Genomic DNA, 57,671 nt, shown 5'->3' on the forward strand with positions numbered 1-57,671 from the left:
ATGGTCCGTTGGTCAAGGGGTTAAGACACCGCCTTTTCACGGCGGTAACACGGGTTCGAATCCCGTACGGACTATATATTTGGAGGATTACCCAAGTCCGGCTGAAGGGAACGGTCTTGAAAACCGTCAGGCGTGTAAAAGCGTGCGTGGGTTCGAATCCCACATCCTCCTTAATATTAACGCGGGATGGAGCAGCTCGGTAGCTCGTCGGGCTCATAACCCGAAGGTCGTAGGTTCAAATCCTGCTCCCGCAATTTGGCTCGGTAGCTCAGTTGGTAGAGCAATGGATTGAAGCTCCATGTGTCGGCGGTTCGATTCCGTCTCGCGCCATCAATTCAATAATCAGGAAGGGTAGCGAAGAGGCTAAACGCGGCGGACTGTAAATCCGCTCCTTCGGGTTCGGGGGTTCGAATCCCTCCCCTTCCATCCTTTACGGGCATAGTTTAAAGGTAGAACTAAGGTCTCCAAAACCTTCAGTGTGGGTTCAATTCCTACTGCCCGTGTTAATAATTATGGCGGGTGTGGTGAAGTGGTTAACACACCAGATTGTGGCTCTGGCATGCGTGGGTTCGATCCCCATCACTCGCCTATTTATTAATATTATTATTGGGGTATAGCCAAGCGGTAAGGCAAGGGACTTTGACTCCCTCATGCGTTGGTTCGAATCCAGCTACCCCAGTTAAATTTATGCCGGCGTGGCGGAATTGGCAGACGCGCTGGACTCAAAATCCAGTGTCCGCAAGGACGTGCCGGTTCGACCCCGGCCGCCGGTATAGTATTAAAGACAAGGTTTTCGGACCTTGTCTTTTTTTCTTTGTTGTAAGTCGAGTTACCAATTTTTTCCATTTTAAAATAAATCATCAAGTTTATTAGCTAATGTTTTCTGTTTGCTAGGGTACAAATGGGAATAAGTATCAATTGTTGTCGTAATAGATGCGTGTCCTAATCTTTCTTTAACAACAAGATAATCTTCCCCTTGATTTATAAGTAATGATGCATGAGAGTGTCTTAAATCATGAATTCTTATTCTCTTTAAATCTTTATCCCTTTCTAGTATTTGCTTAAACTTCTTATCAATCATATTTTTTGTAATAGTTATTGGTGTACTCTGTATTATTTGTAGTTCGTCAGTATTTTTGGTAAATTCCTTAAGTTTTTCTTTTTGTTTTTCTTTCCAATCTTTTAACATTTCTGCTAATTTCTGATTGATTGTAATATTTCTAGTTCCTGAACGTGTTTTTGTTGTATTAATGTAGCTTGTATTATTTACAAAGTATACCGTTTTGGTAACGAAAATTGTATTTGTTAAAAGATTTATATCATTCCAGTTCAATGCGAGTATTTCTCCCATTCTCATCCCAGTAAAGAAAGCAATTACGAAAAACAGGTCATAGCTTATTTCATCATCTTGAATAAGTTCTCTAAATCTCGTGAATTCTTCTATACTCCAAAATTTGATATTAGGCTTCCTAATTGGTAATTTTCTCAGATTCTCAACAGGATTTTTATCAATAAGGGATTTTCTTATACCAGTGTCAAAAATTTTTTTAAGTAGAATTAGAACTTTATTAATTGTATTAAAACTTAAAGTTTCATTTTCATTTTGTTTTTTAGGTTTTGTTTTTAGGTATTCACGAAATTCGAATATATGGTCATACGTTAATTTATTTAAATTTGTATTTTTAAAATATGGTTTAATATGACGCTCATAATTGTTTCTTTGTGTACTTGTATAGCTTATTTTTCTGCCATTTTTCAAATCGTCTTCTTCAAGCAACTGGAATAACATATCTGTTGTTACTACAAAGTCAAATTGTTTTTCCTTTAATTCTACAACTCGAATATGTTGTTCTAGTTCTAGTGCTTCCTTTTTAGATTTTAATCCTTTTCGAATGATACGTATTCTTTTTTGTGTGACTGGGTGGAAACCATTAGAAACATCAACGGTCCATTTACCACTTTTAGTTTTACGAATAGTCATTCATTATGCTTCTTTCTGGAGTTCAATTCCTAGTAGTTCTTCAGCGACACTGGCTGGAATTGTACCAATCCGTTTGTTATCGTAGATGTTAAAACCACGATTTACTAATAGTAATTTGCCAGTATGGATAATCTTTCTTGCAGTTCCTGGAGCAAATCCAAGTTCGATAAGGTCATCTTTTGTTACAGTTTTAATCATGTGATCTCCTTTTCTAATTAGATTAAGTAAGGGGAGGATTAACTCCCCTTGTCTGATACTTATTTTTGTTTTACATCTACTAAATGGATAGCATCCGCCTTGTAATACATTGTCGAACTAATCATAGTAGCTTGTAAATTGTCAAATGTAACTGGTACTTCATCCATTGCTTGGATATAGTCATTATCAACTAAAGCTTCTGGATTGTCTACAGAGACTTGGGTTGATTTCTTTTTGAATTGTCCATCCTTGATTGTTACATTGTATTTCCAACCAATGATTTTATCGGTATTAAAACGTCTTTCGCTACCATCTCGGTTTTTGATAATTTCTCCGTTTGCATCTGCACGGACTTCCGTTTCAAATTTTGGAATGACTTCATCCAATTCAAATTTTGTTCCAATGTTATTAAAATTCCAGTCATTTTGTGAGAGCATTTTTGCCATAGTTAATTTCTCCTTTTGATATTTTCTTTGATTGTAGGGATCAAATCCTCTCTTTTAAAGAGTATTGCCCTTTCTATTAATCCACTTGCTAAATCTGGTGGATATTCCATATTGTTGAGTGCGAGATAGTTAGATTTCTCATACTCATGCAGTAAATTATTGTCGTATAGAAATTTATACGCTTTCAGAATAGCTCCTGAACCTTTATAGGTAAACCATTCTAATTTTTGTTCCAGTTCTGTTTTTGGTTTTGAAATAATGATAGAGACAGGTTTTGAGTGACCTAAAAACTTTTCCCAAGATCTCAAAGGTTTTGAGAAATGACTATCACTATAGAATCTCACTTTTTCTTTGAGATATCCCTTGGTAAAGTTGAGAAGATCTATTTCTGAATGCAACCATTCTTGAATGAAGTAGTGAGCTTTTTCTTTCCTAAGTTCTAACTCAGTTCTTATCCAATTTTCTATATACCGCTTGCTGATACCGAGCTTCTCAGCTCGTTCTAAGCGTTTATCGTAAATTCTAAGTCTTTCATCATCATTGGGTTTTCTCAAATATAAGGTCTGACCGATTGTTTCATCTCCGTAGGTATTGTAGTAGGTGCTTTTTCCATATATAAAGCGTTTCTTCTGACAAATCTTTAGAAGCTGATTAGGAGTGAAATAGGGTGTTTCATTAAAATCATCTATTGCAATATCAATTCGTCTTACTGAAAATTGATTGTAATTGTAGTAGAGGTTGTCCAGAAACTGTCTTTCGGACAGACTATTTGGATCTAATACCTTATCTCTATAGAACTCTAGTGCCTGTCCTGACATGACAAGCATGTAGGACGACTCTTTCGATCCATAGTAGATACGGATATTCCCATAATGAAGCTGGCTATCATAGTTATAGTATTTAAGGCTCCCCTTATTCTCAATAAATAGGTCAAAGTCAAGAAATAGGATATCTTCGATTATTTCTTTTGGCGAAAATTCAGTCTTATCAAACTGAATTTGAATCCAGTCAAATACAGAACGTAAATGCTCCTTTTTTGCCATAGATTTTGATTCAACTTTTTGCCTAATTTTGCCACCCTTGAAATCTCCAAAACCCTTGGTAATACTGAATTCTTTCGATGGTACACCTAACTTGCAGAGGGTGGTGTTACTACACACCCTATCGGTCAAAAATGGTCCGTCCGCATCTACGCTCATTTTCGGCTTTCTGCCTCATGGCTCAGCCGAAAACTCGCTATTAGCCGAACCTATTTTTTGACCTCTTGTTAACAAACCCTAGTAAGCCGGTTTGCATCGACTCTTCAATATCTTGGATTTTCTTTTTTAGGTTGGAATTCTCAATTTTTATCAGTCGCATTTCTCGCTTAAATTCCTGTTTTAAGGCGCTCAGTTCATCGTAGAGCTCATCTATTACTTTGTTTAGGGATGATTCTTGCTCATTGTCTGCTAGACTCCCAAATACGGCATGTATAGCCTCTTTGAGACCTATTTCAAGTTTTAGGTTAGCTAACTTTTGAAATTGTCTAAGGTCTTCGTCTGTAAAGTCATAGGAAACTGTATAACTTAATTGATGAGTTCTTGGATTTCTACTGATAGGAATTTTAATTTTCTTAAATTCCTTGCCACTTATCTCTTTAATCAGTTGAATCCAATTTTTAAGAGTAGAGGTAGAGTTTAGGCCAGAAATTTGATTGACTAACTCTTTATTGGTCATCTTTTTGTGAAACCTCCGAAATTTTCTTGTGCAACTGAAGAGTTTTCTGTGGTATAATTGTTACATAATATGTTTTGATCTTGGAACGAACGGCACATTTGTTTCAAGATTTTTTTTGTCGAATCCTACCTCCTTTATTAAAATTTTTTAAATCGACTACTTGTTACATACGCTTTTACCTCCTTTTATGCTATAATATTCTCAATGGAATATTTAATCTTAAAATAAATATTCCTTATGGAATAATTCTATTTTATACCGTTTAGAATATTTTGTCAAGCTAAAATATACAGAATCGAATATTAAAGAGGATACAATGTTTAATAATAATTCTTTTGGAGATCGTCTTAAAGAACTGAGAAAGAGTAAGAAGTTAACACAGGTACAAGTTTCTGAGATGATTGATGTACAACAAGGTACTTATTCTCGTTGGGAAAACGGAACTTTAGAGCCTAATTTAGAAGCGGTTGTCAAATTAGCAAAATTATTTGATACCACGACAGATTATTTATTAGGAAAAACGATTTATAGTACTCTAGATGTTGTCCCACATCCAATCACTAGAATTGATTTGAAGAAGTTAAAAGAGTTTAATAAAACTGAACTAGATGATCTAAAATTTGCAATTGTCATGAATGGAATTAAAAACTATTCTACTTTACCTAAGTATTTGGATGATCTAGTATCTGAAAATAATTTAGATGAAGAGGAGCAAGAAATATTACAAACTCTCTTTAAAGAGGTTTATGATTATATTAATGCAGATTGATGGTTTATAAGATTAAGTCTCAATAAGTAGAGATTAGTATATTCTTGTTGAATAATTTTGTTTAATGAAGCACTTACATTCATGAATCTGTCATTGGAACAATCTTTAGAGACTGATGATGTGATTTCTCAAGCTTGTAGCTATAGAGGGTTAGGTGAAATCTATTTAGCCTTGGAAGATACGGAATTATCCAATAGACATTTCAAACGAGCTATAGAACTTTTCGAAAGTGTTGAAGAGTTTGAAGGGATAAAGGAAATTGAAAAATTAATGACTTGAAAGTAAAAACTAAGTTCTATACTGTCCAAAAACGTTATAATTTGTCAAAAGGACTTAGCTCTGTATTGTGCAGGGCTAAGTCCTTATTTTTTGTATCTATTAGTTAAAAAAATTAGTAAAAATTTTTTTGTACCAGTACTATCTTTTAGAAAAGAAATTTAATACTTTAAAGCAGAAGATTAGATTTAACATGATAATGATTAATGTTAGAATGGAAGATATGTAGAGTTGTAAATTAATTTGTAAAAGTTGATGAATCAATAATGAACAGTATACTCCTGTTACAATTCCACTTAAAAGACCAGGCACATACTTTTTTAGATAAAGAGTCTGGATAATATGGATTATAATGTGATAGTTATATGCGATGATGATAGTTTGATAAATTGTAAAATTACCCAAATAGAAACTATAGGCAAGCAAACATAGAAGGATTAAAAATTCCTCGAACACAATTAAGTTAAACCTATAAGGAGTATAGAGTTCTTTTAAATTTTTAAATTTCGTATTATCAATCATAGAGGACATAAATTTGGGCATAAGAAGAATCTCTTCCATTTCGTGAATCATAAATAAGCTAGGAAAAAGTAAGTAGAATGCCATTTGATCCATATAATAACCTTCTTTATTAAAAATATCTTTATGTTTAATATTATATCACGAAATGAAAGTTGCTATGTAATATTGACACTAAAGATTACAAAAGCAGTTAATTTATCAGCTATTAGTAACACTACAGCGTGTATCGTTTATAATGGCGAGGATAATAGAAATAATTTTGTTTATTTCAAATTTAAGGAGGTAAGTATGCGAATCGGTATATTTACAGATACGTACTTTCCACAAGTGAGTGGAGTTGCGACTTCAATACGTGTATTAAAAGAGGATTTAGAAAGATAAGGTTCCTCATTTTACTACATACGGAAAGAATTACAGCCGTCGTTTTCAAGATAAAGAGCTCATTTCTGAGATTATTTCACAGGTTCTCAATCAAGTTTTATGTGATGGTTTAATTGATCGTTATCTTTTGTTTTGAATACCTTTGTATGAATATGACCGGTTGGGACATATCCTCTATTCTCTGATGATGCTCTTAGGACGATAAGGTATGAAGTGTTACCAAAAAGTTACTAAAATTTGAAAAATCAGTCCATTTTGCAAGATTCAAAATTCTTAAAACCCTATTAAATCAAGGTTATAAGATTTAAAAAATGTAGTTATGGAACTCAAAATCCAGTGTCCGCAAGGACGTGCCGGTTCGACCCCGGCCGCCGGTATAGATTATAAAGGAGTTTTACTCCTTTTTTTGTTTTATTTTTTTCTTTTTTATGATATAATTAACCGGTAAAGTTTCTTTTAGTGAATTAGAAGGAGTTTATTTTGTCTGAAGTTGCAAACAAAATCGATCGATTTTTAAATTCTATTTTATTGTTATCAGAAAATCAGCATGAGATTTTAGTCGGTTCTTGTACAAGTGGTGTTTCATTAACCAACACTCAGGAACATATTTTGATGCTGGTTGCTGATGAATCTCTAACCAATTCTGTCCTAGCAAAGAAATTGAATGTTAGTCAGGCGGCTATCACGAAAGCTGTGAAACCTTTATTAAGTCAGGGGATGTTAGAGACTTATCGCGATGAGAATGATGCTCGGGTTCTCTATTATCGCTTAACTGAGATTGGTAAGCCGATTGCATTAGAGCATCAGCACCACCATCAGCATACCCTTCACACTTATGAGGATGTTTTGTCGAAGTTTACTAAGAATGAGCAAGGGGTTATTTCGAGGTTTTTAGATTTATTGGAAGAGGAGTTATAGTTTGAGGTATATTACGGTTTCAAATTTATCGTTTTATTATGATCGGGAACCGGTTCTGGAAGGAATCAATTACTACTTAGATAGTGGAGAGTTTGTGACCTTGACCGGGGAAAATGGGGCTGCTAAGTCAACCTTGATTAAGGCTAGTCTTGGGATTTTACAGCCCAAGGTTGGGACAGTTGAGATTTCAAAGACGAATGTTAAGGGAAATAAGTTAAGGATTGCTTATTTGCCACAACAGATTGCTAGTTTTAATGCTGGATTTCCCAGCACGGTCTATGAATTTGTGAAGTCAGGTCGATATCCTCGTAAAGGCTGGTTTCGAAAGTTGAATGAGCACGATGAAAAGCATATTCTAAAGAGTTTAGAATCTGTTGGGATGCTGGAGTTCAAGGATAGGGCGATTGGTTCTTTGTCTGGTGGTCAGAAACAACGGGCTGTCATTGCTCGGATGTTTGCTTCAGATCCGGATATCTTTGTTTTAGATGAACCGACAACAGGGATGGATGCGACGACAAAGAGTGATTTTTATGAGTTGATGCATCACAGTGCGCATCACCATCAAAAATCTGTTTTGATGATTACGCATGATCCTGAAGAGGTTAACCAGTTTGCGGATCGGAATATTCATTTGGTTCGCGACCAGAGCTCTCCTTGGAGATGTTTTAACGTCCATGATATAGAAGGGGAGGGTGACCATGCTTGATTTATTCCAGTATGATTTTATGCAGCGAGCCTTGTTGGCTATGGTTGCCATGAGTCTTTTTTCTCCTGTATTAGGGATTTTCTTGATTTTGAGACGGCAGAGTCTGATGAGTGATACGCTGAGTCACGTCTCTCTTGCGGGTGTCGCTTTTGGGCTTTTCCTTGGGATCTCTCCGACGCTTTCGACTATGATCATTGTCATTATAGCTGCGGTTTTTCTTGAGTATTTGCGGACCTTATTTAAGGACTTTATGGAGATCGGGACGGCAATTCTAATGTCCACTGGTCTTGCCCTAGCTTTGGTACTGATGCGTGGTGGTGGGAAAAGCTCGATGAGCTTGGATCAATATTTGTTTGGTTCTACCTTAACCATTACAGATGAACAGGTGATCGCCTTGTTTGTGATTGCTTTCGTTATATTAGTGCTGACGGCCTTATTCTTGCGGCCTATGTATATTTTGACCTTTGATGAAGATACGGCCTTCGTAGATGGCCTTCCTGTCCGGACTATGTCCATTTTATTTAATGTGGTAACGGGGGTTGCTATCGCCTTAATGATTCCTGCAGCAGGATCGTTATTGGTTTCAACCATCATGGTCTTACCGGCTAGTATTGCCCTGAAATTAGGGAAGAACTTCCGTGGGGTCATGCTGATTGCGGTCATCATTGGTTTTATCGGGATGTTTAGTGGGTTGATTTTGTCTTATATTGCAGATACACCAGCGAGTGCCAGTATTACGCTTTTATTTGTGGCACTGTTCTTGCTTGTGAATCTTGGATCACGTTTGAGGAAGTAGATATGAACTTTAAAAAATTTGGTTGGTTATTGTTAGTGGCTTTAACACTTGTTTTGACAGCTTGTGGCAAAAGTCAGAGTCAAAATGGGAAATTAAAAGTGATGACCACTTTCTATCCTGTTTATGATTTTACAAAAAATATTGTTGGAGATGAAGGAACGGTAGACCTGCTCATTGGAGCGGGATCAGAGCCTCATGAATATGAATTGTCTGCTAAGGGGCGGGCTATGATTCAAGATTCGGATGTTTTCGTTTATGAGAATGAAAACATGGAAACGTGGGTTCCAAATCTTTTGAAATCCATGAAGGATAAGAAAACCAAAGTGATCGATGCTACCAAGGGTATGGTCTTGCTTCCTGGATTGGAAGAGGAACATGAACACGAAGGGGGCGAAGAACACCATCATGAATATGATCCTCACCTTTGGCTCTCTCCACATCGTGCCATGAAGATGGTAGAGTCGATTCGTGATCAGTTGGTCGCAGCTTATCCAGATAAGAAAAAGACGTTTGAGAAAAATGCCCAAGCCTATCTGAAGAAATTACAGGCTTTGGATCAAGCTTATCAGGATGGGTTGAAAGATGCGAAACAAAAGAATTTCGTGACCCAACACGCGGCTTTCCGTTACTTGGCCTTGGATTATGGATTAAACCAGGTGGCCATTTCAGGGATTTCACCTGATAGCGAGCCTTCTGCTGCACGATTGCGTGAATTGACAGAGTATATCAAGAAAAATGAGATCAAGGTCATTTACTTTGAGGAAAATGCTTCTAAGTCCTTGGCGAAAACCTTGTCTTCTGAAGCTGGTGTTGAGTTAGCTGTCTTAAATCCTTTGGAAAGCTTGACGGATCAAGAAATGAAAGATGGCGAAGACTACGTGTCTGTTATGAAGGAAAATCTGAAGGCGCTAGAGAAAACAACGTCACAAGCTGGTAAGGATATTCAACCGGAACATGAGGAAGATGCTAAGACAGTTCAAAAGGGCTATTTCGAGGATAGTCAAGTGAAGGATCGTAGCTTGGCAAATTATGCGGGTGATTGGAAATCAGTTTATCCATACTTGCAAGATGGAACGTTGGATCAGGTCTTTGATTATAAGGCAAAATTAAATCCAACTATGACGGCTGCTGAGTATAAGGAATATTATACCAAGGGTTACCAAACAGATATTGATCGGATTAAGATTGATAAGGATTCAATGGAGTTTTATCAAAAAGGATCTTCTAAGAAATACACCTATAAATACGTAGGTAAGCACATTTTGACTTATAAGAAGGGGAATCGTGGTGTTCGTTATCTTTTTGAAGCGAAAGAGAGCGATGCGGGAGACTTCAAATATGTTCAATTTAGTGACCATGAAATTACTCCGGTAAAGGCAGCTCACTTCCACATTTTCCATGGAGGAAAGAGTCAAGAAGCGCTTTATGATGAGTTAGAAAATTGGCCAACTTATTATCCTTCGAACTTATCTGGTTTAGAAGTGGCACAGGAAATGCTGGCTCATTAAAAGTTGTATCAAAAGAGAGACTAGGACTGATTATCCCGGTCTCTTTTTGATTAAAAATGGGGAGTGAAGCTTGTCAAATGCATGAAAATACGTTACAATGAAAGGGCTTTAAACTAAAAAAATGTATGGGGAATTTTAAATGAAAAAAGTTGGTGCAATTCTTGTGAGTCTTCTCAGTGTGGTCCTGTTGGTAGCTTGTTCGCAACAGGGAACGAGCAAAAAATCAACCACTTCTTCTAGTCAAACGACGACCTCTTCTGAAGTCAAAAAGACGGATGCTTCTAGTTCGGAAGTGAAGGAGAAAGAAAAAAAAGAAGAGAAAAAAGAAGTGAAGAAAATGGATCTTGAAGCGATTGCCAATGGAGATTACAGCAGTATTGCTGGGGTCTGGCAAGATGATAAGGGAAACAAGTTGGTCTTTAATGACAAAGGGTTGGTCTCACAAGAGTTAGAGGGCTACGGAGCTTCTTTGACGGATTATGGGACCGCCTCAGAAGGCATTTATGGTGGTCGTGATGGGGGCTTCTTGTTGGAGTATATTCCTGCGGGAGTAACCATTGGTGATCAGGTCGATGATCAAGGACAAGTCGTCTTTAAGGATACATCAGATGCCTCTAAAAATCGCTTGTGGTCTGGTGTTGGTATCGCTAGTTTTGGGGAACAAGGCTCGATCTACTATCATGTAGGAGATGAATAACAGAAAAAAGAGGCTGGGACAAAAGTCCTAGCCTCTCAATTATTTTTGGATTGTCGAGCAAGACGCAGTGGTTGAGTGGGCTCTACTACGCTGATTTCATCAGCTTTTACAGCCCTACTCAACTGTGCGGGGGTGGGACGACGAAATCGAATTCTAACGAATGACCGATTTCTGTCCCACTTTCTTTTTCTTATGCATGTGGGGGGAGCCATGAAAGGTCAAACTGGAGCAATTGGGCTTCAAGGAGATCTTGATGGGAAACCTCTTGTTTCTCTTTGCCATCTAATAGGGCTCTTTGGATGAAATAGGCGCCTGCAGTGTGTGAGTTGGCGCAAATTTTGAGCTCTTGCTTGGGAAGATGGAGAAGGACTTCTTTAAAGAGAGGGAGGCCCAGATCATAGATTGGTTTTCCTGGACAGGTTGGATAGAGTCCAAGGGCTGACCAGATGTACCAAGCAGATAGGCTACCATTGTCCTCATCACCTGGATAGGCTTGGAAATCTTGATGGAAAGCTTGGGAACGGATCTGGTGGATCAGGAGATTGGTGTATTCGGGATGAAGACTGTAACGGAAGAGGTAGGGAATGTGAAAGCTGGGTTGATTGGAGATGGCGATCTGCCCAAATGGAGCTTGGGCCATTTCACTCATTTCGTGGATTTCATAGCCATATCCTCTTACATCAAATTGAGGTTTTTGATTGGCCAGATCCAGCAGTCGTTGGGTGAAGGCTTTTTCACCGCCCATTAGCTCTATCAGACCGGAGAGGTCGTGTAAGGCTCCAAAAGTAGCTTGGGTGGCAGAGCATTCTGCATAATCTCCTCCCCAGCTGGTAGGAGAGAAGGGTTCTTTAAAGGTTCCATTGGTGGATCGTGCTCTCATAAAGCCTGTTTGGGCATCGTACAATGTTCGGTAGGAGAGGCTGGAAGCAGTATACCGAGTGGCTGTTTCTGTCTGACCCAATTGCTTGGCAACGGTAGCAATGCAAAAATCACTATAGGCATAATCTAGGCTATGGCTCACACTTTCGTGAAAATCATCGGGTAGGTAGCCAAGGGCCTTGTAGCTTTCATTGCCATGGCGACCAAAATGTTGAGTGGGATCTGTTTTTTGAGCTGTCTGGAGCATAGCTGTCAGCATGTTTTCATGTAGGTCTGGTGCGATCCCTTTTGTGACAGCATCCGCAAAGACCCCATCAATGAGGGTACCTGGCATCATCCCTCGTTCATCTGGGGCCAACCATTTTGGTAGAAAACCAGTATCCTTGTAAGTGTTTAAAAATCCTTCGAGAAAGTGACGGTAGTAATCGGGGTAGACAAGGCTAAAGAGCGGAAAAGAGGTCCGAAAGAGGTCCCAAAATCCGATATTGGTATAAGCTTTTCCTGGTTTGATTTCATTATGGGTGACATCCAGGTGCCAGTCATTTCCCTCGGTATCTGTTTCATAAAAGGTTTGAGGGAAAAGGAGGAGTCGGTAAAGGCAATGATCGAAAAAGGCTTGGTCACGCCCTCCGGTATCTTTTACTTCAATTCGTTTTAGCAGCTGATTCCATTGATCGGCTGCTTCTTTTTTAGCTTCTTCTAAGGGAAGGTGGGGAAGATGGCTGTGAGCCATGTCTTGGGACAGATAAGAAGTTCCTAATTGGACGGTCACTTCATTGCTCGCAAAGGTCAGAAAAAGATCTTGATCGATGTGAGTGACGCTCTCAATCGGCTGGCTAAATTGCCACTGGAGATAGAAAGAGTAGGAAGTATCTGCGGTATGGGCCTGATCCAGAATGTGGAAGTGGCAGGTTTGGCCTGTCAGAGTCAAGTCCTCTAGTTCCTTTGCTGCATGAAAGCAGAGTGTCAGCTTTTCTGGTGCTCGAAAGTGCATGATAGCCCCGTAGCGGCTTGGAACTAGCTCGCTTTGAATCTGATAACGTTCCGAAAAAATACGGAGGTAGTGGGGTTGGAAAACGGCTTCTTTCATCGAATAACTGCTTTGACGACGGAAGAGGTCGGAACTTGCAACTTCCCCTGTGATGGGCGTGATGAGGCACCAAGCGTAGTCTCCTATCCAAGGACTAGGCTGGTGGGTGAGGCGAAATCCCTGAAAAATAGGGAGATTGGGGTTGAAAAACCAAGCCCCCTGTTCGTGTGTCGTCTGGGGAAGGAAGTAGTTCATCCCAAAAGGGACTCCGGTATAAGGGAGGATGTTCCCGTGCGAATAGTGGGGATGATTATCGCTTCCCCAGCGGGTATCGATGGTTTGGCAATGTGTGCGCATCTTGTCTCCTTTTTCTTCATCAACCTTAAATGATCTGTGTTTTTCTTGGAACACGCGGTGGTATTTTCTTCATTGTATCAAAGTGTTGTCAAATATGATAGCGTTTTTATCAAATGGAAAATTTTGTAGAAAAAGGGCTATAGTTTGCGTATGTATTTCCCATTTGAAATCTTTTATACTGAATAGGAAAGAATCGATACGTGTGAGGAAAATAAATGACCTATTCAAAAGAAATTGTGCGAGAATGGTTGGATCAAGTGGCTGAGCGTGCTAAGGAATACCCTGATTGGGTGGATGTCTTTGAACGTTGTTATACAGATACTTTGGATAATACAGTTGAAATTTTAGAAGATGGGTCAACCTTTGTGTTAACAGGGGACATCCCAGCTATGTGGTTGCGTGACTCAACGGCTCAATTGAGGCCCTATCTTCATGTGGCTAAACGAGATCCCCAATTGCGCCAGACCATTGCTGGTTTGGTCAAACGTCAGATGACCTTGATTCTCAAGGATCCTTATGCCAACTCTTTTAATATTGAGGAGAACTGGAAAGGCCATCACGAGACCGACCACACCGATTTGAATGGCTGGATTTGGGAGCGCAAGTATGAAGTGGATTCGCTGTGCTATCCCTTGCAGCTGGCTTATCTTCTGTGGAAAGAAACTGGTGAGACTAGCCAATTTGATGAAACCTTTGTCACAGCGACTAAGGAGATTCTTCATCTCTGGACGGTGGAACAAGACCATAACAACTCCCCTTATCGCTTCGTTCGAGATACTGATCGTAAGGAAGACACGCTGGTGAATGACGGCTTTGGGCCAGATTTTGCCGTGACAGGGATGACCTGGTCAGCCTTTCGTCCAAGTGATGACTGCTGTCAGTATAGCTATTTGATTCCATCCAATATGTTTGCAGTGGTTGTTTTGGGTTATGTCCAAGAAATCTTTGCAACATTGAATCTAGCTGATAGTGAAAGCATCATTGCAGATGCCAAACGCCTCCAAGCGGAGATTCAAGAAGGGATCGAAAACTACGCCTACACGACTAACAGCAAGGGCGAGAAAATCTATGCCTTTGAGGTAGATGGTTTAGGAAATGCTAGCATCATGGATGATCCGAACGTGCCAAGTTTGTTAGCTGCTCCCTATCTGGGCTACTGCGCCATCGACGACGAAGTCTACCAAGCCACTCGTCGGACTATTTTGAGCCCTGAAAATCCTTACTTCTATGAAGGGAAGTACGCAAGTGGACTCGGAAGTTCTCATACCTTTTATCGCTATATCTGGCCGATTGCCCTTTCTATTCAAGGATTGACAACGACAGATAAAGCTGAGAAAAAATTCTTGCTCGATCAGCTGGTTGCCTGCGATGGAGGCACGGGTGTCATGCACGAAAGTTTCCATGTAGATGATCCAACCAAATACTCGCGTGAATGGTTCTCGTGGGCCAACATGATGTTCTGCGAATTAGTCTTGGATTACTTGGATATTCGCTAATGAGCTCTTGCTCGACAGATTCTTGTCAAGAATCACAAATATATCTTTAAATTTAAGTTAGAATGAGGTTTTACTCATGGAAAATGTTGTTGTACATATTATTTCTCACAGCCACTGGGATCGTGAGTGGTATCTACCTTTTGAAAGTCACCGCATGCAATTGGTGGAACTGTTTGACAATCTCTTTGATCTTTTTGAAAATGATCCTGAGTTCAAAAGTTTCCACTTAGATGGACAAACCATTGTCCTTGACGACTATTTAGAAATTCGCCCTGAAAACCGCGACAAGGTGCAACGTTATATCGACGAGGGCAAGCTCAAGATTGGTCCCTTCTACATTTTGCAGGATGATTACTTGATCTCCAGTGAAGCCAACGTCCGCAATACCTTGATTGGACAAGCTGAATGCGCCAAATGGGGCAAATCTACTCAGATTGGTTACTTCCCTGATACCTTTGGAAATATGGGGCAAGCTCCTCAAATCCTTCAAAAATCAGGCATTCACGTAGCAGCTTTTGGGCGTGGTGTCAAACCAATCGGATTTGACAACCAGGTCCTCGAAGATGAGCAGTTTACCTCTCAATTTTCTGAAATGTACTGGCAAGGGGCGGATGGTAGCCGTGTGCTGGGTATTCTTTTTGCTAACTGGTACAGTAACGGGAACGAAATTCCAGTGGATAAAGATGAAGCTTTGGCTTTCTGGAAACAAAAATTGTCAGATGTTCGTGACTATGCATCGACTAATCAATGGTTGATGATGAACGGATGTGATCACCAACCAGTTCAACGAAATTTGAGTGAAGCCATTCGTGTGGCAAACGAACTTTTCCCTGACGTGACCTTTGTTCACAGCTCCTTTGATGAATACGTTCAAGCAGTGGAAAGTGCACTTCCTGAACACCTATCAACTGTTACAGGTGAGTTGACTAGCCAGGAAACGGATGGTTGGTACACCCTTGCCAATACCTCATCTTCACGTGTTTATCTCAAACAAGCCTTCCAGGAAAACAGCAACTTGCTCGAACAAGTGGTGGAACCTTTGACCATCATCACTGGTGGACATCACCACAAGGATCAGTTGATCTATGCCTGGAAGACGCTCTTGCAAAATGCGCCACACGATAGTATTTGTGGATGTAGCGTAGATGATGTTCACCGTGAAATGGAAGTCCGTTTTGCCAAGGTCAACCAAGTTGGAAACTTTGTCAAGACCAACCTTCTGAACGAATGGAAGGGTAAACTAGCAACTCAAAAAGCCCAGAGTGAGCACCTCTTTACGGTCATCAATACTGGCTTGCATAGTAAGGTAGATACCGTCAGCACGATTGTCGATGTAGCGGTTTGTCCATTTAAGGAATTGCACCCGACAGAGGGCTTCAAGAAAATGGCCGCTTTGAGCTTGCCAGACTACCACGTAGAAGATTTAGATGGGCATCTTGTAGAAGCAGAGATTGAAGACTTGGGAGCAAGCTTTGGCTATACCCTGCCTAAGGATAAATTCCGCCAACCCTATATTGCACGTCAAGTGCGCGTGACGGTTCCTGTTCATTTGGCAGCCTTGTCTTGGACGACCTTCCAGCTCTTGGAAGGCAAAGCACCTCATCATGAGGGTCTGTTCCAAAATGGGGTGATCGATACGCCATTTGTAACCCTTAGTATCGATGATGGCTTGACCCTCTATGATAAAACGACCAATGAGGCTTATGAGGATTTCCTTCGCTTTGAAGATCGTGGGGATATCGGTAATGAATATATCTACTTCCAACCAAAAGGAACCGAGCCGATCTATGCGGAGTTAACAGCTTATGAGGTCTTGGAAAACAATGCTCGCTATGCCAAAATCTTGCTCAAGCATGACTTGACGATCCCGGTTAGCGCGGATGAACAATTGGATGCGGAACAAAGAGGCATTATCGAGTTTATGAACCGCAAGGCAAGTCGCTCAGAAGAGCTGACAACCATCCCTCTTGAAACGGAGATGACCATCTTTGTAGATGATCCGCAAATTCGCTTCAAGACGCGCTTTACCAATACTGCCAAGGATCACCGTATCCGTCTCCTGGTCAAGACTCACAATACACGTCCAAGCAACGATTCTGAAAGTATCTATGAGGTTGTGACACGGCCAAATAAACCGGCTGCTTCTTGGGAAAATCCTGAAAATCCCCAACACCAGCAAGCTTTCGTCAGCTTGTATGATGACGTCAAAGGGGTAACAGTGGCCAATAAAGGATTGCATGAATACGAAATTCTTGGAGACGATACGATAGCTGTAACCCTTCTCCGTGCTTCCGGTGAACTTGGTGACTGGGGCTATTTCCCAACACCAGAAGCACAATGTTTGCGGGACTTTGAGGTGGAGTATGCAGTAGAATGCCATCAAGCTCAGGGGCGCTTCTCTGCTTATCGCCGAGCGAAAGCTTTGCAGACACCAATGACCAGCCTTCAAGTTGAAAAACAAGAAGGAAGTGTAGCAGCGTCTGGTAGCTTACTCAAGCATACAGCCTTGACACATCCTCAGGTTTGTCCAACAGCCTTTAAGGTAGCGGAAAATGAAGAAGGTTACATCCTTCGCTATTACAACATGAGCCAAGAAAATGTGCGCGTGTCAGAAGGACAACAAACGGTTGTCGATCTTCTGGAACAACCGTATCCGGTTCATACAGGTTTATTGGCACCGCAAGAAATCCGGACAGAATGGATTAAAAAAGAAGAAGTATAGCTGTTTGCAGCTGAAGAAACAATAAAAGGAAAGGAGGAGCGAAAAAAGTAAGGACCGACTGCTGACTCGCTCCTTTTTACAGGTAAAAGCAATGACCATTGCAACGATTGATATCGGAGGGACTGGGATTAAGTTTGCTAGTCTCACTCCGGATGGAAAGATTTTAGATAAGGCCAGCACCCCAACGCCAGAGACTCTGGAAGAGTTGCTAGCTTGGTTGGATCAACGGTTATCAGAACAGGACTACCGTGGAATTGCTATGAGCGTGCCAGGGGCTGTTAACCAAGAAACAGGGGTGATTGAGGGGATCAGTGCCATTCCTTATATCCATGGTTTTTCATGGTATGAGGCACTTTCTCATCATAAGCTACCTGTCCATCTAGAAAATGATGCCAACTGTGTTGGACTGAGTGAACTCCTAGCTCATCCTGAGATTGAAAATGCAGCCTGTGTCGTGATTGGTACAGGAATCGGTGGAGCCATGATTATCAATGGTAAGCTTCACCGTGGACGTCATGGTTTGGGCGGTGAGTTTGGCTATATGACAACCATCGAGCCTGCAGAAAAACTCAACAACTGGTCGCAACTCGCTTCTACAGGAAACATGGTTCGCTATGTGATTGAAAAATCTGGTCAGTCTGACTGGAATGGCCGCAAGGTGTACCAAGAGGCGGCAGCAGGCAATGCCCTTTGCCAAGAAGCTATTGAGCGCATGAATCGTAATCTTGCTCAAGGATTGCTCAATATCCAGTACTTGATTGATCCAGATGTGATTAGTCTGGGTGGCTCTATCAGTCAGAACCCTGATTTTATCAAAGGGGTGCAAAAAGCAGTAGATGCTTTTGTCGAAACTTATGAAGAATATACAATTGCTCCAGTGATTCAAGCTTGCACCTATCAGGCAGATGCCAATCTCTACGGTGCCCTTGTGAACTGGTTACAGGAGGAAAACCAATGGTAACTTTTACAGGACTTAGTCCCAAACAAGCCCAATCTATCGAAGTATTAAAAAATCACATTTCTCTACCAGATGTAGAAGTGGCAGTCGCTCAGTCTGACCAAGCTTCTATCTCTATCAAAGGTGAGGGTGGAGAATATCAATTGACTTATCGCAAACCTCACCAACTCTATCGCGCCTTATCTGTTCTCGCAACAGCTTTAGAAGAAGGGACTAAGGTAGAGATTGAAGAACAAGCGGCTTATGAAGATTTAGCCTACATGGCTGACTGTTCGCGAAATGCAGTTCTAAATGTTGCATCTGCCAAGCAGATGATTGAAGTCTTAGCTCTCATGGGTTATTCAACCTTTGAGCTTTATATGGAAGATACCTATCAGATTGAAGGGCAACCTTACTTTGGCTATTTCCGTGGCGCTTATGCTGCTGAAGAATTACAGGAAATCGAAGCTTACGCCCAGCAGTTTGATATGACCTTTGTACCATGTATCCAGACCTTGGCTCACTTATCAGCCTTTGTCAAATGGGGTGTCAAAGAAGTCCAGCAACTTCGTGATGTAGAGGACATTCTCCTCATCGGTGAAGAAAAAGTTTACGACCTAATCGACGGCATGTTTGCCACTCTGTCTAAACTGCAGACACGCAAGGTCAATATTGGCATGGATGAAGCCCACTTGGTTGGTTTGGGACGCTACCTCATCTTAAACGGTGTTGTGGACCGTAGCCTCCTCATGTGTCAACATTTGGAGCGCGTGCTGGATATTGCAGACAAGTATGGTTTCCACTGCCAGATGTGGAGCGATATGTTCTTCAAGCTCATGTCAGCAGATGGCCAGTACGACCGTGATGTCGAAATTCCAGAAGAAACTCGTGTTTATCTTGACCGTCTCAAAGACCGTGTGACCTTGGTTTACTGGGATTATTATCAGGATAGCGAAGAAAAATACAACCGTAACTTCGGTAATCACCACAAGATTAGCCAGGATATTGCCTTTGCAGGTGGTGCTTGGAAGTGGATTGGTTTCACACCACACAACCATTTCAGTCGTCTCATCGCTGTCGAAGCTAACAAAGCCTGCCGTGCTAATCAGATCAAGGAAGTCATTGTGACCGGTTGGGGAGATAATGGTGGTGAAACAGCTCAGTTCTCTATTCTGCCAAGTCTACAAATCTGGGCAGAACTCAGCTACCGCAATGATTTAGAGCGTCTGTCAGCTCACTTCAAGACCAATACAGGTCTATCCGTTGAGGACTTTATGCAGCTGGATCTGGCCAATCTCTTGCCAGACCTACCAGCTAATCTCAGTGGGATTAACCCCAACCGCTATGTTTTTTATCAGGATGTTCTCTGCCCAATTCTTGACAAGCACATGACACCTGGACAGGATAAGCCTCACTTTGCCCAGGCAGCTGAGACACTTTCTGACATTAAAGAAAAAGCGGGTGTCTATGCCTATCTTTTCGAAACTCAGGCTCAGTTGAATGCTATTTTAAGTAGTAAGGTCGATGTAGGACGACGCATCCGTGAGGCCTATCAAGCAGGTGATAAAGAGAGCTTGCAACAAATTGCTAGAGAAGAATTGCCAAAACTTAGAAGCCAGATTGAAACCTTCCATGCTCTCTTTAGCCACCAATGGTTGAAAGAAAACAAGGTCTTTGGTTTGGATACCGTAGATATTCGTATGGGTGGACTCTTGCAGCGGATCAAGCGAGCTGAAAGCCGTATTGAAAACTACCTAGCAGGTGAAATCTCTCGTATCGATGAACTAGAAGTAGAGATCTTGCCATTCAACGATTTCTACAGGGATCAGGACTTCGCAGCCACAACGGCTAACCAGTGGCATACTATTGCGACTGCCTCAACCATTTATACAACGTAAAAAAAGCCAAGTTGGATGACAGGTATCTCATCCGCGGTCGATAGGAGTAGAAGAGGAGCTGTCTTTACGATCACCCTTTTCTACTCTTTTTTAAAGCTATGTCATAAATTTGTAGAATTTTTTCTATAATTTGGAGTTTGAAAATGTAAATGGGCTATCTTATAATAGGTAATGTAAACGCTACCAAAGCAAATAAACACGCTCAAGGCTCAAAGGGGGGAGTTAAATGAAAAAGTTTGTAAGGACTCTGAGAGAAAATTTTATTTTTCTTTTAATGGTCTTACCTGGTGCAGCGTGGTTAATCTTATTCTTCTATATTCCGGTTTTTGGGAATATCGTAGCATTTAAGGACTATCATATCACAGGAGAGGGCTTCATTGACAGTGTCATGAAGAGTAAGTGGGTTGGCTTTGACAACTTCAAGTTCCTCTTTAGTTCCAAAGATGCCTACATTATTACAAGAAACACGGTATTGTACAACTTAGGATTCATCTTCTTAGGATTGATTGTTTCCGTTGGGATCGCCATCATCTTTAGTGAGTTGAGATCAAAAAGAGTGGTCAAGGTGCTTCAAACCTCCATGCTCTTTCCATACTTCCTATCATGGGTTATCATCAGCTTCTTCACCGATGCCTTCCTTAACGTGGACAAAGGATTGGTCAACCACATCTTAACTTCATTTGGTATGAAAGCCATCAATTTCTATTCAGAATTGTGGATCTGGCCAGCGCTTCTCCTCTTCTTAGGAATTTGGAAAGGCTTTGGTTATAGCAGTGTCATGTACTATGCAACCATCATGGGAATTGACCCAACTTACTATGAAGCAGCGACCGTGGATGGTGCGTCTAAGTGGCAACGCATTCGCAACATCACCATTCCTCAGTTGTCTTCCTTGATTACGGTCTTGACCATTCTTGCAGTCGGAAATATCTTCCGCGCAGACTTCGGTCTCTTCTACCAAATCCCGCATAATGCTGGAGCGCTCTATAGTGTGACCAACGTTATTGATGTTTATGTCTACAACGGTTTGACCAAGTCAGGGGATATCGGGATGACAGCAGCAGCCGGTCTTTACCAATCGGTAGTCGGTTTGGTTCTTGTTTTAATCTCAAATATCATTGCCCGTCGCATTGATAAGAATGCCGCTCTCTTCTAGAAAGGAGGATCGTATGAAAAAATCAACCATTCAAAAAGAAAAAATTGATAATGTCGGGATCCATTCTTTCAGTAAGAAGAGCAACTTCTTCTTTACCTTGTTGTTGACCTTAGTCGGATTGACCTGTGTACTTCCCTTCATCTTCGTTGTCATGATCTCTTTGACAGACGAACAAAGTTTGGCAGTCCATGGATTCCAATTCTGGCCGGCAAAATTTGGATTTGATGGTTACCTTTTCTTGGTACAGTTCAAAGACAAAATCTTGCAAGCCCTCTTCATTACCTTGTTTGTGACCATTGTGGGGACAGCATGTAATGTCTTTATCACCACAACCTATGCTTATGCGATCTCACGGAGTACCTTTAAATACCGCAAGTTCTTTACCGTATTTTCACTCCTTAGTATGCTCTTTAGTGCAGGGTTGGTTCCAAGCTACATTGTCACCACTCAACTCTTGCAGTTAGGTGATACCATCGGGGCTTTGATTATCCCAATGTTGCTCAGTCCATTTAACATCATCTTGATGCGGACCTTCTTTAAACGGACCATTCCAGAAGCCATCCTTGAATCCGCTCGGATCGATGGGGCAAGTGAAACACGGATCTTCTTCCAAATCTGCTTGCCATTGTCTCTACCAGGGATTGCGACCATCAGTTTGTTCACTGCTTTAGGATTCTGGAACGACTGGTTCAACGCCCTCCTCTATATTAAGAGTGACAACCTTTACCCATTGCAATACCTCTTGATGCAAATCCAAAACAATATGGATTACATCGCTAAAAACGTCGGGGTATCCGGCCAATTGGCAGGAGCTGTACAATCCATCCCACGGGAAACAGGACGTATGGCCATGGTGGTTGTGGCAACAGTGCCAATCGCCATTCTCTATCCATTCTTCCAACGCTACTTTGTAAAAGGCTTGACCATCGGTGGTGTGAAAGAATAACATCGTTCATTGAAAATCAGCAGGATTTTCAACTCATAACTTAGTCTAAAAAGAAAATAACATAAAGGAGATTTTTCTTATGAAAAATTGGAAAAAATACGCGTTAGCATCTGCTAGTGTCATCGCTCTTGGAGCTACTCTTGCTGCTTGTGGAAGCCTTACAGGTAACAACAAGAAATCAGCAACAACTGAAGACGGTAAACCAATCATCAAGATGTACCAAATCGGTGACAAACCAGATAACTTGGATGTTCTTCTTAAAAATGCCAACAAGATCATTGAAAAGAAAGTTGGCGCAAAATTGGATATCCAATATCTTGGTTGGGGTGACTACGCACAAAAAATGAACGTCATCATCTCATCTGGTGAAAACTATGATATTGCCTTTGCCAACAACTACGTTATCAATGCTCAAAAAGGTGCCTATGCTGACTTGACAGAATTGTACAAGAAAGAAGGGAAAGAACTTTACAAAGCACTTGACCCAGCATACATCAAAGGGAACACTGTAAATGGCAAGATCTATGCTGTTCCAGTAGCAGCCAACGTTGCATCTTCTCAAAACTTTGCCTTCAACGGACCACTTGTTGAAAAATATGGTATCGACATCTCAAACGTCAAAGACTATGCTTCTCTTGAACCAGTCTTGAAAGCCATTAAAGAAAAAGATCCAAACGTTGTTCCATTTGCCATGAACAAGAGCTACGGTGGACCTTCAGATGACTTCGACTATGTAGCTGTTGATGGACTTCCATTCGTGGTTGACTTGAAAGGTGACACTACGAAGATCGTGGACCGTTACACAATCCCTCGTTATGTAGAAAACTTGAAGACTCTTCACAAATACTACGAAGCAGGATACATTCCAAAAGACGTAGCAACAAGCGATACTGGTTATGACCTTTCTCAAGATACTTGGTTGGTTCGTGAAGAAACAGTAGGACCAGCTGACTACGGCAATAGCTTGCTTTCTCGTGTAGCAAACCGTAAGATCGACATCAAACCATTTACTGAACTTTACAAGAAGAACAACACTACTCAAGTAGCTAACTTTGTTATCTCAAACAACTCTAAGAACAAAGAAAAAGCAATGGAAGTATTGAACCTCTTGAATACAAACCCAGAACTCTTGAACGGTCTTGTTTACGGACCAGAAGGCAAGAACTGGGAAAAAGTTGAAGGTAAAGAAAACCGTGTCAAAGTCTTGGATGGCTACAACGGAAACACTCACATGTCTGGATGGAACACTGGTAACAACTGGATCCTTTACATCAACGAAAACGTAACAGATGAACAAATTGCACAATCTAAGAAAGACTTGGAAACTGCAAAAGAATCTCCAGCACTTGGTTTCATCTTTAACACAGATAAAGTGAAATCAGAAATCACTGCTCTTACAAATACTTTGAACCAATTCGCAGGTGCGATCAATACTGGTACTGTGGATCCTGAAGTAGAAGTTCCTAAGATGCTTGAAAAATTGAAATCAGAAGGTGCTTACCAAAAAGTGCTTGACGAAATGCAAAAACAATACGACGAATTCCTTGCTTCTAAAAAATAAGAAACAGGTCGTGTGAAAAGGCTTTGGGGCTGTCTCCAAGGCCTTTTTAAGTTTTTATGAAAATGAATCCTGGAAATGAAAATCAATATTTCAATTCACTAATGCAAATATGAGGAAAGCGTTTTATTTTTATGATATAATAGAATAACTAATTGGGAAAGAGGCTGAATGATGGGAAAAATCATCGAGTTCATTTTTACGAGAGTCTATGTTGCCATGCTGGTAACAGGGATTTTTTGGGTCTTGACGATCTGTGGGGGCATTCTTCTAGGAGTAGGACCAGCCAGTGCCACTATCATGAGCCTCTATGCGGAAAATGGCATGAACTACAAAGACTACCATTGGTCACGCGCTTGGGAACTCTTCAAAGAAAATCTACGCCCGGCTAATCAAGTCTTTTATACCTTCTTTGCCATTGAAGGGGTTCTTCTCTATGGCATGTACCTCATGATCCAGATTCCTCACTTGAATTTCTTCCAAATTTTGGTTCTTTTGTTTAATCTGGTTTTTCTCTTGGTTGCGCCTCTAGCTTACGCCGTTTATTTGAAATTGCAAGTTCATTTCGATCTTTCTTATGCTAATAGTATCAAGCTCAGTTTGATCGGAATGTTGTTGGACATTCGTCCGGTTCTGAAGTTCATCCTTGGAACTGCGCTACTTGGCGTCATTAGCTACTATATGCCAGCCCTTCTCTTTTTCGTCTTGATCGGTGTATGGCATTTCTTTGTCAATGATATCTTTGACCCTGTTTATCAAAACATCCACGAAAAATTGGTATCCTAACGATGAAAAAAATCTGGTTAAGTACGCTTTTAAAATTCTACGCCTATGTCATGGTGGTCATTTTGACCATTATGGGCCTGGTCGTCGCGGGGATCTCTTGGAAAAACCAGCAAGCTGAAGCCGACCGGATCTCCCAACGGGTCTTGACCGAAGTGGTGACGGATCTTGAGACCTCTTATCAACGGGTCACACAAGAAGGGCGTAGCCTCGTTGAGAACCCTGCAAAATTAGAAGGAGTTTATCGCTATTTTACCTTGTCACCATCGGAGTATGAGACTTGGCGATTGAATGCCCAATTCCCTTCTTATATCCAATTGTCCCTACATAAGAATATTGACAGTCTCTATTTGAGCAATAAAAACATCGAGGGTATCGATGTCACCTTGTCTGATTACAAGACGGTATTTGTCTCTACCCGGCAATCACAGGGAGGCAAGCAAGTCTCAGCGGACCATTACAAGGCTCCTGCGACAGCCATTCCGGTTCCTTTGACAGATCCGACTACGGGTGCTGGAGTTGGGATTGCTTATATGACTCTGGACCAGGAAATTTTGACGGCAGCGATTGACAATGCTAGAGGAGATCTACCGGTTGCTGTGCGGATCTTCACGCCCTTTGGGAAAGAAATGTACCATGAAGGGGATAAGGAGCAAGCAAAAGATGTTAAATGGCAAACCCGTAGCACGATCTATGGCTACAAGGTGGATGTAGTCGTTTCTGAAAGTTATTTGGTCAAGAAGGGTCTAGCTAACCTGACCACTTTTCTCTCCATTGCTTTCCTGATTTTCTTGATCCTGTACTTGTTATTACGGCAGATTTTCAAAAATTACCGGCGTCAAGTCCTCGATTTAGTCGATACCATGAATCAGATCAGTCAAGGCGATAGTGAACGTCGGATTGATACTTCGACGAAGGACCAAGAACTTTTGGTCATTGGTGATATGATCAATACCATGTTAGACAATATGGACAAGAACATTCGGGATATCTACCAGTTGCAGCTCAGCCAAAAAGATGCCAATATGCGGGCCCTACAAGCTCAGATCAATCCCCATTTCATGTACAATACACTGGAATTTATCCGGATGTATGCCGTCATGCAAGAGCAGGATGAATTGGGCGATATTATCTATGAGTTTAGTAGTCTTTTGCGCAATAATATCTCAGATGAGCGAGTGACGACGGTTGAAAATGAGCTCGAGTTTTGTCGCAAATACAGCTACCTCTGCATGGTACGTTATCCCAAATCGATTGCCTATGGCTTTAAGATCGATCCAGGTTTGGAAAAAATGAAAATTCCAAAATTCACCATCCAGCCTTTGGTCGAGAACTATTTTGCGCATGGGGTGGACCATAAACGCAAGGACAATGTGATCAGTGTCAAGGTATTGCAAGGAGAAGGGCAGGTCATCATCTTGATCACTGATAATGGGCGCGGGATGAAAGAAGAACAGCTAGAAAGCATTCAAGAGATGCTAGCCAATCGCAATCCACGCTCAGAAATCGAAGAAAAGAGTGGTCGGCAGTCCATCGGAATTGTCAATGTCCATGAACGCATGTTGCTCTATTTTGGAGATCGCTACCATATCCAAGTCTTCTCCCAACCTAACCATGGAGTGACCTATACGATAACCATTCAAGATGAATAAAGGAGACAGAATGTACAAAGTCTTATTAGTAGACGATGAGTATATGATTACAGAAGGGTTAAAAAAATTAATCCCCTTTGACCACTGGAATATGGAGGTGGTCGCAACTGCAGAAGATGCAGACCAGGCCCTTGATTATGTGCGAGAGCATCCGGTAGATGTGGTGATCACGGATGTCAATATGCCAGGGAAAACTGGACTTCAGATGATTGCTGAAATGAAGGATTTGATCCCAGATGCTGCCTATATCATTATGTCAGGCTATCAGGATTTTGAATACGTCAAGACAGCTCTCAATTTGCGCGTGGCAGACTACCTGCTCAAACCTGTCAATAAGGTGGAGATGGGCAATATCCTAGAAAAAATTCAGCATAAAATCCAGCAACCAAGCCAAGAGTTGGCCGACCGTTTGATTCACGATGATATCTCTGAGGAAGAGTTTTGTCGCTATATCGCAGGTCGGAACTCATTGTGGATTGGAGTCGCTAAGGAGAAAAAAGGCTTTATCAGCTCGTCTTATCAAGTTCTTGGGCAAAATCTTCAACTCTTTATCTCGGATCAGGAAGAAGAAGCCATGATTGAGAAGGCCTTTGAGCCTCCGTATAAGGAGCACTTTCATCAATTTAAGGATCTAGTGGAGCGGAGCCTCTTTTATGGGGCGACCCCTCTCAATCAAGATGAAGAAGTCTTCCATTACTACGAGCCTGCCTACCGGGTGATCATGCAAGGAAATATCCAACAGATCTTAGAAGAACTGGACTGGTTAGAAAAAATGATCCTTGAGAAGACCCCTAAGGTCTCACTGACCAAGCAGCTCTCTATCCAATTTTTGATGGATGTCTTTCATTTGTTTGAATACCTGCAAGGTGATAATTTAGCTGATGTAGTCAAGAAAGTCCAAGAAACTGCCACTTTTAGCGAGATGATTGGCTTTATCCAGGAAGAGTTGTCCCGTTTCTTATCCCACTATCGGATGAATGAAAATGTAGCGAGTGTCCTCCAAGTGATTAGCCGTGATTACCAAAAAGAGCTGTCACTCAAGGACATTAGTCAGGCTCTCTTTATCAATCCAGTCTATTTAGGCCAATTGATTAAACGAGAAACCAATGCAACGTTCGCAGAACTCCTCAACAAACAGCGGATTAAGGCTGCCCAGCAGCTCCTCTTATCTACCAATGACAGCATTGAAGATATCTGCTATAAAGTCGGTTACAGCAATGTGGGCTATTTCTATAAGGTTTTCCGTAAACTCTGTGGAAAATCGCCTAAAACCTATCGCTTACAAGTCATGACAGAGCATGCAGAAGATGAGTAAAAAGGCTGAGACAAATCGTCTCAGCCTTTTTACTTTAAGTCCTTTGTATCTTGATTTTCCCAACTAGCAGCTCCGCTTCAACGGTGATTTCTGTGAGTTGATTCCAGTCGATTTTTTCTTGGTCAACGTGAAATAGAAGGGGGGTCATGGCGAGGAGCGCCTGGCGTTCTTCAGGAGTTAAACTCTTGGTGAGGCTGACCGTTTCGGATGAGAGGATCTGGCAGTGGTCTTCAAAGTGCTCCAAAATCTCCTGGTTGGAGTAGGATTGCTTGGTCAATTGATCTTGGGCCAACTGACGAATTTCTTTCAGATGAGAAGAGGTTGGGACAACCTTAATGATCACCCCTTCATCCTTTAAGACACGCTCAAATTCAGCATAATTAGCCGGGGAGAAGATGTCCAAAATGACCTCCATACTCTTGGATTGAATGGGTAAATGAGCCAAGTCTCCGACAAACCAATTGACCTTCCAGCTAGTGTCACTCTTGGCAGCTAGTTGCACAGATTCCTTGGAAAGATCAAAGGCATAGAAAGTAGCTTCGGGATAGGCTTCTTGTAGTTTTCGGGAGTAATAACCTTCTCCGCAACCGATATCTAGAATTCTGGCATCACTGGTCGGAATTTTTTGTCCGATCGCTGTTAGAATCGGCTCATAAAAACCTGCTTCTAGGATTAGCTGGCGATTCTGGAAATTTTCTTTGTCATAGTCCTTTGATTGTTTGATCTGGGGAGCCAGGTTGACATAGCCAAATTTCGCTAAATCAAAAGAATGGCCCTTGGGACATTTAAAACTGGTCTCCACAAGTTCTAGGTCCAGTTGACAGATGGGACAGGCAAAAGCAGTGGCTGTTTGAAATCGTTGTAATTTTGGTTTGATCGGTGTATTCATATTAGTAGTGTAACAAAAGAGCCTCTAGATAGCAACCGATGTTTTAATGGGACTAAGTCACACTTTTTTAACGAATCTACGCGGTATTGAATGGAACTTGAGTCTCTTTATTTAATTTCCTTATTTTAATCTCTTCTATCTCGCCACTCATCTCTTCATTTTGACCACTTATCCCCAAAAGCCGTTTTTTAAATGGCTTTTTTGTTAGACTGGTTCTATCAAAAGGAGAGAGAACATGATATTACAAGCTAAAAACATCAGTAAACGATATGGAAATCATTTAGCCGTAAACAATATTCATTTACAGTTTGAAAAGGGAACCTTTAATGCGATTCTAGGACCAAATGGGGCGGGGAAATCAACAACGATTTCCATATTGATTGGTTTGAAACAACCAACGCAAGGTGAAATCATCTATGAACCAGGTACTAAAATTGGTGTGGTCTTCCAGACTAGTGTCTTAGATGAGATGCTAACGGTTAGGGAAAATCTGACCATTCGTGCGAAACAGTATAAAGGCTTAAAACCCGATCGTGTGTCTGATCTCATTGGTCGGCTAGGCCTATCAGCTTTCCAAAAGCAGAAATACGGAACGCTTTCAGGTGGCCAAAAGCGTCGAGTTGACATTGCGCGTGCTCTACTACACAGTCCAGACCTTTTGTTCTTAGATGAGCCAACGACAGGTCTGGATATCCAAACCCGGAAGTCTATTTGGGATTTGCTCTATCAATTGCAGAGAGAAGAGGGAATGACTGTTGTTTTGACCACGCATTATCTTGACGAAGCAGATGAAGCTGATCAAATTTATATTGTAGACCATGGGGAAGTGATTGCTCAAGGATCGGCACTAGATATTAAGAGTCAGTATGCTACTAATATCTTAAAGATTCGTTTCAAGGAGATGCAGCAGATAGAAAGTCTCAAATCTTCGGGAATGTCAGTAGAGCAACAAAGTCAATTGGAGTATATTTTTCAACCCAAGAGTGAAAGGGAAGCCATTGATTATCTGGCGCAAGTTAGAGATAATCTAGCCCATTTTGAGTTTCGTCCAGGGACCATGGATGATGCCTTTATTGCACTTACAGGAAGAGAGGTCCGCTAATGCTAGCCTTACTAAAGCGAAATTTTTTATTGTATTTTAGGAATCGTTCAGGAGTTTTCTTCTCCCTGTTGGGAGCCTTGATTTCCTTTGTTCTCTATATTATTTTTCTTCAAAAAAATCTAACAGATGCTTGGGCTCAGCTCCCCAATAGTGGTCCTGTGTTAAATAATTGGTTAATGAGTGGGACGCTGGCTGTGACAGGGATTACGACAAGTCTGGCTGCCCTGACTCAGTTAGTAAAGGACCGTGAACATCAAGTAGATCAGGATCTTTATTTATCGGACCAAGGAAAGTGGCGGTTACCATTTTCGTATCTAACGAGCGCAATCATCATTTCTTTTTCCATGCAGATCCTTATGTATGTGCTGATGTGTGGCTATTTTAGAGAAGTTCCAACCCTTTCTCTATTACCTGAGGTACTCCTCATCATGTTGCTTAGTAGCCTGCTTTCTAGTTTAGTGAATGCCATTTTTGTTTATTTTTTCCATTCCGTAGACAGTCTTGGGAAGTTTTCGACCATAGTGGGTACAGCTTCTGGTTTTTTGGTAGGGACTTATGTACCTTTAGGTGTTTTACCTGATTTTGCACAACTACTAATGGAATGTACTCCAGCAACTTATATTGCTGCACTTTATCGACAAGTACTCATGAAAGAAGCAGTGAGCGAAACCTTTAAGGGGCGAGATGATCTTCTTCGAGAATTTCAAGAAAAAATGGGCGTTCAGCTCAAATGGCAAGCCTTATTGACAAAGGAACAAACATACCTTATAGTGTTAGGTGGTATTCTTCTAGCTTTGGGGATTTGGATTTCCTTAGCAAAAAGATCGAGTAAAAGAAAGTAAGTGAGAATTGGAGTAGGAATGAAGATTCGTTTTGAGGAAAAACAGGATATCCCAGAAAACGACCCCTGTGTGGTCATTCAAGCCAAGCAATTATCTGATCAAGCACGAGAGGTGATGGAGTATCTCGAACAATTTTCGACAGTGAATCAAGTAGTGATCCCTATCAAAACAGATGATCATTTGATCATGGTGAAAATTGATGACATTATTCTAGCTGAGATTGATAAGAATCAGCTAACCATTTATACGATAGACAAAACGTTTACCGTCAGAGATACTTTGACAAATTTTCAACATCGGATTAATCGTCGTAATTTTTTACAGATATCCCGCCACGCGGTGATGAATATCGACCATTTGGAATCGCTATCGGATAGTTTTTCAGGCAATATGATGGCTAAACTGACACGCGGAGTAAAATCAAGTGTCAGTCGGAAATATGTCAAATCCTTGATGGATTATTTAGGGGTATAGGAGAAAGTGATGAAACGAGTTATAGCTTATTTTGTATCTGGTATGAGGACAGGATCCTTCTTTTATTTGTGTTTGGTGTTATTATCCCATGTCTATCCCAACATCGTCTATCCCGCTGTAAATGTCCGCAATATCCTGGCGATCTTTTTGATGAGTGGGACAATGGGGGTCTTGACATTCATTCTTGAGGAAGAAGAGTTTTTGACCTATAGTTTGCGTGTGGCCTTGCATTTAGTTGTGACAGCTGCCATCTTAGCATTAACCTACTTGTTTTTTGGCTGGGGGGCAGCCTTACGGAGCCCGATTCCTTGGTTGATCTTTCTAGCTATTTACGGCCTGATCTGGCTTTATCAGATTTGGCAGCTCCATAAAAAAACTCAACGAATCAACCAAGCTTTGTTGCATCGCAGAAAAGGGAAATAGTCCCAGAAAAAAGTGTATAAGAAAACCACGAAGTTCATACCAAACTTCGTGGTTTTACTTTCTTAATAAGTCAAAACAAAGTATTTTTTCTTACCGCGACGGATAACGGTCAATTCATTTTCTAATTTATCGCTATCGCTCAAGACATAGTCAAGGTCTTGGATGCGTTCGCCGTTGACGTAGATAGCTCCATTTTGAACATCTTCGCGGGCTTGGCGTTTAGAATTGACCACACCAGCTGTGACCAAGAGTTCTACAATGTTGAGGTTGTCTTCTGCTTGGACCTGGTAGTTTGGCACACCACGAAGGCCTTGTTTGAGTTCTTTAACAGAAAGGTTTTTGATGTTTCCTGCAAAGAGTTGTTCTGTGATGTTGAGGGCTTCCTTGTAGGCTTCTTCGCCGTGGACAAGGGTAACCACTTCACGCGCCAAGATCTTTTGAGCCAAGCGTTCATGAGGAGCAGCTTCAAACTGTTTACGGATCTCTTCAATCTCATCAAGTGACAAGAATGTGAAGATCTTCAAGAAGCGCACAGCATCCGCATCCATCACATTCATCCAGAATTGGTACATTTCGTATGGAGATGTTTTGTCTGCATTGAGCCAGACTGCATTGCCTTCTGATTTACCGAATTTCTTACCAGTTGCATCTGTGATCAAAGGCACAGTCATAACATGACCAGTTTTATCTGCTTTACGGCGCATCAACTCAGTACCGGCTGTCATGTTTCCCCATTGGTCAGATCCACCGATTTGAAGGGTTACATTGTGTTCTTGGTTGAGGACGTAGAAGTCATACCCTTGCATGATTTGGTAGGCAAACTCAGTGTAAGAAATCCCTGTTTCAATCCGTTTCTTCACAGACTCCTTGCTCATCATGTAGTTGACAGTGAAGTATTTTCCGACATCACGAAGGAAGTCAATAAAGCTAATGCTTCCGAACCAATCGTAGTTGTTGACCATGACAGCTTTATTTTCACCATTTTCAAAGTCAAGAAAGCGAGAAAGTTGTCCTTGGATAGACTTGACCCAGCCATCTACTGTTTCTTTTGTTTGGAGACTACGTTCAGCATCTTTGAAGGACGGATCACCAATGAGACCAGTCGCACCGCCAACGAGCGCATAAGGTTTGTGGCCTGCTAGTTGAAGACGACGGCTTGTCAAGATGGCAACCAAGTGGCCAAGGTGAAGGCTGTCAGCAGTTGGATCATAACCAGTATAATAAGAAACCTGACCTTCTTCCAGTGCTTTGCGCAAGGCTTCTTCATCCGTCGTTTGAAATACCAAACCACGCTCTTTTAGCTCATCAAAAATGTGCATGTGTCTTTTCTCCTTTATAAGTTTATTCATTTCTCTATTCTACCATAAACCACGGAAATGGCAATGCTTTCCATCATTTTCTTGTCCTTACCCAAGCAGAATGAGTGACGATTTCTACGCTCTTGTGATTGAAAACAAAGGGTCTAATCTGCTATAATATAAGGAACAAGGAGAAAGAATCAGTGAATCAATTAAAAGAGAAGCTGCAAGAATTTTGGACGAAGGTTCAAAAATTCTTTGCAAATATGTATACAGAAACTCCGAATAAGGAAAAAAATGAGGAAAGTAGCTGGTCTGTCGGCGATATTTTTGCGACCTTTTTGCGAACTCTCAAACTCTTGTGGGATGTCATGATCGCCCTGTTCGTGTGCCTCTTTTTATTTGGCGCAGGGATCGGGATTGGTTATGCGGCGAGCCTCTTTAGCAATGTCAAGGTTCCAAAGACAGAAGAACTGGTCCAGCAGGTCCGCAATGTCAGCAGTGTTTCAAAACTGACTTATTCCGATAAGAGTTTGATTGCAGAAGTGGACAGTGATTTGATCCGCACGCCAGTCGCAGGAGACGCCATTTCAGACAATGTCAAGAAGGCTGTGATCGCTACTGAGGATGAGAATTTTGAAAGCCACAAGGGGGTTGTGCCTAAAGCCGTTCTTCGGGCAACACTTGGATCTGTAGCCGGTGTGGGCTCCTCTAGTGGGGGATCAACCCTGACCCAGCAGTTGATCAAACAGCAAGTCGTGGGAGATGCTCCAACCTTTACTCGTAAGGCGACAGAGATTGTCGATGCCTTGGCTTTAGAGCGGGGAATGGATAAAAATGAAATCCTAACCACCTACTTAAATGTTTCGCCTTTTGGACGAAACAATCGGGGACAAAATATTGCGGGTGTGGAAGCTGCAGCTCAAGGGATCTTTGGCGTCTCTGCGAAAGACTTGTCTGTTCCACAAGCGGCCTTTATCGCTGGCTTGCCACAAAGTCCGATTGTCTACTCCCCTTATGCTGCAGACGGTAGCCTAAAGAGCAAGGAGAATCTCGAGTTAGGTTTGGCGCGTGCCAAAGATGTCTTGTTCAATATGTACCGGACGGGAGCCTTATCGAAAAAAGACTATGAAACCTATGCTCAGTACGACTTGACCAAAGACTTCATGGCTCCAGATGGTATCGAGAAAACACCGCATGACTACCTCTACTTCCAAGCTATGGCAGAAGCAAAAGAGGCCATGTATGATTACTTGATCAAGCGAGACAATGTCACCAAGCAAGACTTGAAAAATAATGAAACCGTCAAGGCTTACCAAGAATTAGCGGAGAGCGAGTTGCGCGAAGGTGGCTACACCATTCAAACCACGATTAACAAACCGGTTCACAATGCGATGCAGGCCGCGGTATCGAATTTTGGAAGTGTCTTGGATGATGGGACGGGTCTTGTAGAAGTTGGGAATGTCCTTATGGACAACCGAACGGGTGCCGTTTTAGGATTTATCGGTGGACGGAATTTTGACGGCAACCAAAACAACCATGCTTTTGATACAGAGCGTTCCCCAGGGTCTGCTATCAAACCGCTGTTGGCATATGGGATTGCCATCGACCAAGGCTTGATGGGAAGCAATAGCATCCTTTCTAACTACCCGACTAATTTCTCAAGTGGGGAGCCGATCATGCACGTGGATAGCCGAGGGACAGCCATGATGGATCTTCGTGAGGCCCTCAATACCTCATGGAATATTCCAGCTTACTGGACTTACCGGACCCTTCGTGAAAAGGGTGTGGATGTTCCATCCTACATGAAGAAAATGGGCTATGATATCCCTGAATATGGTATTGAGAGTCTGCCGATGGGGGGAGGAATTGAGGTCACTGTTGCCCAACATACCAATGGTTTCCAAACCATTGCTAACAATGGGAACTACCTCAAACGCTACATGGTAGAGCAAATCATTGATCGAGATGGAGATGTAGTTTACAAGCACGAGGCAGATCCTGTTCGTGTTTACTCTCCAGCAACGGCAACGATTATGCAGGATCTCTTGCGCGGGGTTATTACGTCTGGTGCAACAACGACCTTTAAGTCACGGATTAGCCAAGTCAACCCAACGCTGGCAGGTGCTGACTGGATTGGAAAAACCGGTACCACTAACTCAAATGGGGATATGTGGCTCATGCTGTCCACCCCAAATGTTTCTTTAGGAGGTTGGATTGGCCATGACAACAATGCTTCCATGCAAACCTTGACCGGATACAACAACAATGCCCAATACATGGCGCAGTTGGCGAATGCAATCTACCAAGCAGATCCAAGTCTCTTTGGAATTCAGGATAAATTCACTCTCGATAAGAGTGTGATCCGCTCTGAAGTGCTCAAATCGACGGGTGAAAGACCGGGTCGCGTCAATGTCAATGGCCGAGATATCGATGTGAGCGGTCAAACGGTGACGAGCCTTTGGGCCAAAAACGGAGCGCCAACCACTCAATACCACTTTGCCATCGGGGGATCGGATAGCGATTATCAAAGTGCTTGGGCAGCAATTCTCGGCAATAGCAGTGGAAATCAGTCGAATAATAAGAACAATTCGACAACCAATAGTTCATCAAGCAATAGTTCAAATCGAAACAGCTCAAATCGTGGCAATCGACGCTAGTCTGATCCAGTAGAAAACCTAGAGAAAGCCTTGATTTTTGGAGCAAAAAACGGTATAATAGTGATAACTAATTTGTCGTGTGCTTTATTTGAAATATTGTCCAAATAAGAGCTTACAGCAGTTAAATCTTACTTGAATAAGTCGATTTAGCTGCTCTTTTTGTGCCTAATTTTCAGAAAAATCCTAGTTTGTTACACAAATTTAATTTTTCTAAAAATTACAAAAAGCGACGAATGAGGTGAAGAGACAGCTCTTCACGTGATGCAAATCACACAATTGTAGTTAAAACCGGATAGGTGGTGAAAGTCATTTTACCAAGCTATCCTAGTATGGAAAAAGGAGTTAAAAACTTTGGCAGGACATGACGTTCAATACGGGAAACATCGGACCCGTCGTAGTTTTTCAAGAATCAAAGAGGTTCTTGATTTACCAAACTTGATTGAAATCCAGACAGACTCATTCAAAGATTTCTTGGATCATGGCTTGAAGGAAGTATTTGAAGATGTGCTTCCCATCTCAAACTTCACGGATACAATGGAATTGGAATTTGTGGGTTATGAAATCCGCGAACCTAAGTATTCACTTGAAGAAGCGCGCATCCACGATGCGAGCTACTCAGCACCAATCTTTGTGACCTTCCGTTTGGTCAACAAAGAAACCGGTGAAATCAAGACCCAAGAAGTTTTCTTTGGTGATTTCCCAATCATGACGGAGATGGGAACCTTCATCATCAATGGTGGAGAACGGATTATCGTATCTCAGTTGGTCCGCTCACCAGGTGTCTACTTCAATGATAAGGTGGACAAGAATGGTAAGGTTGGTTATGGATCAACGGTTATCCCTAACCGTGGGGCTTGGTTAGAGCTTGAAACTGACTCAAAAGACATTGCTTACACACGTATCGACCGCACACGTAAAATTCCATTTACAACCCTTGTGCGTGCTCTTGGATTCTCTGGAGATGATGAAATCATCGATATCTTTGGGGACAGCGAATTGGTTCGCAATACCATTGAAAAAGATATCCACAAAAATCCAATGGATTCACGGACAGATGAAGCCCTCAAAGAAATCTACGAGCGTCTTCGTCCAGGTGAACCAAAAACAGCGGAAAGCTCACGTAGCTTGTTGGTAGCTCGTTTCTTTGATCCACGTCGTTATGACTTGGCACCAGTTGGTCGCTACAAGATCAACAAGAAACTCAATATCAAGAACCGCTTGTTGAACCAAACAATCGCAGAACCATTGGTAGATGCTGAAACAGGGGAAATCCTTGTAGAAGCTGGTACTGTCATGACGCGCGATGTGATCGACAGCATCTCAGAACAATTGGATAACGGTTTGAACAAAATCACCTACATTCCAAATGATGCTGCTGTTTTGACAGAACCAGTTGAATTGCAAAAATTCAAAGTTGTCGCTCCAACAGATCCAGACCGCGTTGTCACCATCATCGGAAATGCTAACCCATCTGACAAAGTACGGATTGTGACTCCAGCTGATATCTTGGCAGAAATGAGCTATTTCTTGAACCTTGCAGAAGGTATTGGCCGTGTAGATGATATCGACCACCTTGGAAATCGTCGGATTCGTGCCGTTGGTGAATTGCTTGCCAACCAAGTGCGTCTTGGACTTTCACGGATGGAACGAAACGTTCGCGAACGGATGTCTGTACAAGATAACGACGTCTTGACACCACAACAAATCATCAACATCCGCCCAGTAACTGCAGCAATTAAAGAATTCTTTGGATCTTCACAGTTGTCACAGTTCATGGACCAACACAACCCACTTTCTGAGTTGTCTCACAAACGTCGTTTGTCTGCCTTAGGGCCTGGTGGTTTGACACGTGACCGTGCCGGATATGAAGTGCGTGACGTGCACTATACCCACTATGGTCGTATGTGTCCGATCGAAACACCTGAAGGACCAAACATCGGTTTGATCAACAACTTGTCATCTTATGGACACTTGAACAAATATGGCTTCATCCAAACGCCATACCGTAAAGTGGACCGGGAAAAAGGTGTAGTCACCAACGAAATCGTTTGGTTGACAGCCGATGAAGAAGATGAGTACATCGTCGCTCAGGCTAACTCTAAGTTGAACGAAAAGGGTGGCTTTGCTGAGCCAATCGTTATGGGACGTCACCGTGGTAACAACCAAGAATTCCCATCTGATCAAGTCGACTACATGGACGTATCTCCAAAACAAGTAGTTGCCGTTGCGACAGCATGTATTCCTTTCTTGGAAAACGATGACTCCAACCGTGCCCTCATGGGTGCCAACATGCAACGTCAGGCTGTGCCATTGATCGATCCAAAAGCCCCTTATGTGGGTACTGGTATGGAATACCAAGCAGCCCATGACTCAGGAGCTGCAGTCATTGCTCAACACGATGGTAAAGTTACTTATGCAGATGCAGACAAGGTAGAAGTTCGTCGGGAAGACGGTTCGCTTGATGTCTACCATATTCAAAAATTCCGTCGTTCAAACTCAGGTACTGCCTACAACCAACGTACCCTTGTAAAAGTTGGCGATGTCGTTGAAAAAGGCGACTTTATCGCTGATGGTCCATCGATGGAAAAAGGGGAAATGGCCCTTGGTCAAAACCCAATTGTCGCTTACATGACTTGGGAAGGGTATAACTTCGAGGATGCCGTTATCATGAGCGAACGCTTGGTGAAAGAAGATGTCTACACATCTGTTCACTTGGAAGAATTCGAATCAGAAACACGCGATACCAAGTTAGGCCCTGAAGAAATTACCCGTGAAATTCCAAACGTCGGTGAAGATGCTCTTCGTGACTTGGATGAAACAGGTATTATCCGTATTGGTGCAGAAGTAAAAGAAGGCGATATCCTTGTCGGTAAGGTAACACCGAAGGGTGAAAAAGACCTTTCTGCTGAAGAACGTCTCCTTCACGCGATCTTTGGAGATAAATCTCGTGAAGTGCGGGATACTTCTCTTCGTGTACCTCACGGTGGAGATGGAGTCGTTCGTGATGTTAAGATCTTTACACGTGCAAACGGAGATGAATTGCAATCTGGTGTGAACATGTTGGTTCGTGTTTACATCGCACAAAAACGCAAGATCCGCGTCGGAGATAAGATGGCCGGTCGTCACGGAAACAAAGGGGTTGTGTCTCGTATTGTTCCAGTTGAAGATATGCCTTACCTTCCAGACGGTACACCGGTTGATATCATGTTGAACCCTCTTGGGGTGCCATCACGTATGAATATCGGTCAGGTTATGGAACTTCACCTTGGTATGGCGGCTCGTAACTTGGGTATCCATATCGCAACACCAGTCTTTGACGGAGCAAGCTCAGAAGATCTCTGGGATACTGTGAAAGAAGCTGGTATGGATAGCGATGCCAAGACCATCCTTTACGATGGACGTACAGGTGAGCCGTTTGACAACCGTGTTTCTGTCGGTGTCATGTACATGATCAAGCTTCACCACATGGTTGATGATAAACTCCATGCCCGTTCAGTCGGACCATACTCAATGGTTACCCAACAACCACTCGGAGGGAAAGCTCAGTTTGGTGGACAACGTTTCGGGGAAATGGAAGTGTGGGCCCTTGAGGCTTATGGTGCATCAAATGTCCTTCAAGAAATCTTGACCTACAAGTCAGATGATGTCAACGGACGTTTGAAAGCTTATGAAGCGATTACCAAAGGTAAACCAATTCCAAAACCAGGTGTACCAGAATCCTTCCGCGTTCTTGTCAAAGAATTGCAATCTCTTGGTCTTGACATGCGTGTCTTGGACGAAGATGATCAAGAAGTGGAACTTCGTGACCTTGATGAAGGGGAAGACGATGATGTGATTCATGTGGATGACCTTGAAAAAGCACGTGAAAAAGCAGCCAAGGAAGCAAAAGCAGCCTTTGATGCTGAAGAATCAGAAAAATAATCAGTAAAAATGATTGTCCTGTGAGAAACCAATACTTCTGACAGGATGATTCGATAACAAGATACAGACACAAGGCGGTGGCAAGAAAGTTTCCTTTCTTCCCCCACCTAAGGCTGTATCCAAATGAAACAAGTATGAAAACAAGGAAAGGTAAGAAATAGTGGTTGATGTAAATCGTTTTAAAAGTATGCAAATCACCCTAGCTTCTCCAAGCAAGGTCCGTTCATGGTCTTATGGAGAGGTCAAGAAACCTGAAACAATCAACTACCGTACATTGAAACCAGAACGTGAAGGTCTCTTTGATGAAGTCATCTTTGGACCTACAAAAGACTGGGAATGTGCGTGTGGGAAATACAAACGGATCCGCTACAAAGGGATCGTTTGTGACCGCTGTGGTGTTGAAGTAACACGTGCGAAAGTTCGTCGTGAACGCATGGGGCACATCGAGTTGAAAGCGCCTGTATCACACATCTGGTACTTCAAAGGCATCCCTTCTCGTATGGGATTGACCTTGGATATGAGCCCTCGTGCCCTTGAAGAAGTCATTTACTTCGCAGCTTACGTGGTGATCGATCCAAAAGATACACCACTTGAGCACAAATCCATCATGACAGAACGTGAATACCGTGAACGCTTGCGTGAATACGGACCAGGTTCCTTTGTAGCTAAGATGGGTGCAGAAGCGATCCAAGACCTCTTGAAACAAGTGGATTTGGAAGCTGAAATTGCTCTCTTGAAAGAAGAATTGAAGACTGCAACTGGTCAAAAACGTGTGAAGGCTGTTCGTCGTTTGGATGTCTTGGATGCCTTCTACAAATCTGGTAACAAGCCAGAATGGATGGTTCTCAACATCCTTCCAGTTATTCCACCAGATCTTCGTCCGATGGTCCAATTGGATGGTGGCCGTTTTGCTGCCTCTGACTTGAACGACCTTTACCGCCGTGTAATCAACCGGAACAACCGTTTGGCACGTTTGCTTGAGTTGAATGCCCCTGGTATCATCGTGCAAAACGAAAAACGGATGCTCCAAGAAGCCGTTGATGCTTTGATCGATAACGGTCGTCGTGGTCGTCCGATCACAGGACCAGGTAGCCGTCCACTGAAATCATTGAGTCACATGCTCAAAGGGAAACAAGGACGCTTCCGTCAAAACTTGCTCGGTAAACGGGTTGACTTCTCAGGACGTTCCGTTATCGCCGTTGGTCCAACTCTTAAGATGTACCAATGTGGTGTGCCACGTGAAATGGCGATCGAGCTCTTCAAACCATTCGTCATGCGTGAAATCGTTGCGCGTGATATCGTGCAAAACGTTAAAGCTGCAAAACGCTTGGTCGAACGCGGAGATGAACGCATCTGGGATATCCTAGAAGAAGTGATCAAAGAACACCCAGTTCTCTTGAACCGCGCACCGACCCTTCACCGTTTGGGGATCCAAGCTTTTGAACCTGTCTTGATTGACGGGAAAGCCCTTCGCTTGCACCCACTTGTCTGTGAAGCCTACAATGCCGACTTTGACGGTGACCAAATGGCCATCCACGTACCGCTTTCAGAAGAAGCTCAAGCAGAAGCTCGTATCTTGATGTTGGCTGCTGAGCACATCTTGAATCCAAAAGACGGTAAACCAGTTGTTACCCCATCTCAGGATATGGTATTGGGGAACTACTACCTCACTATGGAAGAAGCTGGTCGTGAAGGAGAAGGCATGGTCTTCAAAGACCGTGATGAAGCGGTCATGGCTCTTCGCAATGGCTATGTTCACTTGCATACACGTGTCGGAATTGCGACAGATAGCTTGAACAAACCATGGACAGAAGCGCAACAACACAAGATTCTCTTGACAACTGTTGGTAAGATCCTCTTTAACGATATCATGCCTGCAGAGCTTCCATACCTTCAAGAGCCAAATAATGCCAACTTGACAGAAGGCGTTCCAGCTAAGTACTTCTTGGAGCCTGGTCAAGATGTCAAAGCAGCGATTGAGAAATTGGAATTAAACGTTCCATTCAAGAAGAAAAATCTTGGAAATATCATCGCAGAAATCTTCAAACGCTTCCGTACAACTGAAACATCTGCTTTCTTGGACCGCTTGAAAGACTTGGGTTACCATCACTCAACCCTTGCTGGTTTGACAGTGGGGATTGCCGATATTCCGGTCGTTGAAGATAAAGCAGAAATCATTGAAGAATCTCACAAACGTGTGGAACAAATCACTAAACAATTCCGTCGTGGTTTGATCACAGATGATGAACGCTACAATGCCGTTACAGCTGAATGGCGTGCAGCCCGTGAAAAATTGGAAAAACGCTTAGTGGATAACCAAGATCCGAAGAACCCAATCGTTATGATGATGGACTCTGGAGCCCGTGGTAACATTTCAAACTTCTCGCAACTTGCCGGTATGCGTGGTTTGATGGCCGCTCCAAACGGACGGATCATGGAATTGCCAATCCTGTCAAACTTCCGCGAAGGTTTGTCAGTACTGGAAATGTTCTTCTCAACTCACGGTGCCCGTAAAGGGATGACCGATACGGCCCTTAAGACAGCCGACTCAGGTTACTTGACTCGTCGTTTGGTTGACGTTGCCCAAGACGTTATTATTCGTGAAGATGACTGTGGAACAGACCGTGGACTTGTAATCCGTGCCATTACTGATGGCAAGGAAATGATCGAGCCACTCGAAGAACGCTTGACAGGTCGTTATACTAAGAAATCTGTTAAACACCCTGAAACAGGTGAAGTCATCGTTGGGCCAGATACCTTGATCTCAGAAGACCTAGCACGTGAAATTGTTAATGCTGGTGTGGAAGAAGTCACTATCCGCTCTGTCTTTACATGTAACACCCGCCATGGTGTCTGCCGTCACTGTTATGGTATCAACTTGGCGACTGGTGATGCGGTTGAAGTGGGTGAAGCAGTCGGAACCATCGCTGCCCAATCTATCGGGGAACCTGGTACACAGTTGACCATGCGTACCTTCCACACGGGTGGGGTTGCCTCAAATACCGATATCACTCAAGGTCTTCCTCGTGTCCAAGAAATCTTTGAAGCCCGCAATCCAAAAGGGGAAGCGGTCATCACTGAGGTCAAAGGGGAAGTCACAGCCATCGAAGAAGATGCTTCTACACGGACCAAGAAAGTCTTTGTTAGCGGAGCAACTGGTGAAGGTGAATACGTTGTCCCTTACACTGCCCGCATGAAAGTCGAAGTAGGAGATCAAGTCTCTCGTGGTGCGGCTCTGACAGAAGGGTCTATCCAACCAAAACGTCTCCTTGCCGTTCGTGATGTCTTGTCGGTTGAAACTTACCTTCTTGCGGAAGTACAAAAAGTATACCGTAGCCAAGGGGTAGAAATCGGCGACAAACACATCGAGGTAATGGTTCGTCAAATGATCCGTAAAGTACGTGTCATGGATCCAGGAGATACAGACCTTCTCATGGGTACGCTTATGGACATTACAGACTTTACAGATGCTAATAAGGATGTCCTTATCTCTGGTGGAGTTCCTGCGACTGCTCGTCCAGTACTTATGGGAATCACCAAAGCCTCTCTTGAAACCAACAGTTTCTTGTCAGCTGCTTCCTTCCAAGAAACCACTCGTGTTCTTACTGACGCAGCGATCCGTGGTAAGAAAGACCATCTCCTTGGACTGAAGGAAAATGTTATCATTGGTAAGATTATTCCTGCAGGTACAGGGATGGCTCGTTACCGTAACTTGGAACCACAAGCGATTAACGAAGTTGAAATCATCGAAGAAGTGCCAGTAACAGATGGAACAGTCGATGAAGTTCAAACAGCTGAAGTCGTAGAAGAATAAGAAAATTAGTCGGAACTACATGTTCCGGCTTTTTTTGAAAAAAGGAACCAATAGCAATTAGGCAGTCTATTTTTGGAAAATAATTGTGAAAATCACCTGAAAACTACCTGAAAAATCATGCTCTGAGCAGAAAACTTTTATTCTCAAAGGATTTTCTATATAATAGAGGATACAAAGGATGGAAGAGTTTATGTATCGAGTGATTGAAATGTACGGGGACTGTGAACCCTGGTGGTTTTTAGAAGGTTGGGAAGAAGATATCGTCAGTAGCCGGAAGTTTGAAGACTATTACCAGGCTTTGAAATACTACAAGCAGAAGTGGTTGGAGTTGAATGCACACTTTCCAAGTTATAAGAGTCGGAGTGATCTCATGACGATCTTTTGGGATACCAAGGAGCAAGAGTGGTGTGAGGACTGCAGTGAAGATGTGCAGTTTTTCCATTCGATTGTCCTTCTAGAAGACGAGCACAAGATCCCTAAAAGCAAGCTCCGCCCAGGCTACGAAAAGGAAAGAGGCAGTCGCAAACACCGTTCTTGTCAATATACACTCGATTCAAAAAAGGGGACAACCCTGTCATAAGAGACATTCGGAAGATTTTTTAGAGCGATCTAGAAAGTCTTCTTTTTTTGTCTTCTTTTTCGAATAGTATAAGTGAGAGGAGGAACTATGGTTCAAGAAATTGCAAAAAAACTGATCCGCATGGGGAAAAAGGAAGAAGCTCAGGATCTTTACTTCATTCCTCGGAAGGAGGAGTACCAGGTTTTTATGAGGGTGGGAGACGAGAGGCGCTTTGTAAAGTCCTTCCCTTTTGAGGACATGACGGCTATTATCAGCCACTTTAAGTTCGTGGCAGGGATGAATGTGGGAGAAAAAAGGCGCAGCCAGCTAGGGTCGTGTGATTACCCATTAGAGGATGGAGTGGTCTCGATTCGCTTGTCAACGGTGGGGGATTATCGTGGTTATGAAAGCTTGGTCATTCGGCTCTTGCATGATGAGGAACGTGAATTGCGGTTTTGGTTTGACCAGCTGCCAGACTTGCAGAAGAAATTGGCTGGTCGTGGGCTTTATCTTTTTGCGGGCCCCGTTGGCTCGGGAAAGACCACTCTCATGCATGCTTTGGCGCAAGAGCGCTTTGCGGACCAGCAAGTCATGTCTATTGAAGATCCTGTCGAGATCAAGCAGGATAATATGCTTCAGCTTCAGCTGAATGACCAGATCGGCATGACCTATGACAACCTGATCAAACTCTCCTTGCGCCATCGGCCGGACCTTCTCATCATTGGGGAAATCCGAGATAAGGAAACAGCTCGTGCAGTCGTACGAGCTAGTTTGACAGGAGTCACCGTCTTCTCTACGATTCATGCGAAAAGCGTTCGAGGTGTTTATGAGAGGCTCTTAGAACTTGGAGTGAGTGAGGAAGAACTCAAGATTGTTTTACAAGGTATTTGCTACCAACGATTAATTGCAGGAGGAGGTGTGGTCGATTTTGCGACGGAAAACTACCAAGAGCACTCAGCCAGCCGCTGGAACCAACAAATGGATCTCTTGGCTCAATCGGGATATATCCAGCTGGCTCAGGCGCAAGCCGAAAAAATTATCTACCGCTAAACAAAAGCAAATCATCGAATTGTTTTTGAATCTTTATTCGAGTGGTTTTCATCTGTCTGAGATTGTCGATTTTCTGGATCGCTCTCACCTAGTGGAGAGTCGTTTGGTTTCCCAGATGCGAGAGGACCTCTCGAGGGGGCGGAGTTTTTCAGAAATGATGGCAGGGATCGGTTTTTCAGATGCGGTCACGACACAGCTGTCTCTCGCTGAGCTCCATGGCAATCTTGCATTGAGCTTGGAGAAAATCAGTGCTTACCTAGAAAACATGCGCAAGGTCAAGAAAAAGCTGATTGAGGTGAGCACCTATCCTCTTATCTTGCTTGGGTTTTTAGTTCTGATTATGCTAGGCTTGCGCAATTATTTGCTTCCTCAAATGGATGCTCAAAATATTGGGACGCAATTGATCAGTTCCTTCCCCCAACTCTTTTTGGCCTTAGGAGTGGGACTGGTGACCTTCTTCTTACTCGGCTTTCTCTATTACCGCCAGTCAGGCAAGATCAACGTTTTTAGAAGCTTGTCTCATCTGCCTTTCGGGAAAGGCATGATTCAAGCTTATTTGACAGCCTATTATGCCAGAGAATGGGGCAATCTGATTGGGCAAGGATTGGAGTTGTCTCAGATTTTTTCCATGATGCAGGAGCAAAAATCCCAGCTTTTTCAAGAAATTGGAAGGGACTTAGCTCTTTCTTTAGACCGTGGCCAGTCCTTTTCAGAGACGGTCAGGGGGTATACTTTTTTCAAAAAAGAATTGCCCCTTATGATTGAATACGGTGAAGTCAAATCAAAGCTCGGAAGTGAGCTAGAGATCTACGCTGAAAAAACATGGGAAGATTTCTTTCGTCGGGTTCACAAGGCCATGAATGTAATACAACCCTTGGTGTTTGTCTTTGTGGCTCTTGTGATTGTGTTACTCTATGCAGCCATGTTGCTGCCGATTTATCAAAATATGGAGGTCCATTTATGAAAACATTAAAAACCTATAAGGTTAAAGCCTTTACACTGATTGAAATGTTGGTGGTCTTATTGATCATCAGTGTGCTCTTATTGCTCTTTGTGCCGAATTTGACCAAGCAAAAAGACTCCGTGAAAGAGACAGGAAATGCAGCGGTTGTGAAGGTGGTCGAAAGCCAGGCTGAATTGTACGAGCTCAATCATACCAATGACCAAGCTACTCTAGCAAAGCTGATTGCTGATGGAAATATTACCAACAAACAAGCAGAGTCCTACCGTGCCTATTATGCGAAAAATAGTGGAGAAACTCGTGCGGTTGCAGATTAAGGCCTTCACCTTGGTGGAGACTCTTCTGACCTTGATGATCGTCAGTTTTATCTATCTGGGCTTATCGGGATCGATCAAGACGAGCTTTCAGCAGGTGGAAGAAAAAGTATTTTTTGCAGAGTTTGAACACCTCTATCAAGAAAGCCAGAAAATAGCGCTGGCAAGGCAAACGGAATTGGATGTTGAAGTGACTGCAAGGAAGATTCAAACGCCTTACCAGACGGTGGAGATTCCTGATTCTGTCATTTTGCAAGATCCTAAAACTATTCGTTTAGACCGAGCAGGTGGCAATTCATCCCTGGCCAATGTTCACTTTCAGACACAGAGAGGAGTGGTGACCTATCAACTGTCGCTTGGAAATGGGAAAATTAAAAAAAGCATCCGTTCCCGCTAGTATTCTCATAGAATCCTTAGTTGCCTTGGGTTTATTTGCCATGATTACGACCTTATTGTTAGGGGAGATCCGGCGTTCGCGCAAGGAGCGACTAGCGGATTTCAAAGAGGTAGAGGTCTTATCTGTCGCTCAAATGGCGCTTCAGACAGGGCAAAATCATCTGGAGGCCAATGGTATTCAGGTTCAAGTCGAAAAAGATGCCGATCAGCTCACGGTCTATCATCAAGGGAAGGTGGTACTGCATGTGGAATAACGGAAAGGTCAATGCCTTTACCCTGCTCGAAGCCTTGGTCGCTCTCTTGGTGCTCAGTGGGGGTGTGTTGGTCTTTCAAGGCTTGACCAAGCTCCTGCATGCTGAATTGGACTACCAGGCGCATCAAAAGCAGGAAGAATGGGTACTTTTTCAGCAACAATTGCAGGTGGAATTGGATCGGAGCCATTTTGAAAAAGTAGCGGACAATCATATCTACTTGGTTCAGGATCAAAAACCAATTGCCATTGGTCAATCTAAAGGAGATGATATCCGAAAAACAGATGATAAGGGCAGGGGCTATCAGCCTATGATTTCAGGAGTTCGCTCTAGCCAAATTTGGCAGGAGGGAGAGTTGATTCATCTGCGTTTGAATTTTGAAGAAGGTCTAGAAAGGGAGTATGTCTACCATGTGGTACCAGCGATGCAAAATGAAAAAAGTTAAGGCTGGTGTCTTGCTCTACGCCCTCTTGATGGCAGCGATTTTTAGTCTCTTGCTTCAGTTTTACCTGCACCGTCAGGTTGCGGAGAGACGGATCTTAAAGACGAGTCAAGATCGCCTTCGGGCCTATGCTTTGGTGCAATTGGCTCTTGAAAAGAGAAAGAGTGATGAGAAGACATCAGAGATTCATTTAAAGTCTGGAACAGTTCAGCTAAAGAAGGATACTGGTTTTCTTCATGCTCAGGCTAAGATGGATGGCGAAAGCTATGAGTTTGTCCTTCCTGTAAGGGAAGAAAAGGAAAGCAAGAAGAGTCAAAAAGAAAAGAAGAAGACGCAGAAAGATAAGGAGAAGGCAGGGAGCGAAAAGCCTTCTGAAGAGACGCCAAAAGAGGCCAAGGAGCCATCAGAAAATAGCGAAAAAGACTAATTTTTGGTATGATAGGGTGCGGAGGAAATCATGAATTTTGAAAAAATTGAACAAGCCTATACCTATCTATTAGAAAACACTCAAAGTATTCAAAATGAATTGTCGACCAACTTTTATGACGCCTTGATTGAACAGAATGCCATGTATTTGGATGGCAAGACGGATCTAGACATTGTTAAAAACAATAGCAAAAAATTAAAAGAACTAGATTTAAGTAAGGAAGAATGGCGCAGAGCCTACCAATTCCTTTTTATGAAAGCTGCTCAGACAGAGCCTTTACAAGCGAATCACCAGTTCACACCAGATGCGATTGGTTTTATCATTACATTTTTGATCGATCAGTTGGCTAAAAGCGACCAACTAGATGTCTTAGAAGTGGGAAGTGGAACCGGAAATCTCGCTGAGACCATTGTCAACAATAGCCGCCTCACGATTGATTACTTAGGATTGGAAGTGGATGATCTCTTGATTGACCTATCTGCTAGTATCGCAGATGTGATGGAATCCAGTGTTGTCTTTGCACAAGGCGATGCGGTTCGCCCACAAGTGTTGAAAGAAAGTGACTTGATCGTTAGCGACTTACCGATTGGCTATTATCCAGATGATGCGATTGCACAGCGCTATCAGGTGGCGAGCTCCGAAGGCCATACCTATGCCCATCACCTCATGATGGAACAGGCTCTGAAATATCTGAAACCTCAAGGAGTTGCCATCTTTTTAGCTCCAAATAATCTCTTGACAAGCCCTCAGAGTGATCTGTTGAAAGCTTGGTTAACAGACAAGGCCCAAATCCTTGCCATGTTGACCTTGCCAGAATCTCTCTTTTCAAATCCAGCCTATGCTAAGACGATTTTCGTCCTACGGAAACAAGAAGAAGAGTCTGTTCAGCCCTTTGTCTATCCGTTTACCGATCTCCAGGATCAAGACCAGGTGGTTCACTTTACGGAAAGTTTCCAAAACTGGTTAAAGGATAGTGAAATTTGATCAAAGATCTGATATAATAGAGGAAGTGAAAACGCTTAATGAGGTGAATATATGTCGAAAACAATTTCTATTAATGCAGGAAGCTCTAGTTTGAAATGGCAATTATACCAAATGCCAGAGGAAACTGTTCTTGCAAAAGGGTTGATTGAACGGATCGGTTTGAAAGATTCTATTTCAACTGTTAAATTTGATGGACGCTCTGAAAAACAAGTATTAGATATCCAGGACCATACACAAGCTGTAAAAATTTTGTTGGATGATTTGATTCGCTTTGATATTATCAAATCCTACGATGAGATTACAGGTGTGGGCCACCGCGTCGTTGCTGGTGGAGAATACTTCAAGGATTCTGCCTTGGTAGATGACGAAGTCCTTCGAAAAGTAGAAGAATTGTCTTTGTTAGCACCTCTTCATAATCCTGCAAATGCAGCTGGAATTCGTGCCTTTAGAGAGATTTGCCCAAATATTACCAGTGTTGTGGTATTTGATACTTCTTTCCATACAACCATGCCGGAAAAAGCTTATCGTTACCCTCTTCCAACTAAATATTACACAGAAAATAAGGTCCGTAAGTACGGCGCTCATGGAACCAGTCACCAGTATGTAGCTGGTGAAGCTGCTAAACTTCTTGGAAAACCATTAGAAGAATTGAAATTGATCACCTGCCACGTTGGAAATGGTGTATCTGTTACAGCGGTTGACAAGGGAATCTCTGTGGATACCTCAATGGGCTTCACCCCTCTAGGTGGAGTCATGATGGGAACCCGTACAGGGGATCTCGATCCAGCGATTATTCCTTACTTGATGGAACATACAGAGGATTTCAATAAGCCTGAAGATATCAGCCGTATCCTCAATCGTGAATCAGGTCTTCTGGGTGTTTCTGGATCTTCTAGTGACATGCGGGATATCCATACAGCGATGCACAATGGAGATGAAAAAGCTAAATTGGCTTACGATATCTTTATCGATCGTTTGCAAAAATACATCGGTCAATACTTGGCTGTCTTGAATGGTGCAGATGCCATCATCTTTACAGCAGGAATCGGTGAAAATGCAGTAAACGTTCGTTCTTCTATTATCAATGGAATCAGCTGGTTTGGCTGCAAGGTCGACCCTGAAAAGAATGTCTTTGGAGTTGTCGGAGATGTTTCCACAGATGATTCCCGTGTGAAGGTATTGGTGATTCCAACGGATGAAGAGTTGGTGATTGCGCGTGACGTTGAACGTTTCAAAAATCAGTAAACTGAAATAAAGTGAGAAGGCTGGAGGCGAAAGCCCCAGTCTTCTTATTTTATACAAGAAAGAGGTTGTCCATTGAAAAATATACAGTCTTTTGTTCGAAAGCACCCATTATGTAAGAATGCCCTCTGGCTCCTGCTTTTTGTGCCCTTATTCTTTCTCTCACAATTTCCCCTCATCACTATGGTTTATTCCCTTCAAGAAGGAATGGCTGCAAGGTGGGTCACTATCCTCACACTCTTGGTGACAGTGGCGGTGTTCTTTGTTTTTTATAAGGTCATCAAGATGAGCCCTCTGGAGAACTTAGATGTTCGGGTCATAACCTGGCCGGCTCTGGGGAGAAATTTTCTTTTTCTTCTCTTGTTGATGGCTAATAATCTGCTCGCCTATCCCTTGTTGAAACAAGAGGCAGGTGGGACGACGGCAAACCAAGCGGCTCTAAATGAGCTGCAATCTCATGCTCCTTTTCTTGCTATGGGCATGGTCGTGATCCTTGTCGCTCCGATTCTAGAAGAGCTGCTTTGTCGGGCCATCATCCCTCGTTTGATCTTTCGAGGGGCAGAACCGATCGGTTACTTAGCCGGTGCTCTCTTTTTTACTTACTTGCATGGTCCGAGTACCCTAGGGGAATGGGTAGCTTACGGAGGCATGTCCTTGATCTTAACTTGGGTGGCTTATCGCTACCAGCGGATCGAGTATAGCATCTGTCTCCATATGACCTTGAATGCGCTAGCTTATTATTACCCAGCTGTATTCCTCCTTTGTTTATTGCCGGTATCGAGAGTTTTCTTCCATGATAAATTATGATAAAATGGTAGGTACCAATGAGTGTTGATGCAGAACCATCCTACAGAAGGTCAGAAAAAATCAGAAATCCGTATGGAGAGTAGACTCAGAGGTTTAGAACACTTGTTCTAGCCTCTTTTATTCGCAATCATGCTGTAGGAAGGGAATCAAAGGAGAACGAAAATGATTGATAAAAAATGGCTGAGTGGCCAAGGGACCTTTCTTTGTGGGATCTTAAATGTCACTCCGGATTCATTTTCTGATGGCGGTGAGTATACGAGTCTGGATGCAGCCTTGCAGCAGGCGAGAAAACTGATCCAAGAAGGAGCTCAGATCCTCGATATCGGAGGAGAATCAACAAGACCAGGTAGTCATTATGTAGAGATCCAAGAAGAGATTGACCGCGTGGTTCCAGTAATTAAAGCCATTCGGAAAGAAAGTGATGTCTTGATCTCAGTGGATACCTGGAAGTCCCAGGTGGCGGCGGCGGCGCTCGAAGCTGGGGCTGATATTGTCAACGATATTACGGGTTTTCTTGGAGATCCTAAGATGGCTGCTGTCGTCGCGGAGCATGAAGCGAGCGCAGTTCTCATGTTTAATCCAGTGATGGCAAGACCGCATCATCCAAGTTCCACTATCTTTCCAAGTTTTGGTTTCGAACCAGTCTTTTCAGAGCAAGAGCTTCAACAGATGGCTCAAGAACCGATTCAAGACTTGATGTGGACCTTCTTTGACCGCTCGCTTGCGGTAGCGAAAGCAGCTGGTGTCCAGACGGATCGTATTATGTTGGATCCTGGGATCGGTTTTGGTTTGACCAAGCGAGAGAACTTACTCTTATTACAAGAACTTGGGACGATTCACCAAAAGGGGTATCCGATCTTTCTAGGGGTCTCCCGCAAACGCTTTGTGGTCAACATTATTGAGGAAGCTGGATTTGAGACAGATCCTGCAACGGAGACTGGTTTTTGGAATCGGGACCTGGCTTCGAGCCATTTGACCAGTATTGCAGCCAGTCAAGGAGTCGAAGTGGTGCGGGTGCATGATATTCCCCTTCACAAGATGGCAGCCAGTCTGGGGCAAGCCATTTTCCAAGCCCAAGAGGCAGCAGATACCAATTTAAAACAATACAAGTAAATGAAGACAAAAGAACATCAGTTGGATCTTCGTTGGCTAGAAGCCTATCGTTCCCAAGATCCACATTTCGGCTTGGAGCGCATGGAAGCTCTCTTGGCTTTGAGAGGAAATCCTCACCTAGACTGTCGGGTTATTCATGTTGCGGGGACCAATGGCAAAGGCTCTACCATTGCTACCTTGTCCCAACTCTTGAGGCAGGCAGATTTACGCGTTGGAGTCTTTACCTCTCCTTATCTGATCCATTACAATGACCAAATCACCATTAATGGCGAAGCCATTTCAGATCAAGACCTGCAAACCTATCTGGATAGCTACCAACGGCTCTTGGAAGCTGAAGAATCAAGAGACATCTTTCAAGGTTTGACGGAATTTGAAGTGATGACGGCGATCGCCTATGATTATTTTGCTCATGAGGAGCTGGATTATGTGATTATGGAAGTCGGTATGGGGGGACGACTAGACAGTACTAACGTCTGCCAGCCCGTTCTGACTGCGATCACATCGATCGGCTTGGATCATGTTGCTCTTCTTGGGCCAGATCTGGCTTCCATTGCCCGTGAAAAGGCAGGTATCATTAAGCCAGGAATTCCTCTGGTTCTAGGGAAATTAGAAGCAGAAGCTAGCCAAGTCATTGAAGGTATTGCGATTCAAGAGCAGGCACCGATAACAGCCTATGACAGAGATTACCAAGTTGAGCTAGAAGCCTCTTGTCTATCGGGCCAATCCTTTTCTTATCACAGTTCCAAAAGAGAAACAGCTTCTTATCAAGTAGCACTCTTAGGTCATCACCAGGCCAGAAATGCAGCTCTTGCTATCAGTATCTGTGATGTACTTTTTGAAAGAGAAGGGCGTGAACTCTTGTCAAAAGAGTTGGTAGATAAGGCTTTGCGTCAGGTTGTCTGGCCTGGTCGGATGGAAGTGATCTCTCAAAAACCCATGATCTTGCTGGACGGGGCCCATAACCCCCATGCCGTTGCGCCTTTGATCGCAAGTCTTCGAGAACTGTTCCCAAGTCAAAAAAAGACCATTCTTTTTACTTGCATCCGGACCAAAGCCTTAGAAGAGATGCTCATTCAGTGGCAGGAACTGGAAAATAGTCGCTTGATCCTCACGACCTTTGAAGATCCAAGAGCCTATTCTCAAGAAGAGATAAGAGCTGCTGCGAAAAACCATCAGCTTGAGGAAGTCAATTGGCAAGAGTTTCTACAAAACTGGCAAGCAAAAGGCGATGAGCTCCTCATTGTAACGGGGTCGCTCTACTTCCTTAGCCAGATACGACCTTATTTATTAAAAAACAGAAAAATCCAACTAGGAGATGATATGGATACAAAGAAAATTGAAGAAGCAGTGAAAATGATCATCGAGGCAGTCGGTGAAGACGAGAACCGTGAGGGACTTCAGGAAACGCCAACCCGCATTGCCAAGATGTATCAAGAAATCTTTGCAGGACTAGGGCAGACAGCAGAAGAGCACCTGTCTAAATCATTTGAAATCATTGATAACAATATGGTGGTCGAGAAGGATATCTTCTTCCATTCCATGTGTGAGCATCACTTTTTACCATTTTATGGAAAAGTGCACATTGCCTATATTCCAAATGGCCGTGTGGCTGGGCTTTCAAAACTGGCTCGTACGGTCGAGGTTTATGCTAAAAAACCACAGATTCAGGAACGTTTGACGGTAGAAATCGCAGATGCCTTGATGGAATATCTTGGAGCGCAAGGAGCACTTGTCTGGGTAGAAGCAGAGCATATGTGTATGAATATGCGTGGTGTCCGTAAACCTGGGACCGCTACAGTGACAACTGCTGCGCGTGGACTGCTTGCGACAGATAAAGACTTAAAAAATGAAGCCTATAAACTCATGGGCCACTAATGGCTGGCTATAAGAGGTGAACAGAGTGGATCAATTACGGATCAAGGACTTAGAGGTATACGCCTATCACGGTGTTTTTCCAGCAGAAAAAGAATTAGGACAACGCTTTGTCCTAGACCTATGGGTAGATTATGAGATGACTCGTGCTGCCCGTACAGGTGATTTGGAAGCTTCGATCCATTATGGGATCTTGGCGGAACAGTTGACCGAGTGGATGCAGGCAGAAAAGATCGATCTGATTGAAACGGTGGCCTTTCAGTTGGTTCAAAAGATTTTCGAAAGCTATGCCTTTGTAGAAAAAATTCGTCTGGAGTTGAAAAAACCTTGGGCTCCTGTTCCCTTGCCACTCGAGACTTGTTCGGTGACAATCGAACGGGAGAAAAAACGGGCCTTTATTGGGCTTGGCACCAATATGGGAGATAAACAACTGCAACTAGAGACGGCGCTAGAGAAACTCAAGGATCGAGGCATTCGCCTTCTTCAGACATCCACAAGGATTGAAACAGAACCTTGGGGAGGAGTGGAGCAGGACACCTTTTTCAATCAGGTGGCAGAGGTTGAAACCTGGATGACCCCAGAGGATTTACTAGAGACCTTACTGGCCATTGAGCAGGAAATGGGACGTGTTCGTGAGATCAAGTGGGGGCCACGTGTGATTGATCTAGATCTGCTCTACATGGAGGACACCATTTGTTACAGTCCGAGCTTGATCTTACCGCATCCTTATGTGGCAGAACGTGCCTTTGTCCTAGAATCTTTGAATGAAATTGCTCCTCATTTTGTGGACCCTGTTCAAAGAAAGCCCATTCGCCAATTATGGGAGGCTGTCAAATAGTTTCTCTTCTTTGCATTATAAAAAAACAATCCCTCGAGCAGGGATTGTTTTTGTTTGTCTTAGTTTATTTACGATACAAACGATCGTACTGGTAGACAGGGTCCATAGTGACGTTGATACCGAGCTTGCGAAGGACATTCTTGTCTTCGTCTGTTAGCATCACGGTTGAGTGGGCTTCACTGCCTTTCAACTTGCCTAATTCTTGCATAGCAAGCTTAGCGTCTTCATTGGTCATAGCTGTAATGGCCAGGGCAATGAGGATTTCGTTCGAGTGAAGACGAGGATTGCGGCTACCCAAATGATTGATCTTCAAGCCTTGGATAGGTTGGACGTATTCTGGCTCGATTAATTTGGTTTCTTTATCAATATGCGCCAATTTCTTGATCGCATTGATTAAGAGGGCTGCGGTTGGGCCAAAGAGATCGGAGGTTTTTCCGGTTACCATCTCGCCGTTTGGCAATTCAAGGGCCAAGGCTGGCTCCCCTGTTTCTTCTTCTTTCTGACGAGCAAGAACAGTCACTTTCCGGTCATTTGGAGTAATGCCCAAATCATTCATCAAGAGCTCAATCTTCTTGACAGCTCCTTCACCGACGCGTTCAGCTTTGACATCCAAGATGGTTTGGTAATAGCGACGGATGATTTCTTGTTGGGAAGCTTCAATCGCAGCGTCATTGTCCACAATGGCAAAGCCAACCATGTTGACGCCCATGTCTGTTGGAGAAGCGTAAGGAGAGGTTCCTAAGATGCGTTCCAACATGCGCTTCAAGACAGGGAAGATTTCGATATCGCGGTTGTAATTGACCGTTGTTTCTCCGTAGGTTTGGAGGTGGAAGGGATCGATCATATTGACATCGTCTAGATCTGCAGTCGCTGCTTCATAAGCCAAGTTGACTGGGTGGTGCAAAGAAAGATTCCATACTGGGAAGGTTTCAAACTTGGCATAACCTGATTTGATCCCATTTAATTGGTCATGGTACATATTGGACATACAAGTTGCCAGCTTACCAGAACCAGGTCCAGGAGCCGTCACAACGACCAAATTGCGACTAGTTTTGATGTAATCATTTTTCCCCATCCCTTCAGGAGAGATGATGTGGTCCATATCAGTCGGATAGCCCTTGATCGGATAGTGGAGATAAGAGGCGATCCCGCTCTTATCCAGTTGTTTGCGAAAGGCATCTGCTGCAGCTTGTCCAGCATATTGGGTGATGACGACAGAGCTTACAAAAATCCCCAATTCATTGAATTTGTCGATCAAACGCAGTACTTCTTGGTCATAAGAAATTCCTAGATCCCCACGGGCTTTTGAGTGCTCAATGTTGTTGGCGTTGATGGCAATGACAATTTCCACCTGGTCGCGCAATTCTTGGAGCAGCTTGATCTTATTGTCTGGTTCGTATCCAGGGAGGACACGAGCAGCGTGGAAGTCTTCTAACATCTTACCACCAAATTCAAGGTAGAGCTTGCCATCGAATTGGTTGATCCGCTCAATAATGTGGTCACGTTGCAAGTTCAAATACTTTTCAGAACTAAAAGCTTGTTTTTTCATGTAAAACTCCTGTATATAAGGGAAGGGTCTGCCACACAAATCCAAGGATGAGTGTTCCGTCCCTACCATTTCATTCTTTCATATTATATCAGAAAACAGATGGAAGATAAAATATTCTAAGATAGTTTCCTAAGGGGAGTGTGGATGCCAAGGGACTCAATGGTGACTCACGCTGGAAAGTTTCAAAGAGAACCTTGTTTTTCCTCTAAAAAAGCCCCTTACGGGGCTTCGTGATCGATGTTGTTTAATAGTGTTTGATCAAATCAACTGTAGAGCGATCCAATTTCTTAACCAACGCTTGTAAGAAGGCTTGTGCTTGCAAGAAATCATCCATGGCATAGAGGGTTTGGTGAGAGTGGATGTAACGTGCACAGACACCAATGGTTGTTGATGGGACTCCGCCGTTCTTCAAGTGTGCTGCACCTGCATCGGTACCACCTTTGGCACAATAGTATTGGAATTTGATGCCCGCTTCTTCAGCAGTAGTGAGCAAGAAATCTTTCATATTTGGTAGCATGATGTGACCTGGATCGTAGAAGCGAAGCAGTGTTCCTTCCCCAATCGCACCTTGGTCTCCAAAGACATCGGCTGCTGGCGAACAGTCTACAGCAAGGAAGATTTCAGGATCAAATTTAGTGGTTGAAGTGTGAGCTCCACGAAGTCCCACTTCTTCTTGAACGTTGGCCCCTACATAGAGTTCGTTGTTTAAGGCTTGTCCAGAAAGGCTCTTGGCCAATTCGCTGACCATCAAGACGCCGTAGCGGTTATCCCATGCTTTTGAGATGACGTTTTTACCATTAGCAGTGAGAATCGCAGAGCTATCTGGGACCAAGGTATCTCCAGGACGAACCCCATAGCTTTCAGCTTCGGCTTTAGAGCTAAAGCCTGCATCAAAGACGATGTCGCTAATGGCAGGTACGGTTGGTCCACCTGTTCCACGTGTCAAATGAGGAGGAACAGATCCTGAAATAGCAGGGTATTCACATCCGTCACGTGTAAAGAGTTTGAAGCGTTGGCTGCTGACAACCATCGGATTCCAACCTCCGATTGGGACAACACGGAAAGTCCCATCAGCTTTGATTTCGCTGATCATAAAACCAACTTCGTCCATGTGGGCAGCCACTAAGATACGAGGAGCATCGGCTGCTGTTGAGTGTTTGACCCCAAAGATCCCACCAAGACCATCTGTCACGATTTCGTCCACATGAGGGGTCAATTGTTGACGCAAATAATCCCGTACAGGAGCTTCATGACCTGAGATAGCAGGGATTTCAGTTACTTCTTTGATTTTAGAAAATAAATCAGTCATAGGTTACCTTCTTTCTGATGCTATTTTATCACTTTTTCTACAAGGATGGTAGCGTTATTATGGAAATCAGACTCTAAAATCGGAGGGAGAGATCCAGCTTAGACCGTTGTCCCTCTGCTTATTTTGTGTTACAATAGGCACTATGAAAGCTAAAAAAATTATTTTGTCTAGTCTGGCTGTAGCAAGTGCAGGAGCCCTTGCGGCCGGTGTTTATAAAATTGCCAAAGATCAAAAGCGTCTTCGTACCCAAGAAGAATTGGTAGCAGAAGTACGGGAGCAAATGGAAGCCATGGGGACGATTGCGACTCTGTATGTGGAACTCTACGAGTCTAGTGAAGAGCGCTTAGTAGGTGGTGTCATTTTTGAAGATGAGCGCCATTACCGCTTTGTCTATGAGGACGGTCTCTTGCATTACGAAGAGGAAAAACTATGATTACACCAAATTCTCTAGAAGAAATTGCTTCATATGTAGAGCAAGATGGCAAGAAAGT

At 42.9% G+C, this 57,671-nt stretch carries 50 protein-coding genes, 9 tRNA genes and 2 pseudogenes (1 of these 61 running past the window's edge); 50 read left to right on the forward strand and 11 right to left on the reverse strand.

What is annotated here, in order from left to right:
• Window positions 1–2: 2 nt before the first annotated feature.
• From M1G14_RS03115 to M1G14_RS03155, 9 genes are all read left to right on the forward strand, one after another.
• A tRNA-Glu gene (locus tag M1G14_RS03115) sits at window positions 3–74 on the forward strand.
• A gap of 7 nt (window positions 75–81) precedes the next feature.
• Window positions 82–171 (forward strand) — tRNA-Ser (locus tag M1G14_RS03120).
• Between the two features lie 9 nt (window positions 172–180).
• Window positions 181–254: transfer RNA gene (locus M1G14_RS03125), tRNA-Met, on the forward strand.
• Between the two features lie 3 nt (window positions 255–257).
• Window positions 258–330, forward strand: a tRNA-Phe gene (locus M1G14_RS03130).
• 15 nt (window positions 331–345) lie between these two features.
• Window positions 346–426: transfer RNA gene (locus M1G14_RS03135), tRNA-Tyr, on the forward strand.
• A gap of 6 nt (window positions 427–432) precedes the next feature.
• Window positions 433–503: transfer RNA gene (locus M1G14_RS03140), tRNA-Trp, on the forward strand.
• Window positions 504–515: 12 nt separating this feature from the next.
• Window positions 516–588, forward strand: a tRNA-His gene (locus tag M1G14_RS03145).
• 19 nt (window positions 589–607) lie between these two features.
• Window positions 608–679, forward strand: a tRNA-Gln gene (locus M1G14_RS03150).
• A 10-nt stretch (window positions 680–689) separates the two neighbouring features.
• Window positions 690–773: transfer RNA gene (locus M1G14_RS03155), tRNA-Leu, on the forward strand.
• Window positions 774–847: 74 nt separating this feature from the next.
• Here the strand turns inward: M1G14_RS03155 and M1G14_RS03160 are convergent.
• Genes M1G14_RS03160 through M1G14_RS03180 form a run of 5 tightly spaced genes read right to left on the reverse strand, consistent with a single transcriptional unit; the run spans window position 848 to window position 4,341 of the window.
• Window positions 848–1,981 (reverse strand): tyrosine-type recombinase/integrase, encoded by a 1,134-nt coding sequence (locus M1G14_RS03160; protein ID WP_118172281.1) that lies wholly within the window; start codon window positions 1,979–1,981, stop codon window positions 848–850.
• A gap of 3 nt (window positions 1,982–1,984) precedes the next feature.
• Window positions 1,985–2,179, reverse strand: a complete 195-nt coding sequence (locus M1G14_RS03165) for a DUF3173 domain-containing protein (RefSeq protein WP_000598356.1) — start codon at window positions 2,177–2,179, stop codon at window positions 1,985–1,987.
• Between the two features lie 59 nt (window positions 2,180–2,238).
• Window positions 2,239–2,625, reverse strand: coding sequence for a hypothetical protein (locus tag M1G14_RS03170; protein ID WP_006595173.1), 387 nt, complete (start codon window positions 2,623–2,625; stop codon window positions 2,239–2,241).
• Between the two features lie 2 nt (window positions 2,626–2,627).
• The gene (locus M1G14_RS03175; protein ID WP_118172280.1) at window positions 2,628–3,824 is read right to left on the reverse strand and encodes a replication initiation factor domain-containing protein; all 1,197 of its coding nucleotides are present in this window, start codon (window positions 3,822–3,824) and stop codon (window positions 2,628–2,630) included.
• Between the two features lie 40 nt (window positions 3,825–3,864).
• Window positions 3,865–4,341 (reverse strand): hypothetical protein, encoded by a 477-nt coding sequence (locus tag M1G14_RS03180; protein ID WP_247926271.1) that lies wholly within the window; start codon window positions 4,339–4,341, stop codon window positions 3,865–3,867.
• 316 nt (window positions 4,342–4,657) lie between these two features.
• Here M1G14_RS03180 and M1G14_RS03185 point away from each other — a divergent pair, with 316 nt between their 5' ends.
• Window positions 4,658–5,110, forward strand: a complete 453-nt coding sequence (locus M1G14_RS03185) for a helix-turn-helix domain-containing protein (RefSeq protein WP_164226430.1) — start codon at window positions 4,658–4,660, stop codon at window positions 5,108–5,110.
• A gap of 63 nt (window positions 5,111–5,173) precedes the next feature.
• Window positions 5,174–5,389, forward strand: a pseudogene (locus M1G14_RS03190) (tetratricopeptide repeat protein); the annotation flags it as partial.
• Window positions 5,390–5,527: 138 nt separating this feature from the next.
• Here the strand turns inward: M1G14_RS03190 and M1G14_RS03195 are convergent.
• A complete protein-coding gene (locus M1G14_RS03195) occupies window positions 5,528–6,001 on the reverse strand; it encodes an HXXEE domain-containing protein (protein ID WP_345773025.1) in 474 nt (157 codons plus the stop codon).
• Between the two features lie 768 nt (window positions 6,002–6,769).
• On the opposite strand from M1G14_RS03195, the gene M1G14_RS03200 reads away from it, so the two are divergent.
• The 5 genes from M1G14_RS03200 (at window position 6,770) to M1G14_RS03220 (ending at window position 10,914) form a co-directional block, all read left to right on the forward strand.
• The gene (locus tag M1G14_RS03200) at window positions 6,770–7,207 is read left to right on the forward strand and encodes a zinc-dependent MarR family transcriptional regulator (protein WP_214260192.1); all 438 of its coding nucleotides are present in this window, start codon (window positions 6,770–6,772) and stop codon (window positions 7,205–7,207) included.
• Window position 7,208: 1 nt separating this feature from the next.
• On the forward strand, window positions 7,209–7,913 hold the full coding sequence (locus M1G14_RS03205) for a metal ABC transporter ATP-binding protein (RefSeq protein ID WP_049514770.1): 705 nt from the start codon (window positions 7,209–7,211) through the stop codon (window positions 7,911–7,913).
• Complete coding sequence (locus M1G14_RS03210) at window positions 7,906–8,709, forward strand: metal ABC transporter permease (protein ID WP_247926273.1); 804 nt, start codon at window positions 7,906–7,908, stop codon at window positions 8,707–8,709. The genes M1G14_RS03205 and M1G14_RS03210 overlap by 8 nt, the downstream gene beginning before the upstream one ends.
• A 2-nt stretch (window positions 8,710–8,711) precedes the next feature.
• Window positions 8,712–10,217 (forward strand): zinc ABC transporter substrate-binding protein AdcA, encoded by a 1,506-nt coding sequence (locus M1G14_RS03215; protein ID WP_049483548.1) that lies wholly within the window; start codon window positions 8,712–8,714, stop codon window positions 10,215–10,217.
• Window positions 10,218–10,356: 139 nt separating this feature from the next.
• Complete coding sequence (locus tag M1G14_RS03220) at window positions 10,357–10,914, forward strand: DUF6287 domain-containing protein (RefSeq protein ID WP_118228501.1); 558 nt, start codon at window positions 10,357–10,359, stop codon at window positions 10,912–10,914.
• A 190-nt stretch (window positions 10,915–11,104) separates the two neighbouring features.
• Here M1G14_RS03220 and M1G14_RS03225 read toward each other — a convergent pair whose 3' ends face one another.
• Entirely contained in the window at window positions 11,105–13,180 is a 2,076-nt protein-coding gene (locus tag M1G14_RS03225) for a GH92 family glycosyl hydrolase (protein WP_247926274.1), read from the reverse strand.
• 215 nt (window positions 13,181–13,395) lie between these two features.
• Between M1G14_RS03225 and M1G14_RS03230 the strand changes: the two genes are divergently transcribed.
• The 10 genes from M1G14_RS03230 to M1G14_RS03275 all read left to right on the forward strand — a co-directional run bounded on the left by M1G14_RS03230 (window position 13,396) and on the right by M1G14_RS03275 (window position 27,643).
• Window positions 13,396–14,676, forward strand: coding sequence for a glycoside hydrolase family 125 protein (locus tag M1G14_RS03230; RefSeq protein WP_195327237.1), 1,281 nt, complete (start codon window positions 13,396–13,398; stop codon window positions 14,674–14,676).
• 76 nt (window positions 14,677–14,752) lie between these two features.
• Window positions 14,753–17,398 (forward strand): alpha-mannosidase, encoded by a 2,646-nt coding sequence (locus tag M1G14_RS03235; RefSeq protein ID WP_247926275.1) that lies wholly within the window; start codon window positions 14,753–14,755, stop codon window positions 17,396–17,398.
• Between the two features lie 91 nt (window positions 17,399–17,489).
• Window positions 17,490–18,359 carry an ROK family protein gene (locus M1G14_RS03240; RefSeq protein WP_049503820.1) on the forward strand — a complete coding sequence of 290 codons (870 nt, stop codon included), beginning with the start codon at window positions 17,490–17,492 and terminating at the stop codon, window positions 18,357–18,359.
• Window positions 18,353–20,233, forward strand: a complete 1,881-nt coding sequence (locus M1G14_RS03245; RefSeq protein WP_247926276.1) for a beta-N-acetylhexosaminidase — start codon at window positions 18,353–18,355, stop codon at window positions 20,231–20,233. The genes M1G14_RS03240 and M1G14_RS03245 overlap by 7 nt, the downstream gene beginning before the upstream one ends.
• Before the next feature lie 226 nt (window positions 20,234–20,459).
• Window positions 20,460–21,389, forward strand: coding sequence for an ABC transporter permease (locus tag M1G14_RS03250; protein ID WP_003009701.1), 930 nt, complete (start codon window positions 20,460–20,462; stop codon window positions 21,387–21,389).
• A 13-nt stretch (window positions 21,390–21,402) separates the two neighbouring features.
• A complete protein-coding gene (locus M1G14_RS03255; protein ID WP_003004100.1) occupies window positions 21,403–22,335 on the forward strand; it encodes a carbohydrate ABC transporter permease in 933 nt (310 codons plus the stop codon).
• A 79-nt stretch (window positions 22,336–22,414) separates the two neighbouring features.
• Window positions 22,415–23,896: an ABC transporter substrate-binding protein gene (locus tag M1G14_RS03260; RefSeq protein ID WP_049475191.1), complete on the forward strand. Its 1,482-nt coding sequence runs from the start codon at window positions 22,415–22,417 to the stop codon at window positions 23,894–23,896.
• A gap of 171 nt (window positions 23,897–24,067) precedes the next feature.
• Window positions 24,068–24,679, forward strand: coding sequence for a YesL family protein (locus M1G14_RS03265; protein ID WP_129299678.1), 612 nt, complete (start codon window positions 24,068–24,070; stop codon window positions 24,677–24,679).
• 2 nt (window positions 24,680–24,681) lie between these two features.
• Window positions 24,682–26,328, forward strand: a complete 1,647-nt coding sequence (locus M1G14_RS03270; RefSeq protein ID WP_201087776.1) for a sensor histidine kinase — start codon at window positions 24,682–24,684, stop codon at window positions 26,326–26,328.
• A gap of 10 nt (window positions 26,329–26,338) precedes the next feature.
• Window positions 26,339–27,643, forward strand: a complete 1,305-nt coding sequence (locus M1G14_RS03275; protein ID WP_129299630.1) for a response regulator transcription factor — start codon at window positions 26,339–26,341, stop codon at window positions 27,641–27,643.
• Window positions 27,644–27,677: 34 nt separating this feature from the next.
• On the opposite strand, the gene M1G14_RS03280 is transcribed toward M1G14_RS03275, so the two are convergent.
• The gene (locus M1G14_RS03280; RefSeq protein ID WP_045758986.1) at window positions 27,678–28,532 is read right to left on the reverse strand and encodes a putative RNA methyltransferase; all 855 of its coding nucleotides are present in this window, start codon (window positions 28,530–28,532) and stop codon (window positions 27,678–27,680) included.
• Window positions 28,533–28,767: 235 nt separating this feature from the next.
• Here M1G14_RS03280 and M1G14_RS03285 point away from each other — a divergent pair, with 235 nt between their 5' ends.
• From M1G14_RS03285 to M1G14_RS03300, 4 genes are read left to right on the forward strand one after another with little or no spacing between them, the layout of a single operon-like run.
• Window positions 28,768–29,634 (forward strand): ABC transporter ATP-binding protein, encoded by an 867-nt coding sequence (locus M1G14_RS03285; RefSeq protein WP_129299632.1) that lies wholly within the window; start codon window positions 28,768–28,770, stop codon window positions 29,632–29,634.
• Window positions 29,634–30,476, forward strand: coding sequence for an ABC transporter permease (locus M1G14_RS03290; protein ID WP_247926277.1), 843 nt, complete (start codon window positions 29,634–29,636; stop codon window positions 30,474–30,476). The genes M1G14_RS03285 and M1G14_RS03290 overlap by 1 nt, the downstream gene beginning before the upstream one ends.
• 18 nt (window positions 30,477–30,494) lie before the next feature.
• Window positions 30,495–30,950: a LytTR family DNA-binding domain-containing protein gene (locus M1G14_RS03295; protein ID WP_247926278.1), complete on the forward strand. Its 456-nt coding sequence runs from the start codon at window positions 30,495–30,497 to the stop codon at window positions 30,948–30,950.
• A 9-nt stretch (window positions 30,951–30,959) separates the two neighbouring features.
• On the forward strand, window positions 30,960–31,373 hold the full coding sequence (locus M1G14_RS03300; RefSeq protein WP_049492114.1) for a DUF3021 domain-containing protein: 414 nt from the start codon (window positions 30,960–30,962) through the stop codon (window positions 31,371–31,373).
• A 62-nt stretch (window positions 31,374–31,435) separates the two neighbouring features.
• Here M1G14_RS03300 and tyrS read toward each other — a convergent pair whose 3' ends face one another.
• Entirely contained in the window at window positions 31,436–32,692 is a 1,257-nt protein-coding gene (tyrS, locus tag M1G14_RS03305; protein ID WP_247926279.1) for a tyrosine--tRNA ligase, read from the reverse strand.
• A 182-nt stretch (window positions 32,693–32,874) separates the two neighbouring features.
• On the opposite strand from tyrS, the gene pbp1b reads away from it, so the two are divergent.
• The 18 genes and pseudogenes from pbp1b to folK all read left to right on the forward strand — a co-directional run bounded on the left by pbp1b (window position 32,875) and on the right by folK (window position 54,322).
• The gene (gene pbp1b / locus M1G14_RS03310; protein ID WP_247926280.1) at window positions 32,875–35,331 is read left to right on the forward strand and encodes a penicillin-binding protein PBP1B; all 2,457 of its coding nucleotides are present in this window, start codon (window positions 32,875–32,877) and stop codon (window positions 35,329–35,331) included.
• A 351-nt stretch (window positions 35,332–35,682) separates the two neighbouring features.
• A complete protein-coding gene (rpoB, locus tag M1G14_RS03315) occupies window positions 35,683–39,252 on the forward strand; it encodes a DNA-directed RNA polymerase subunit beta (RefSeq protein ID WP_023919659.1) in 3,570 nt (1,189 codons plus the stop codon).
• Between the two features lie 160 nt (window positions 39,253–39,412).
• Window positions 39,413–43,066, forward strand: a complete 3,654-nt coding sequence (gene rpoC / locus M1G14_RS03320; RefSeq protein WP_049523759.1) for a DNA-directed RNA polymerase subunit beta' — start codon at window positions 39,413–39,415, stop codon at window positions 43,064–43,066.
• 190 nt (window positions 43,067–43,256) lie between these two features.
• Window positions 43,257–43,646, forward strand: coding sequence for a DUF1033 family protein (locus M1G14_RS03325; protein WP_049523771.1), 390 nt, complete (start codon window positions 43,257–43,259; stop codon window positions 43,644–43,646).
• 87 nt (window positions 43,647–43,733) lie between these two features.
• Window positions 43,734–44,675 (forward strand): competence type IV pilus ATPase ComGA, encoded by a 942-nt coding sequence (gene comGA, locus M1G14_RS03330; protein ID WP_021154281.1) that lies wholly within the window; start codon window positions 43,734–43,736, stop codon window positions 44,673–44,675.
• Window positions 44,608–45,639 carry a competence type IV pilus assembly protein ComGB gene (gene comGB / locus M1G14_RS03335; RefSeq protein ID WP_186822243.1) on the forward strand — a complete coding sequence of 344 codons (1,032 nt, stop codon included), beginning with the start codon at window positions 44,608–44,610 and terminating at the stop codon, window positions 45,637–45,639. Before comGA ends, comGB begins: the two co-directional genes overlap by 68 nt.
• Window positions 45,636–45,953 (forward strand): competence type IV pilus major pilin ComGC, encoded by a 318-nt coding sequence (gene comGC, locus M1G14_RS03340; protein ID WP_003004178.1) that lies wholly within the window; start codon window positions 45,636–45,638, stop codon window positions 45,951–45,953. The genes comGB and comGC overlap by 4 nt, the downstream gene beginning before the upstream one ends.
• Entirely contained in the window at window positions 45,943–46,347 is a 405-nt protein-coding gene (gene comGD, locus M1G14_RS03345) for a competence type IV pilus minor pilin ComGD (protein ID WP_003004513.1), read from the forward strand. Before comGC ends, comGD begins: the two co-directional genes overlap by 11 nt.
• Entirely contained in the window at window positions 46,313–46,600 is a 288-nt protein-coding gene (gene comGE, locus M1G14_RS03350) for a competence type IV pilus minor pilin ComGE (protein WP_003004353.1), read from the forward strand. Before comGD ends, comGE begins: the two co-directional genes overlap by 35 nt.
• Window positions 46,590–47,042 carry a competence type IV pilus minor pilin ComGF gene (gene comGF / locus M1G14_RS03355; protein ID WP_024054897.1) on the forward strand — a complete coding sequence of 151 codons (453 nt, stop codon included), beginning with the start codon at window positions 46,590–46,592 and terminating at the stop codon, window positions 47,040–47,042. Before comGE ends, comGF begins: the two co-directional genes overlap by 11 nt.
• The gene (gene comGG, locus M1G14_RS03360; RefSeq protein ID WP_227038501.1) at window positions 47,029–47,466 is read left to right on the forward strand and encodes a competence type IV pilus minor pilin ComGG; all 438 of its coding nucleotides are present in this window, start codon (window positions 47,029–47,031) and stop codon (window positions 47,464–47,466) included. Before comGF ends, comGG begins: the two co-directional genes overlap by 14 nt.
• Window positions 47,467–47,496: 30 nt before the next feature.
• On the forward strand, window positions 47,497–48,450 hold the full coding sequence (locus tag M1G14_RS03365) for a class I SAM-dependent methyltransferase (RefSeq protein WP_024054899.1): 954 nt from the start codon (window positions 47,497–47,499) through the stop codon (window positions 48,448–48,450).
• Window positions 48,451–48,501: 51 nt separating this feature from the next.
• Window positions 48,502–49,695 carry an acetate kinase gene (locus M1G14_RS03370; protein ID WP_024054900.1) on the forward strand — a complete coding sequence of 398 codons (1,194 nt, stop codon included), beginning with the start codon at window positions 48,502–48,504 and terminating at the stop codon, window positions 49,693–49,695.
• 72 nt (window positions 49,696–49,767) lie between these two features.
• Window positions 49,768–50,499 carry a CPBP family intramembrane glutamic endopeptidase gene (locus M1G14_RS03375; RefSeq protein ID WP_024054901.1) on the forward strand — a complete coding sequence of 244 codons (732 nt, stop codon included), beginning with the start codon at window positions 49,768–49,770 and terminating at the stop codon, window positions 50,497–50,499.
• Between the two features lie 162 nt (window positions 50,500–50,661).
• Window positions 50,662–51,612, forward strand: coding sequence for a dihydropteroate synthase (folP, locus tag M1G14_RS03380; protein ID WP_247926282.1), 951 nt, complete (start codon window positions 50,662–50,664; stop codon window positions 51,610–51,612).
• An 81-nt stretch (window positions 51,613–51,693) separates the two neighbouring features.
• Window positions 51,694–52,836 (forward strand): annotated as a pseudogene (locus M1G14_RS03385) (bifunctional folylpolyglutamate synthase/dihydrofolate synthase); the annotation flags it as partial.
• 96 nt (window positions 52,837–52,932) lie between these two features.
• A complete protein-coding gene (folE, locus tag M1G14_RS03390) occupies window positions 52,933–53,487 on the forward strand; it encodes a GTP cyclohydrolase I FolE (protein ID WP_003019101.1) in 555 nt (184 codons plus the stop codon).
• A gap of 25 nt (window positions 53,488–53,512) precedes the next feature.
• On the forward strand, window positions 53,513–54,322 hold the full coding sequence (folK, locus tag M1G14_RS03395; protein WP_247926283.1) for a 2-amino-4-hydroxy-6-hydroxymethyldihydropteridine diphosphokinase: 810 nt from the start codon (window positions 53,513–53,515) through the stop codon (window positions 54,320–54,322).
• A gap of 64 nt (window positions 54,323–54,386) precedes the next feature.
• Here folK and M1G14_RS03400 read toward each other — a convergent pair whose 3' ends face one another.
• Together M1G14_RS03400 and pepA are read right to left on the reverse strand one after the other, a co-directional pair.
• Entirely contained in the window at window positions 54,387–55,871 is a 1,485-nt protein-coding gene (locus M1G14_RS03400; RefSeq protein WP_247926284.1) for a DUF1846 domain-containing protein, read from the reverse strand.
• A gap of 244 nt (window positions 55,872–56,115) precedes the next feature.
• Window positions 56,116–57,180 carry a glutamyl aminopeptidase gene (pepA, locus tag M1G14_RS03405; protein ID WP_024055233.1) on the reverse strand — a complete coding sequence of 355 codons (1,065 nt, stop codon included), beginning with the start codon at window positions 57,178–57,180 and terminating at the stop codon, window positions 56,116–56,118.
• A gap of 142 nt (window positions 57,181–57,322) precedes the next feature.
• On the opposite strand from pepA, the gene M1G14_RS03410 reads away from it, so the two are divergent.
• Both M1G14_RS03410 and M1G14_RS03415 read left to right on the forward strand, forming a co-directional pair.
• The gene (locus tag M1G14_RS03410) at window positions 57,323–57,613 is read left to right on the forward strand and encodes a DUF4651 domain-containing protein (RefSeq protein WP_003004245.1); all 291 of its coding nucleotides are present in this window, start codon (window positions 57,323–57,325) and stop codon (window positions 57,611–57,613) included.
• On the forward strand, window positions 57,610–57,671 hold the beginning of the coding sequence (locus tag M1G14_RS03415) for a thioredoxin family protein (RefSeq protein WP_118095978.1). It continues 256 nt past the right edge of the window; only the first 62 of its 318 coding nucleotides appear in the window; the start codon lies at window positions 57,610–57,612; the stop codon falls past the right edge of the window. The genes M1G14_RS03410 and M1G14_RS03415 overlap by 4 nt, the downstream gene beginning before the upstream one ends.

Source organism: Streptococcus parasanguinis (assembly GCF_023109675.1).
Classification (GTDB): domain Bacteria; phylum Bacillota; class Bacilli; order Lactobacillales; family Streptococcaceae; genus Streptococcus; species Streptococcus parasanguinis_I.

What these genes read in the sequence shown, in the direction of transcription:
- M1G14_RS03160 (WP_118172281.1), bottom strand. Translation starts at nt 1,981, where the DNA reads ATGACTATTCGTAAAACTAAAAGTGGTAAATGGACCGTTGATGTTTCT.
- M1G14_RS03165 (WP_000598356.1), bottom strand. Translation starts at nt 2,179, where the DNA reads ATGATTAAAACTGTAACAAAAGATGACCTTATCGAACTTGGATTTGCT.
- M1G14_RS03170 (WP_006595173.1), bottom strand. Translation starts at nt 2,625, where the DNA reads ATGGCAAAAATGCTCTCACAAAATGACTGGAATTTTAATAACATTGGA.
- M1G14_RS03175 (WP_118172280.1), bottom strand. Translation starts at nt 3,824, where the DNA reads ATGAGCGTAGATGCGGACGGACCATTTTTGACCGATAGGGTGTGTAGT.
- M1G14_RS03180 (WP_247926271.1), bottom strand. Translation starts at nt 4,341, where the DNA reads ATGACCAATAAAGAGTTAGTCAATCAAATTTCTGGCCTAAACTCTACC.
- M1G14_RS03185 (WP_164226430.1), top strand. Translation starts at nt 4,658, where the DNA reads ATGTTTAATAATAATTCTTTTGGAGATCGTCTTAAAGAACTGAGAAAG.
- M1G14_RS03195 (WP_345773025.1), bottom strand. Translation starts at nt 6,001, where the DNA reads ATGGATCAAATGGCATTCTACTTACTTTTTCCTAGCTTATTTATGATT.
- M1G14_RS03210 (WP_247926273.1), top strand. Translation starts at nt 7,906, where the DNA reads ATGCTTGATTTATTCCAGTATGATTTTATGCAGCGAGCCTTGTTGGCT.
- M1G14_RS03215 (WP_049483548.1), top strand. Translation starts at nt 8,712, where the DNA reads ATGAACTTTAAAAAATTTGGTTGGTTATTGTTAGTGGCTTTAACACTT.
- M1G14_RS03220 (WP_118228501.1), top strand. Translation starts at nt 10,357, where the DNA reads ATGAAAAAAGTTGGTGCAATTCTTGTGAGTCTTCTCAGTGTGGTCCTG.
- M1G14_RS03225 (WP_247926274.1), bottom strand. Translation starts at nt 13,180, where the DNA reads ATGCGCACACATTGCCAAACCATCGATACCCGCTGGGGAAGCGATAAT.
- M1G14_RS03230 (WP_195327237.1), top strand. Translation starts at nt 13,396, where the DNA reads ATGACCTATTCAAAAGAAATTGTGCGAGAATGGTTGGATCAAGTGGCT.
- M1G14_RS03235 (WP_247926275.1), top strand. Translation starts at nt 14,753, where the DNA reads ATGGAAAATGTTGTTGTACATATTATTTCTCACAGCCACTGGGATCGT.
- M1G14_RS03240 (WP_049503820.1), top strand. Translation starts at nt 17,490, where the DNA reads ATGACCATTGCAACGATTGATATCGGAGGGACTGGGATTAAGTTTGCT.
- M1G14_RS03245 (WP_247926276.1), top strand. Translation starts at nt 18,353, where the DNA reads ATGGTAACTTTTACAGGACTTAGTCCCAAACAAGCCCAATCTATCGAA.
- M1G14_RS03250 (WP_003009701.1), top strand. Translation starts at nt 20,460, where the DNA reads ATGAAAAAGTTTGTAAGGACTCTGAGAGAAAATTTTATTTTTCTTTTA.
- M1G14_RS03255 (WP_003004100.1), top strand. Translation starts at nt 21,403, where the DNA reads ATGAAAAAATCAACCATTCAAAAAGAAAAAATTGATAATGTCGGGATC.
- M1G14_RS03260 (WP_049475191.1), top strand. Translation starts at nt 22,415, where the DNA reads ATGAAAAATTGGAAAAAATACGCGTTAGCATCTGCTAGTGTCATCGCT.
- M1G14_RS03265 (WP_129299678.1), top strand. Translation starts at nt 24,068, where the DNA reads ATGGGAAAAATCATCGAGTTCATTTTTACGAGAGTCTATGTTGCCATG.
- M1G14_RS03270 (WP_201087776.1), top strand. Translation starts at nt 24,682, where the DNA reads ATGAAAAAAATCTGGTTAAGTACGCTTTTAAAATTCTACGCCTATGTC.
- M1G14_RS03275 (WP_129299630.1), top strand. Translation starts at nt 26,339, where the DNA reads ATGTACAAAGTCTTATTAGTAGACGATGAGTATATGATTACAGAAGGG.
- M1G14_RS03280 (WP_045758986.1), bottom strand. Translation starts at nt 28,532, where the DNA reads ATGAATACACCGATCAAACCAAAATTACAACGATTTCAAACAGCCACT.
- M1G14_RS03285 (WP_129299632.1), top strand. Translation starts at nt 28,768, where the DNA reads ATGATATTACAAGCTAAAAACATCAGTAAACGATATGGAAATCATTTA.
- M1G14_RS03290 (WP_247926277.1), top strand. Translation starts at nt 29,634, where the DNA reads ATGCTAGCCTTACTAAAGCGAAATTTTTTATTGTATTTTAGGAATCGT.
- M1G14_RS03295 (WP_247926278.1), top strand. Translation starts at nt 30,495, where the DNA reads ATGAAGATTCGTTTTGAGGAAAAACAGGATATCCCAGAAAACGACCCC.
- M1G14_RS03300 (WP_049492114.1), top strand. Translation starts at nt 30,960, where the DNA reads ATGAAACGAGTTATAGCTTATTTTGTATCTGGTATGAGGACAGGATCC.
- tyrS (WP_247926279.1), bottom strand. Translation starts at nt 32,692, where the DNA reads ATGCACATTTTTGATGAGCTAAAAGAGCGTGGTTTGGTATTTCAAACG.
- M1G14_RS03325 (WP_049523771.1), top strand. Translation starts at nt 43,257, where the DNA reads ATGTATCGAGTGATTGAAATGTACGGGGACTGTGAACCCTGGTGGTTT.
- comGA (WP_021154281.1), top strand. Translation starts at nt 43,734, where the DNA reads ATGGTTCAAGAAATTGCAAAAAAACTGATCCGCATGGGGAAAAAGGAA.
- comGC (WP_003004178.1), top strand. Translation starts at nt 45,636, where the DNA reads ATGAAAACATTAAAAACCTATAAGGTTAAAGCCTTTACACTGATTGAA.
- comGE (WP_003004353.1), top strand. Translation starts at nt 46,313, where the DNA reads ATGGGAAAATTAAAAAAAGCATCCGTTCCCGCTAGTATTCTCATAGAA.
- comGF (WP_024054897.1), top strand. Translation starts at nt 46,590, where the DNA reads ATGTGGAATAACGGAAAGGTCAATGCCTTTACCCTGCTCGAAGCCTTG.
- comGG (WP_227038501.1), top strand. Translation starts at nt 47,029, where the DNA reads ATGAAAAAAGTTAAGGCTGGTGTCTTGCTCTACGCCCTCTTGATGGCA.
- M1G14_RS03365 (WP_024054899.1), top strand. Translation starts at nt 47,497, where the DNA reads ATGAATTTTGAAAAAATTGAACAAGCCTATACCTATCTATTAGAAAAC.
- M1G14_RS03370 (WP_024054900.1), top strand. Translation starts at nt 48,502, where the DNA reads ATGTCGAAAACAATTTCTATTAATGCAGGAAGCTCTAGTTTGAAATGG.
- folP (WP_247926282.1), top strand. Translation starts at nt 50,662, where the DNA reads ATGATTGATAAAAAATGGCTGAGTGGCCAAGGGACCTTTCTTTGTGGG.
- folE (WP_003019101.1), top strand. Translation starts at nt 52,933, where the DNA reads ATGGATACAAAGAAAATTGAAGAAGCAGTGAAAATGATCATCGAGGCA.
- M1G14_RS03400 (WP_247926284.1), bottom strand. Translation starts at nt 55,871, where the DNA reads ATGAAAAAACAAGCTTTTAGTTCTGAAAAGTATTTGAACTTGCAACGT.
- pepA (WP_024055233.1), bottom strand. Translation starts at nt 57,180, where the DNA reads ATGACTGATTTATTTTCTAAAATCAAAGAAGTAACTGAAATCCCTGCT.
- M1G14_RS03410 (WP_003004245.1), top strand. Translation starts at nt 57,323, where the DNA reads ATGAAAGCTAAAAAAATTATTTTGTCTAGTCTGGCTGTAGCAAGTGCA.